Genomic DNA, 54589 nt, shown 5'->3' with positions numbered 1-54589 from the left:
CAACGTCCGCAACGCCAAAGGACGCGTGCGTGTCGATGTTTGCCCGCAACCGCAATTCCTGGAAGACAATTGCCCGTTCCATGCCGACGTGCCGGCGCGCGCCGGAACGACCACGGTCGTCATCAACGGCGTCCCGCCGGGGCAGTACGCGATCCAGGCGTTCCATGACGAGAACAGCAATGGCGAGGTCGATCGCGCGCTGTTCGGGATCCCCAAGGAAGGCGTCGGCTTCTCGCGCGACGCAAGGATCTCGTTCGGTCCGCCGAAGTGGGCCGACGCGGTGTTCAGCCACGATGCACGGCCGATGGCGGTGCGTTTCGGCCTGCGCTATTTCATGGGCGCCAAAGGGCCGCCGACCCGCGCCAAATGACGCGGGAGCCCGGGCCGGTCCGCTAAGGCCCGGCCCGAACGCGCTTTTCACAAGTCCATTTCAGTTCGGCCGGTTCGCCATCTGGTTGAGGTGGCCGATGAGCGCCGAGGCGCCGCCGGTGGCCAGCACCCGCGCGAAATCGGCGCGGCGCGTGGCCAACTGGCTGATCGCGTTCTTGTAGAACACGTCGATGACCTTCCACTGGCCGCCGCTCATGCGCAGGCGATAGCTGATCGCGACCGGAGCATCGCCGGGTGAGGCGAGCGAGGTACGCACCAGCTTGTCGCCGCCGCGCGTTTCGACCTGCGGCGACACGGCGAACCGTTCACCCGAATAGCCGTCGAAATTGCGGGCGTATTGCGACACGGTCATGGTGCGGAACGCCGCCACCAGCGCCGCCTGGTCGCGCGGGTTCATCGTGGTCCAGCTCGGACCGACCGACAGCCGGGTCATCGCCGCGATATCGAACGTGCGATCGATCACCGGACCGATGGCGCGGGCCCGCCCCGCCACGCCCGCGGCTTTGCCCGCGCGCATGATCGACAGCAGCCCGTCGTCGAGCGACTGCACGGTCGCGATCGCGGGATCGGTCGCCTGCGCCGCGATTGCCGTTCCGGCAATCGCAAAGGCGGCAGCGACAGGAAAAGCCTTGAACATCGTAATCCTTTCGAATGCGTTTGGCCGCCTGATAAGATGGCCAAAGTTTAACCTACCTGAACGCGCCTGCCGCGATATCGCTCTTTCGAGTGTGTCACTTGCAGTCTAAGTCGGCCTGTGAAATGGGGTCTTCCAGTCCGGTGCGATGTTCCGGCGACGCGGAGGGTGATTAGGGTTTGATCGAATTCAATGCTGAAAAGCCGCTCCTCAATGTCGTGCTGGCCTCGCCGCGCGGATTTTGCGCTGGCGTAATCCGTGCAATCGAAATCGTCGAGCGCGCAATCGAGCGTTACGGCGCCCCGGTCTATGTCCGCCACGAGATCGTCCACAATCCCCACGTCGTTGCGCGCCTGCGCCAGATGGGCGCGATCTTCGTCGACGAGCTGGATGAAATTCCGGCGGGCGCCATGACCGTGTTCAGCGCCCACGGGGTGCCGCGCACCGTTGAGGATGAGGCCGAAGCACGCGGTCTGCCGGTGATCGACGCGACCTGCCCGCTGGTGACCAAAGTGCACAATCACGGCCGCCGCTATGCCCGCGATGGCCGGATCATCGTGCTGATCGGGCATGAAGGCCATGCCGAAGTGGTCGGCACGATGGGCCAGATCGACGCGCCGGTACTCCTGGTGTCGACCGCCTCCGGGGTCGATTCGCTGCCGATCGATCGGGCGACGCCGATTGCCTATGTCACGCAGACCACACTCAGCGTCGATGACACGCGCGAGGTCATCGCCGCGCTGCACCGGCGGTTTGCCGACGTGGTCGGGCCCGATGTGTCCGACATCTGCTATGCCACGCAGAACCGCCAGGCTGCGGTGCGCGACCTCGCGCGGCAAAGCGACGTGCTGATCGTCGTGGGAGCCAGCAACAGCTCGAATTCCAGCCGACTGCGCGAGATCGGCGACGAATGCGGCGTGCCCAGCTATCTGGTCAACGACGGCAGCGAGATCGACCCCGCGTGGTTCGCCGGCGTACGCCGCGTCGGGATCACGGCCGGGGCCTCTGCGCCCGATGTCCTGGTCGATTCGGTTGTCACACGTCTGGCGCAAACGCACACGATCCGCGTTTCCCAACTTGACGGGATCGCCGAAAACGTCTCGTTCAGCCTGCCCGCGTCATTGCGGACCCGCCCCGCACCCCTTGCTGCGGCGCGATAGGAGAAGTTCATGTCGATTCCCCTCCAGCAGGTCGCCCGCATCGGCGCCTATGCAGTGAAACAGCAGATCAAGGGCGGCAAGTACCCGCTGGTACTGATGCTCGAGCCGCTGTTGCGCTGCAACCTGGCGTGCCCGGGCTGCGGCAAGATCGATTATCCCGACGCCATCCTCAACCGGCGGCTGTCGTATGACCAATGCATGGAAGCGATCGACGAATGCGGCGCGCCCGCCGTCTCGATCGCGGGCGGCGAACCCTTGCTGCACCGTGACATGCCGCAGATCGTGCAGGGCTATATCGATCGCAAGAAGTTCGTGATCCTGTGCACCAACGCGCTGCTGCTGAAGAAGAAGATCGACGACTACCAGCCGTCGTCGTTCTTCACCTGGTCGATCCACCTCGATGGCGACCGGCAGATGCACGACCATGCGGTCGATCAGGACGGCACCTACGACGTCGCGATCGAGGCGATCGAACTGGCCAAGGCCAAGGGTTTCCGCGTGCAGGTCAATTGCACCGTGTTCGACGGCGCCAATGCCGACCGGCTTGCCGGGTTCTTTGACGACATGGAAAAGCTGGGGGTCGAGATCACGATTTCGCCCGGCTACGCCTATGAACGCGCGGCCGACCAAACGCACTTCCTGCAGCGCGAACGCACCAAGACGTTCTTCCGCGACGTGTTCCGCAAGGGCAAGGGCGGCAAAGCGTGGACGTTCACCAATTCGCCGCTGTTCCTCGATTTCCTCGCCGGCAACCGCAGCTATGAATGCACGCCGTGGTCGATGCCACTGCGCACCGTGTTCGGCTGGCAAAAGCCCTGCTACCTGATCGGCGAAGGCTATGTCCCCACTTTCAGCGAGCTGATGGAGGGCACCGACTGGAACGACTATGGCGTCGGCAAGTACGAAAAGTGCGCCAACTGCATGGTCCACTGCGGCTTCGAAGGCACGGCGGCGGCGGATTCGATGAAGCGCCCGCTCGAATTCATGAAAGTCGCGATGAAGGGCGTGCGCACCGAAGGGCCGATGGCGCCCGACATCGACATTTCAAACCAGCGCATGGCTGAAGATGTGCACTCGCTGCACGTTGAGCGCGAGATGGAAAAGATCAAGATTGAGGATCCCGAAGGCTACCGCCGGGCAACGCGCGCGGCGTGATGGTTTTAGGGTAAGTTGCCGTCGTCCCGGGCTTGACCCGGGAAGACGCTAACGCGGTCCCGGATCAAGCCCGAGACGACGTGATCCATAGATCAGCGATTGTCGAAACCCAGGCGCGGCCCCGCTTCACGCGCGCCGTCGCCCAGTGCCCTGAACGCACGGTTGAAGCCCGCGACCGTATGCACCAGCGCGGGCAGCTGCCCGGGATGCGCCACAAGTGAGCCCAGCACCGCGCCCAGCGCCAGCCCGCCGCCGGGCTTCATGCTGGCAGCTATGGCCGGTGGCAGGGTCGCATCGGCGGTGTCCGACACGCAGCGCAGGATCGCGAACGGCAGCCCCGCGTCGGCAGCCACGCGCGCGGCGAGGTGGCTTTCCATGTCGGCCGCCAGCGCGCTGTGGCGATCGTGCAGCGCGCGCTTGCGCATCGGATCCGCGATCAGATGGCCATCGGCATAGCAGGCCCCGCGATGCGGCCGGGGCAAGGCGCGCATCAGCGCTGCGACCCAGCGCGGATCGCACGGTCCCTCGAACGCGCCGGTCACGCAATCGCCGACCACCCAGTCACCCAGCCGCAGCGCCGGGTCGAGCGCGCCGGCCATGCCGAAGCTGATGATCCCCGCCGCGCCCGGTGCCAGCGCGGCCAGTTCGCGCGCCAACCGGTCAGCAGATCCGCCGCCCGCAACGATCCGCACACCTTCGCCTGAAACAACCGAACCTTCGCGCTTCAGGCCGGTAACGACGAGTACCGGCGTCACATTCCCCACGCGACGCGATCGTCGTTCGACCGGCGCAAGTTGCGATAGCGCGCCAGCGCCCACACCGGGAAATAGCGCGGATAGCCATGATAGCGCAGGTAGAACACGCGCGGAAAGCCGCCGCCGGTGTACATTTCCTGGCCCCACAGCCCGTCTTCGGCCTGATGGTCCGTCAGCCAGCCGATGCCGCGCTCCACCGCCGGGCTTGCCACTTCGCCCACCGCCATCAGGCCAAGCACCGCCCATGCGGTCTGCGACGCGGTCGAGGGCGCGGGCGTGTGCTGCTTGCGGCTGAGCGCGTAGCTGTCGCAGCTTTCGCCCCAGCCGCCGTCCGCGTTCTGGATCGCGTTGAGCCATTCCACCGCGCGCGCCACCATCGGCGTGTCGCGATCGATCCCTGCCCGCCCCAGCGCGCACAGCACCGACCAGGTGCCATAGACGTGGTTCACCCCCCAGCGGCCGAACCAGCTGCCGTCGGCTTCCTGTTCGCGCTCAAGATAGACCAACGCCGCTTTCATCCGTCCGGAATCGTTCGATTCGCCCAGTTGCGCGAGCAGCGAGACCACGCGCGCGCTGACGTCGGCGGTCGGCGGATCGAGCAGCGCGCCATGATCGGCAAACGGCAGGTTGTTGAGGTAATCGTTGTCGTTATCGGCATCGAACGCGCCCCAGCCGCCGTTGGCGCTTTGCAGTCCGACCGTCCATTCCAGCGCGCGGGCCAGCGCATCGGCATCCTCGGTCCCGCGACGCACCGACGCGCGGTCCATCGCCATGGCGACAACGGCGGTGTCGTCGAGATCGGGATAGTGCGCGTTGTTGTACTGGAACGCCCAGCCACCCGGGCGCACGTCCGGACGCTGGTCCGCCCAGTCGCCCTTCACATCCAGCACCTGCAGCGGCGTCAGCCAGTCGAGCGCGCGCGCCGCAGCGGCGTTGGCTTCGTCGCTGCCCACTTCGAGCATCGCGTGCGCGGCCAGTGCGGTGTCCCACACCGGCGACACGCACGGCTGGCAGTACGCCTCGTCTTCATGGATCACGAGCAGGCGTTCCACCGATTCGCGGGCCACGGCGCGCGCCGGATGATCGGGCGCGTAACCCAGGCAATCGAACATCATCACGCTGTTGGCCATCGCCGGGTAGATCGCGCCCAGCCCGTCCACGCCGTTGAGCCGTTCGGTCACCCAGGCTTCGCACGCGGCGATCGCGCGCTTGCGCAGCGTCTTCGGCCACAGCCGGTCACCCGCCTTGAGCAGCACGTCGAGCACCGCGAACGTCCCCGCCCAGAACCGCTTCACGCTGGCCGCCTGCGAGGTCAGCTTGGCCTGCGCGCCGGTGTAGAGTTCATCGACCAGCACGCCGCGCGGGTTGCGCGCGCGGGGTCGCCTGGCCGCGAGCACCAGCAGCGGCACGATCACGGTGCGCGCCCAGTACGACATATGGCTCAGGTGCACCGGGAACCGGCGCGGCGCGAGGATCAGTTCGGGCGGCATCGTCGGCACCGCAGACCACGGCCCCGCGCCGAACAGCGCCAGCTGGATGCGCGTGAACACGTTGCCCGCCGCCGCGCCGCCCGCCCGGTGGATCGCCGCCCGCGCCCGCGCCATGTGCGGGGCTTGCGGCGAATCGCCGATCATCTTGAGCGCAAAGTAGGCCTTGATCGTGGCGCTGATGTCGAACGCGCCATCGTGGTACAGCGGCCAGCCATCATGATCTGCCGACTGGCGGCGGCGCAGATATGTGCCGATCTTCGCTTCGAGTTCCAGATCGTCCGGCTCACCCAGAAAATGCCGCAGCAGCACATATTCTGCCGGGATCGTGGCATCGGCTTCGAGTTCGTAAACCCAGTGGCCGTCGGCGCGCTGTTGCGACAGCAGGGCGGCGGCTCCGCGCGCAACGGCGGCTTCGACTTTGTCGAGCGAGCCGTCGGGCGCCAGCGTGGAGGTGGTTGGAGCGTGCATGGTCGGGCCTAATAGCGCGCAGGACGGCCCAAGGCCAAGGCCGCCGCGACATCGCCCGATCGCAGCGCGCCCTCGATCGTCGCGGGCAGTCCGCTGGCCACCCAGTCGCCTGCCAGAAACAGGTTGCGCCAGCGGGTGCCTGGCGGCGGGCGCAGCGCATCCTGTTCGGGCGTGGCGGCAAATGTCGCGCGCTTTTCCTTGACCACCTGCCAAGCCGGCATCGGCGCAGCGATCCCCAGCGCGGCGCAAATGTCTGCCCAGAACGCGCGCGCGAGATCCTCGCGATCGCGATCGACAAGGGGATCGGCAGCGCTGACCGTCACCGAAATGCGGTCGGGGTGCGTGAAAATCCATTCGGCGGTCCCGCCCAACAGGCCCAGCATCGCGGGCATCGTCCGCGCAACCGGGAACGCAAAGTGCCCGTTGACGATCGCGCGGTGCTCGGTGGGGGTAGACAGGTCAGGCACCAGCGACGCCGCGACCCATGGCGGCACGGCGAGAATGACCGCCTCATCGGACCCGATCGTTTGCGTCCCGTCGCTCCACCGCAGCGCCGATACGTGATCGCCGTCGAACGTGATCGACCGCAGGCGGCGGCCGGTTGAAAGCGGCGTTTCGTGCACCGTCAGCCACGCCAGCGCGGGATCGATGAACGCTGCGCCCAACGTCGGCACCGCCACCATCGGTCGCGTCGCCCTGCCCCCGCGCCCGATCGTTTCGCGCAGCACCTTGCCCGCCAGCGCCGCCGATGATTCGGCGGGCGCGGTGTTGAGCGCGGCCAGCAGCACCGGCTCGACCAGCCGATCCCAGACAGCCCCGCCGGGGTTTATGACCGCGTCGATCCGGCCCCGTCCGGCGCGGAGCAGGCGTGCCAGCGGAACGTAATCCACCAGCCGCGATCCCGGGACGCGGCGGCGGCGTGAGAACAACCACCACGGCACCGCCCCGTCGTTCATGCGCACCGTCCAGCGTGCGCCGTCGCGCAAGTCGGCGAACGCGAAATCGGCGTGGGCAGGACCGGACAGCGGCGTCGTCGCGCCAATGGCAGCGCGGAAATCCGCCACCGCGCGGTTGCCCGCCAGCACCAGATGGTTGCCGTTGTCGATGGTCAGGCCCAGCGCCGCATCGTGATATGACCGGCATCGCCCGCCAGCCTGCGCCGCGCTGTCGCTGATCGCCACAGGCACCCCGGCCCGGCGCAGCGCGACGGCGGCAGACAGTCCGGCCAGCCCCGCCCCGGCGATCGTGGCGCGCGCAAATCCGCTCATCGCTATGCGATTACCATGACATGCTGAAGCGCAGCACCGACCACAGCAAACGCGGTTTCGACACGCGCACGCGGGTGCGCGGCGGTGCCCAGCCTTGCGCTTCCATCCGCGACAGCAGCCGCGAATAGGCTGCTTCCATCAGGCGCGGCGCCACCAGCAGCCCGCGCGGGCGCGCGGCCAGGATCGCCCCGGCTTGGGCAAAGTGGCGCCGGGCCTCGATCGCCAGCGGTCGCGCGGCGGCATCGATGCGCGGGTCGGCGGCAACCTGTTCGGGCGTGACCGGTTCGATCCCCGCACCACGCAGCGCCTCGATCGGCAGGTAGACGCGACCGATCCCGGCATCCTCATCGATATCGCGCAGGATGTTGGTCAGTTGCAGCGCCCGCCCAAGATGGTGCGCCAGCGCCAGCCCGGGTTCGCGTTCCATCCCGAACACCCGCACCGACAGCCGTCCGACAGCCGACGCGACCCGGTCGCAGTAGAGATCGAGTTCATCTGCGGCAGGCCAGCGAATGTCGCGATCGGCATCCATCTGCATGCCATCGACCACCGCCAGCAGATCGGCCTTGTCGAGCCGGAAGCCACGCACCGCGTCGATCAGAAAACCGGCGCGGCCCGGCTCCCCGCCCGCATACAGCGCCTCGATATCCGCCCGCCAGCCCGCCAGTTGGGCACTGCGTTGCGCGCGATCACCCTGCTGGTCATCGGCGATATCATCGACAATGCGGCAGAAGCCGTAGATCGCGTACATCGCCTCACGCTCGGGCCGGGGCAGGATGCGCATGCCCGCATAGAACGAGCTGCCGCTGACTTTAGCGTGCAGTTCGCCCGGGGTGTTAGTGACGTTCACGCGTAAATCCCTGCCCGAATCCTGGAAAACCCAGCCCGAAGTTTGGTGAGTCCGAGGCGCACGATGGCCCCGGTGGCGAGCGCGGCGGCGCGCGGCTTCGAATGGTGGACGGTCTCGCTCAGCGGATCGCGGATCAACAGCATCGCGGTGAGATCTTCGGCCAGTCGCTGGATCACCGCGACTTCCGCAGCCAGGCGCGGATCGCGGATGGCGCTGGCGAACGGCGCGCTTTGCTTCAACAGTTCGCCGGTTCTTTGCGCGCACGCCACGATCACGCCGCGCAACGCGTCCGAAGCCCGGTCCGCGCCCAGCGCCGCCACCCCGGTTCCGGCGGCGGCGAGCATATCGTCGGGCAAATAGACGCGGTCGATCGTGCGGTAGTCCTTGCCGCAATCCTGCAGGTGGTTGATCACCTGCAACGCCGCGCACAGCGCGTCCGACATCGGCCAGATCGCGCGATCCTCGCCATGAACGTCGAGCACGAAGCGGCCCACCGGCATCGCGGACAGGCGGCAATAGGCGATCAGCGCGTCCCAGTCGGCCATGCGGTTGACCGTGCAGTCCTGCACGAACGCGCCCAAGAGGTCGTGCGCCTGGACGAGATCGAGACCGCGTTCCTGTGCCATCCGCGCCAGCGCCATCGCCTCGGGTGCGCCTTCGCCATCCAGCCCCGCGCGCATTGCGTCAAGGCGCGCCAACTTGTCGTGCGCGGCGGCGTCGGGGTGGTCGGCAATGTCATCGGCGGCGCGCGCGAACGTGTAGAACGCCATGATCGGCGCGCGGCAATCGGCGCGCACCAGCCACGAGGCGACGGGGAAATTCTCGTCGGTGTGGCCCTTTCCGGAAGACAGGTCGCTCATTGCCCGCCGCCTGCCAACTGCGCCTGCGCGCGGCCTTTCCACATGCCCCCGCGCCCGCGATGGTGCTGCACCGCAGACCACACCGTGCATCCGGCATAGAACCACCCGATCGCGGGCAGCGCCACGCCCCACAGCGGCGAACGGTGATAGAACCGCAGCATCGGTTGATAGGCCAGCGCCATCGCCAGCCACACCAGTGCTCCCGCAATCCGCGCCGGGCCTTCACCACCCAGCGCCAGCGCGACGGGGGAGATGTACAGCAGCGCCAACCCCGCCAGCGTTCCGGCCAGCAGAACCGGCGAATAGCGCAACTGCGCATACGCCGACCGCGCGATCATCGCGGCGATCTCACCCGCGCTGTGATAAGGCCGGATCGAGCGCGAGCGGTCGGTGAGGCCGAGCCAGACCGGTCCCTGCCGCTTGATCAGCGCGCCCAGCGTGCAATCGTCGATCAGCGCACCGCGCATCGCCGCGATGCCGCCTGCCGCTTCCAGCGCATCGCTGCGCACCAGCACGCAGCCGCCCGCGGCCCCTGCCGTGCGGCCCGGCCGGTTCACGCGGTTGAACGGATAAAGCATCATGAAAAAGAACACGAAGGCGGGCACCAGCGCGCGTTCGGCCATTGTCCGGCAGTGCAGTTTCGCCATGAACGAGACAAGGCTGCGCCCCCTGCCGTCCGGCCCGACGGCTTCGGCGATCCCCACCAGCCGGCGCAGCGTATCGGGCGCGTGTTCGATATCGGCGTCGGTCAGCCACACGTAGGTGGGCGTTCCGGCCGCCGCGATGCCCTGCGACAGCGCCCAGAGCTTGCCCGTCCAGCCATTGGCCAGCGGCGCGCCCTGCCGCACTTCGATGCGTCTGGAACCGATGCTGTCCGCCACCGCTGCCGTGCCGTCGCTGCTGTTGTCGTCGATCAGGATCACGCGGAAAGCGCCGGGATAGTCCTGCGCCGCCAGACTGCCGAGCGAACGCGCGATCACGTCGGCCTCGTCGCGCGCCGGGACCACCGCGACCACGTCCGGCCAGTGCAGCGGCGTGATGCAGCGCGCGGTGTCGTCACGCTCGCTGCAGCGCCAGAACCCTGTCGCCAGCAGCCCAGTCCACACGGCCAGCGCCGCCAGCCCGATGGCCAGCGCGATCATGCGATCATGCCCTGCGCGCGGAACCAGGCGATCGCATCGGCCAGCGCTTGTGCATGCGGTCTGGCGACATAGCCCAACTCGCGCTGCGCCTTGGCCGAGGAATAGAACATCGCGTGACGCGACATGCGCAGCGAATCGACCGTGAGGAACGGCTCGCGACCGGTCAGCCGCGCCCACTGCTCGTTGGCCCAGGCCAGCGGCATCAGCGGCGCCACGGGCAGGCGCACCGTGGGCGGCTTGCGCCCCATGATCCGCGCGATGTCGGCCAGCATCTCCGCCAGCGTCACGTCCTGCCCGCCAAGGATATAGCGCTCGCCGATGCGCCCGCGCTCCGCCGCCAGCAAATGCCCGGCCGCGACATCGTCGACATGCACGAGGTTCAGCCCGCTATCGACGAATGCGGGCACTTTGCCGTTGGCCGCCTCGACCACGATGCGTCCGGTCGGCGTGGGCTTCACGTCGCGCGGGCCGATCGGGGTGGACGGATTGACGATCACCGCCGGCAGCCCTTCGCGCACCATCTGCTCGACCAGCCGCTCGGCCACCACCTTGCTGCGCTTGTAGGCGCCGGTCGCCTGTTCGGGGGTGGCGGCGCGGGTTTCATCGGCGGGTGCGGCGGGATCGGGCAGCAGCGTGGCGACGCTGCTGGTATAGACGACCCGGCCGACCCCGGCATCGCGCGCGGCCTGCATCACCGTGCGGGTCATCGCCAGGTTGTTGCGCACGATGTCCTCGGGATCGGGCGCCCACAGGCGATAGTCTGCAGCGACATGGTAAAGCTCGCCCGCACCCTGCATCGCAGCGGCCACGGCCGCCGGATCGCGCAGATCGGCGGTGACCACTTCGCCGGGAAAGTCCGTGAGGTTGGTGGATGAACTCGACTGGCGGGCAATGCCCCGCACCTGCCGCCCCGACGCGGCGAGCGCGCGCGCCACAGCCGAGCCCAGAAAGCCCGCCACTCCCGTCACGACCGTCACGTTCCCGTCCACGCGGCGTTCCCTAATGCGCTTGAGGCGGGCCGTCACCCCAAACCGCCGCGAAAAACGGGGCATGACGTTTTGCGGAACGCGCGTTAGTGGATGTGAACGATTGGCCTCCTTTAACCCCGACCGTCCTGAGCCTGTCGAAGGACTGTCCTTTTCTCCTACCGTTGCTGAGGTGAAGTGCAGTCCTTCGACAGGCTCAGGACGGTCGGGTTTGGGGCAAATGGCGTGCGTCACGGGGCCATAGTCAATGCATGATGCTTCCTGGCCGGGCCTGATCCTGTGTGCCGCCAGCGTCGTCGGCTGCGCTTACCAAGTGTTCGCGATCGTCGCGTTGCGCCGCCATTTTCGCGAAGCACCCGTCCGGTCGGACAGCGCCCAAGCGGTCACGATCCTGAAGCCGCTCCATGGTGCGGAACCCCATCTGGCCGAAAACCTCGCGACGTTTCTGGCGCAGGATTATCGCGGCCCGGTGCAGATCGTCTGCGGTGTGGGCGATGCAAACGACCGTGCAGTGGGCGCGGTGGCGGCTTTACAGGCCGCACACCCCGGCGCGGATATCGTGCTGGTGTCCGATCCAACGCGCCATGGCTCCAACGGCAAGATCGGCAACCTCGTCAACATGCTGCCCGCCGCACGCCATGACGTCATCGTGCTGAGCGACAGCGACATGGTGGTTGGCCATCATTACCTCGCCACGATCATGGGCGCGCTGGACCGGCCCTGCGTCGGCGCGGTGACCTGCCTGTATCGCGGGCGCGGCGATGCCGGGCTGTGGTCGCACATGGCGGCCGGGGCGATCAGTTATGGCGGATTGCCCGACATGGTGGTCGGCCTCACGCTCGGCATGGCGCAGCCGTGCATGGGATCGACCATCGCGCTGCGACGCGAGACGCTCGATCGGATCGGCAGTTTTGCAGCCTTTGCCGATGTGCTGGCCGATGATCACGCGATCGGCGCGGCGGTGCGCGCCACCGGGCAGCGGGTCGGCATCCCCGCGATTCTGCTTACCCACGCCTGCACCGAGGCGAGCCTGCCCGAGCTATGGCGTCATCAGGTGCGCTGGGCGGCGACGATCCGCAGCCTCGCGCCCGCCGGGCATTTCGGCTCGATCGTCACGCATCCGCTGCCGCTGGCACTGCTGGGCTCGGCATTCGCGCCCTCGGCGGGTATGGGGCTGGCGGCACTGGCGATTGTCTTGCGCATCGGCGTGGCATGCCAGGTCAACCGGCTTGCAGGCGAGCGGTCTGCGCCGCTATGGGTGCTGCCGATTGTCGATTGCTTCGAATTCACGGTATTCCTCGCCAGCTTGCTGGTACGGAAGATCGATTGGCGCGGCAGTCGGCTCACGATGGTTGATGACGGCCGCATTTCTGCCTGAAAAAGCCCATATTTCTGTCTGAAAAAGAGAGACTTGATGAAGCGTACCCTTTTCCTGCAGGCCCCTTCGTTCGACGGTTACGATGGCGGCGCCGGCGCGCGTTACCAGATGAAGCGCGAGATCAAGAGCTTCTGGTATCCCACCTGGCTCGCCCAGCCGGCCGCCATGGTGGGAGGCTCGAAGCTGATCGACGCGCCCGCGCACGACCTGTCGTGGGACGACATCAAGCACGAAATGGATGAGCGCGACCTCGTCATCATCCACACCTCGACGCCATCGTTCAACCAGGACGTGAAGACCGCCGGGCTGATCAAGGCGCGCAACCCGGCATGCATGGTCGGCTTCGTCGGCGCGAAAGTCGCGGTCGAGGACGAGAAGAGCCTCACGGACGCAGGCCTCGCCATCGATTTCGTGTGTCGTGAGGAATACGACTTCACTTGCGTCGATCTGGCCGAGGGCAAGCCGCTGGCCGAAATCGACGGGATCACCTGGCGCGCCGCCGACGGTTCGATCGTGCGCAACAAGAACCGCGCGGTGATCGAGGACATGGATTCGCTGCCGATGGTCTCGCCCATCTACAAGCGCGATCTCAAGATCGAAAAGTACTTCGGCGGTTACCTCAAGCACCCCTACGTCAGCTTCTACACCGGGCGCGGGTGCAAGAGCCGGTGCACGTTCTGCCTGTGGCCGCAGACGATCTCGGGCCACAACTACCGCTTCCGCTCGGTCGCCAAAGTGATCGAGGAAGTGCAGTACGTCCTCAAGAATATCCCCCAGACCAAGGAAATCTTCTTCGACGACGACACGCTGACCGACAACCACGACCGCGTGATGGAACTGGCCGTGGCGCTTGGCGAACTGGGCTTCGGCAAGCCGGGCTTTCCCGTGGCCTGGTCGTGCAACGCCAAGGCCAACGTGCCGCGCAAGGTGCTCGAAGTGCTGAAGGCCAACGGCTTGCGGCTGCTGCTGGTCGGGTATGAAAGCGGCAACCAGCAGATCCTGCACAATATCAAGAAAGGCCTGCGCGTCGATGTCGCGCGGCAGTTCACCAAGGATTGCCACGCGCTGGGCATCGTCATCCACGGCACCTTCATCCTGGGCCTGCCGGGCGAGACGCTGGAAACGATCGAGGAAACGATCAACTACGCCAAGGAAATCGACCCGCACACCATCCAGGTCAGCCTGGCCGCACCCTATCCCGGCACCTTTCTGTACAAGCAGGCGACGGAGAACGGCTGGTTCGACGGCAGCGACCACTTGCTGACCGATGGCGGCAACCAGATCGCGCAGCTTTCGTACCCGCACCTCCACGCCACCGTGATCTTCGACAAGGTCGAGGAATTCTACAAGCGGTTCTATTTCCGCCCGCGCAAGATCGGGTCGATCGTGAACGAGATGATCCGCGATTTCGACATGATGAAGCGGCGCCTGCGCGAAGGCGTGGAATTCTTCGACTTCCTGCGCCGCCGGAAGGAAGCCGCCTGATCGCAGGTCCCGCCCCGGACCACGCGGCAAGCCAGCCCATCGGCCTGATCGTCACCGCCGATGATTTCGGCGCGGCGGTCGCGGTCAACGAAGCGGTCGAGCAGGGCCATCGTAACGGCATCCTGACCGCGGCGAGCCTGATGGTCGCCGGCGATGCCGCCGGCGACGCCATCGAGCGCGCGCGGCGGTTGCCGGGCCTTGGCGTGGGGCTGCACATCGTGCTGGCCGATGGCAGGCCGGTGCTGCCGCCCGAACGGATTCCGGCGCTGGTGGGCCCCGACGGGCGGTTCCGCCAGTCGATGCTCGCCACTGCGCTGGCGATTGCCGCATCACCCGCCGCCCGCGCGCAGCTACGCGCAGAGATCGACGCGCAATTCGCGGCATTTGCCGCCACCGGGCTGCCGCTCGACCACGTCAACGCGCACAAGCATTTCCACCTGCATCCGATGATCGCCAGCGCCATTCTGGCAATCGGCCCGGCATACGGGATGCAGGCGATGCGCGTGCCGGTCGAAACCGGCGCGCCGCTGGCGCTGCGCTGGTGGGCGGGCCGGTTGGGCAAGCGGTTGCGCAAGGCGGGTGTGCTGGTCAACGACCGGGTGATCGGGTTGGCCGACAGCGGCCGGTTCGATGCGGCGCGGATGGAACGCGCAGTCGCCCGGCCTGAGCGCGGACTCACCGAAATCTATTGCCATCCGGCGACCGCCGACATGTATCCGGGGCATGCGCCGGGATACCGCTATCGCGATGAACTGGCCGCGTTGGTCGATCCCGCCGTGCGCGCGGCGCTGGTGAACAGCGGCGCGCGGACCGGCAACTTCCGGACGTTCCTGGACCACGCCGAGCCTGTGACCCCGGCCCCCGCCGGTTAGGCCCCGGCCCGGCGCCGGTGGCGAAATTCGTACAGCGGCCACGCCAGCAGCGGCAGCCCGAACAGCAGGTCGCGCAAGCGCAGGACCAGCCCCAGCGCGAGCGACTGCGCGGGCGTCAGGCCATACGCCAGCCCCGCCACGATCAGCCCGGCCTCCTGCACGGCGAGTCCTGCCGGGATGAAGAACAGCACCGCGCGCCCGGCGTAAGCCGCACTTTCCATCACCAGCGCAGCGAACAGCGTCAGCGGCAGGCCCATCGCCGATCCCGCCATCCACAACTGCACGCCGCCCATCGCCCACGCCACGAAGTGCAAGGCCACGGCGGCGGGCAATCCGGTGCGCTGGCGGCCGATTTCCGCGCGCAGCAGCGCCAGTTCGGCCTCGATCCGCTGGCGCAGCCGACCCGCCGCGCTTTGCGTATTTCGCGACAGCAGGACGGCCAGCAGCGCCATGGCCGCCAGCCCGATCAGCACGCTGGCGATGCCGAACAATGGCAGGTCCGCCGCGGTCGCGCGGCGCCACAGGCGCGGCAGGACCAGCACCGCCAGCACGCCATAGGGCACCTGCGCCAGCGTTTCGGCCAGCGTATCGAGCACGCTGGCGGTCACCGCGGCCCGCGTGCGACCGCCGCCCAGCACCAGCGCACGTGCGCCGATGATCTCGCCGAGCCCAGGCATGAACACCAGCAGGTTGCCGCCCGCATCGCGCAACAGCCGCGACCCCAGGCTCGCCGCGAACGACACGCCGGGGCGCAGCGCCCACAACGCTGCGGCACACAACAGCGTCGCGGCCAACTGGCCCGGCAGGGTCGCCATCACGGCGGACAGGCGGATGTTGTCGGCCGCTTCGCCCAGCAATCGCCGGGTGTCCGATGAGGCGATGGCCACGACCAACAGGACCAGCATCGTCATGATCCACAACGCGGCCCACCGCGTGCCTCGGCGTCCGACAGGGTCAGTCATGCGAGGTCCGCCCAGCGACACAGCCCGATCCCGCGCGCTGCGATGGCCTTTGCAAGTCGCGGGTCGGTCAGTGCGGAAAGCTCGCGCTCGGGTCGCCAGTGCGGTGGCGGAGCATGCGGCCCCGACCAGTTGCGCGTCGACGGGTGCAGGCCGACCTCGGTGACGCCCGATGGCAGAGTTTCAACCAGCGCCAGCAACTGCTCGATCGTCACGAACCCCGCGTCGTTCTTGCCAAAGAACGAGTCGTTCGCCGCCAGCCCAGCCCGCCGCGCCTGCCGCCGCATGGTGGCCGCCAGCGGCCAGTGCGTGGCGACATGGGCGAGCCGGGTCAGCGCGCCGCTGCCCCCTGCCCGCGCCAAAGCCAGCGGCTCATACGGGATGCGCACGGCGCGCAGCCCCAGCGGCACGCCCAGCTCGATGGCCATCGCCAGCACTGCGGGATGCTGGTGGCAATGCCAGTGACCGTCGAGATGGCCGAGCGCCAGCCCGGTCCGGCGATAGGCCTCGAACTGCGCGGCGATTTCCGCGCGTGCGGCGGCGCGTACCGTGGGCCGCAGCATGATCGCGGCGCCCGTCGCCACCGGGCTTTCGCCAAGGTTCACGCCATCTGGCGCGATCGGTGACGCGGTTCCGCGATGCATGGCGGGCGCGCCGTACAGTGTCAGGTGCAGCCCCACGCCAAGGCCCGGCAGGCGTTTCGCGCGGGCGACGGCATCGTCCACCGCCGCGCCCGCGACCACCAGGCTGGCGCAGGTCAGCACACCATTGCGATGCGCTTCCTCGACCGCCTCGTTGACCTCCAACGACATGCCGAAATCGTCGGCGGTAAAGATCAGGCGGCGCGTCATGCGGCTGGCTCGGCCGGTTGCAGAATATCGCCGTCACGCACCGCCAGGCGCTGCCCGCGCCAGCCGACTCGCTGCACGACGAGGCCTTTGGCCCAGACCGCGAAGCACAGCATATCGCGCAACCACAGCGCGATCGGGCCGGGCCGGATCAGCGCGGCGGACCGTCCGAGGCGGCGCTCGACCACCCGCGCCAGACACCAGCGCAGGGCGACCGGCACCAGCACGGCGCAGAGCGAAAATGCCGAGGGCCGCAGCAGCAGCAGCAGCAGGGGAAGCGGCCCCGGATGGCTCACCACCGACGCGACGTAGCCCACCGGATCAAGGCCGCGCACCGTGCGCGCCCAGCGCAGTTCGTGGTCGAACAGATCGGCCAGCGAGGCATCGTTGACCAGCGTTTCGACCACGTCCGGGCTGAACCCGATGGCAAAGCCTGCCTGCCGGACCAGCCGCCCCAGTTCCGCATCGTCCGAAAGGTGATCGGCCAGCGCGGCGAGCCCGCCCACCTGCTGCAGCACCTCGCCCCGGATCGCGGTCAGCGGGCCATACGTCACCGACAGCGGCGTGAGGCGCGCATGGAGCAGCGCCATCGGCAGGAACCAGTAATCGATGAACCAGCCACCGTACTGCCGCGTGCGGTCCCCGCGCTGGCCCGGATGGGAGCGGTACAGCGCGGTCACCGCGCCCACGCCCGGCGCGGACAGCGCGTCGATCGCGCGTTGCAGCACACCGGCGCCGATCACGATGTCGCTGTCCGAGATCACCACGACCTCCCCCAGCCCGGCTTTGGCCATGTTGACCAGATTGCTGACTTTGGGGTTGGGCCCGTGCACCGCCGCATCGACCACGAACGCGCAGTCGGCCCGGGCAAAGCGCGCCGCGACCTGCCGCGCCAGCGCCAGCGCCGGGTCGGCGCCATCGGCCACGCCGAACACGAAGCGCACCGCACCCGTCGTCTCCTGCGACAGGAAGCTGGCGAGCGCTTCCTCCAGCCCGTCCTCCAGCCCGCACAACGGCTTGAGCAGCGTCACCACCGGCGGCTTCGGCCAGCCCGGCCCGACCACCGGCCGGTGGGCCGCGACGCTGGCGATCACGAGCAACAGGTAGGCGGTGGCGGCCGCGGTGATCGCAAGTCCAGTCCACCAGAGTACGGCCATCAGCATGGCGCCGGTCTCTAAGCCCAAGCGGCGCGCATGGATATGGCTTTTGCAGGCAGCGGCACAGAGGCCAACCGGAGGCTTGCCCCGGCCAGCGGAAACCCGCAGACCTGCAACGGTGGAACGGACCGATATCGCAGTGATCGGCGCAGGGGTGATCGGGCTGGCCGTGGCGCGCGCCTGCGCGATGGCCGGGCGTTCGGTGGTGATCCTTGAGCGCGAGGCGCAAGTCGGCACGGGCGTTTCGGCGCGCAACAGCGAAGTGATTCACGCCGGGCTGTATTACCCCGAAGGCTCGCTCAAGCAGCGGCTGTGCGGGGAAGGGCGCGAACGGCTGTATCGGTTTTGCCAGGAACGCCACGTGCCGTACCGCCGCTGCGGCAAGCTGGTGGTCGCAACGCAAGCCGACGAAGTGCCGACGCTGGAAGCCATCGCGGCGCGGGCCGCGCAGGCGGGTGTGCCGCTCGATTGGCTCGATCCGCAACAGGCGCGCGCGCTCGAACCCGCGCTGCGCTGTGTCGCCGCGCTGCATTCGCCCACAACCGGGATCGTGGACAGCCACGCGCTGATGCAGGCGCTGCTGGCAGAGGCGCAGGATCACGGCGCCTTGCTCGCCTTGCGCAGTCCAGCCGACAGCCTGAACCGGAGCGCCGATGGCTGGGTGCTGCACAGCGGCGACACCGCGCTGGGCACGACCGCGATCGTCAATGCCGCCGGGCTCGATGCCTGGGCAGTGGCACAAAGCATGTTGCCGCTCGATCCCCGCACCGTCCCGCCCCGGTTTCTGGCCAAGGGAAGCTACTACGCCTGTGCGGGCAAGGCGCCGTTCTCGCGGCTGATCTACCCGGTGCCGGTGCCCGGTGGGCTGGGCACGCACCTGACGCTCGATATGACGGGAAGCGCGCGGTTGGGGCCGGATGTCGAATGGATCGATGCCATCGACTTTTCGGTCGACCCGGCGCGCCTCGCATCCTTCGCCGATTCAGCCCGCCGGTTCTGGCCGGCGCTCGATCCGGCGACGCTGTCTCCCGCTTATGCCGGGGTACGGCCGAAGCTTTCCGGGCCGGGCGGTCCTCCCGCCGATTTCGCAATCCATGGCGAAGCGATCCATGGATTGCCGGGCCTGATCAACCTGTTCGGGATCGAATCGCCCGGCCTCACCGCCGCGCTGGCCATCGCCGATCGCGTGTCGCGGATGCTGCTTTAGTCCCACTTTGCCGGCGGGCGCCAAAGTGGCATGCCATCGCGTTCCAAGGAGAGTGTCATGGCCAATATCGTCGTCAGTTATCCCACCCACGCAGGCGCGCAGTTCGATGCGGCGTACTACACCGCAAGCCATATCCCGCTTGTCGAACGCCACTGGGGTCCGCTCGGCATGACCGGCGCGGACGTGATGCTTCCGGCCGACGGCAACCAGCCGTTCGCGGCGATGGTGGTGCTGAAGTTCCGCGACTCCGCGTCCATCGACGCCGCGATGGTCTGCGCCGGGACGCCCGACGTCATGGCGGACGTCGCCAAGTTCACCAACATCGTGCCGCAGCTTTACCGCACGGCGGACTAGCCGTTCAGGCCAGCGGGGGCGCCGGGCGGCGGGCATAGATCCCGAAGCCCGCGATGATCGCATAGCAGATCGCCGGCAACAGCAGCGCGAACGCGAGGCTGCCGCTGGCGTCTGCCAGCCTGCCGGTGAGCGGGGGAACGATCGCGCCGCCGACGATGGCCATGCAGATCACGCCCGAACCATCGGCCGCGCGCTTGCCCAGCCCTTCGGACGCCAGGCTGAAGATCGTCGGGAACATGATCGAGTTCATCAGCCCGATCGCCAGCAGGCTGTAGCCCGCCAGATGGCCCGACGTGTTGGCGGACAGCAGGATCAGCGCAATCGCGCCGGCCGCATTGAACGCCAGCACTTTGCCCGGGCTGATCGTGCGCAGCACCGCCGAACCTATGAACCGCCCGATCAGCGCTCCGCCCCAGTACAGCGAGATCAGCTTGCCCGCCGATTGATCGTCCAGCCCCAGCACGGTCGATTGCTTGAGATAGTTGACGATGAGCGAGCCGATCGAGACTTCCGCCCCGACGTAAAGAAAAATGCAGGCGGTGCCGAAGCCGAAGCGCGTGCGGCGCAGCAGATCGAAACTGTGCAGGATTGATCCGCCATCGTGCCGCTCGCCCTTCAGCCGATGGCGGTTCATCCACACCACCCCGGCGATCACCAGCAACGCCACGGCCAGCCCGATGTACGCGTGGACCACCGCCTGCGTTTCCGCCACGCGATAGGCATCGAACGCCGCTCCGGTCAGGTCCTTGGCGGAGACCTTGGCCAGACTGCCCAGGATCAGGATCGATCCGGCGATCGGGAAAATCGTGGTGCCGAGCGAGTTGAATGCTTGCGCGAACGTCAACCGGCTATGCGCGGTGCTGGGCACGCCGAGCAATGAAATCAGCGGGTTAGACACAACCTGCACGATCGTCACCCCGCTTGCCAGCACAAACAGCGCCATCAGGAACACGCCGAACGTGGCGCTGGCGGATGCGGGGATGAACAGCAGGCAACCCGCCATCATCGTCAGCAATCCGATCGCCGCGCCGCGCATGTAGCCCACGCGCTTGACGATGGCGGCGCCGGGGATCGAAACGATAAAATAGGCGGCGAAGAACGCCGACTGCACCAGCATCGCCTGCGCATAGTTGAGCGTGAACAGTTCCTTGAGCTTGGGAATGATCACATCGTTGAGGCTGGTGATGCCGCCGAAGATGAAGAACAGCGCCATCACGAACATGCGCAGTTCGGGCGCATCGACGTGCGCGCCTTCGCCTGACAGCGTTGTCGAATTGTCGGCCGACGTGGCGGCAGGGGCTAGTGCCATTGCAAATTCTCCCAAGGACTGAATGGCAACCGGCGACCCGGCGACCTGCGTCTTCTCCCGCAAGTGCCTAGCCGCAGCGCGCCCGCAAGGAAAGGCCGGGCGCATCGGCGTGCATTCGAATGCACCGCGCTGCACAGGAAGGCGCCGTTGCCGCCATACTCTGTGCCCCATTCGACCGGTGCCCCTATGGACGCCCATGGTCTGCTGGGGCACACCGCGTGGCACGGTTTGCGGCCAGACAGGAGCGAAGCTTGGGTTCCCCCACCGATCCGTTCGATCCTGGCACGTTCGATCGTGGCGCTGCGTTCGACATCGCCGTGGTCGGCGGCGGGATCAACGGCTGCGGCATTGCGCGCGATGCTGCAGGGCGCGGCGCGCGCGTGCTGCTGCTGGAACGCGGCGATCTGGCGCAAGGCACGTCATCGGCCTCGACCAAGCTGATCCACGGGGGCTTGCGCTATCTGGAGCACTACGAGTTTTCGCTCGTGCGCGAATCGCTGGTCGAGCGCGAGCGGCTGTGGGCCATTGCGCCGCACATCATCCGGCCGATGCGGTTCGTGCTGCCCTATATCCAGGGCCTGCGACCCGCCTGGTTGCTGCGGACGGGACTGTTCCTTTACGATCATATCGGCGGGCGCAAGGCGTTGCCCGCCGCCGATGGGATCGACCTTCGTCGCCATCCCGCCGGTGCACCGCTCAAGCCGGGGATCACGCGCGGCTTTGCCTATTCGGACTGCTGGGTGGACGATGCGCGGCTGGTGGTGCTGAACGCGCGCGACGCGGCGGATCGCGGGGCGACCGTACTTACCCGCACCGAAGTGCTGGCGATGGAGTGCCGCGACGGACTGTGGTCGATCGACACCAGCGCGGGCGCGTTCCGGGCGCGAGCTGTAGTCAATGCCGCCGGGCCCTCCGTGCTCGGCCTGCTCAAACGCGCGCACCAGCCCGCCGGCCACGCGATGCGGCTGGTGCGCGGATCGCACATCGTCGTGCGGCGCCTGTTCGACCACGCATTCGCCTATTTCTTCCAGTTGCCCGATGGCCGGATATTCTTTGCCATACCCTACGAATCCGACTTCACGCTGATCGGCACCACCGACCGCGATCACCACGGCGCGCTGGAACACGTGACCGCCAGCGCCGAGGAAATCGCCTATCTGTGCGAAGGCGCGAACCGCTATTTCCGCCAGCAGATCGCCCCCGCCGACGTGGTGTGGAGCTATGCCGGGGTCCGGCCGCTGCTTGACGACGGTTCCGGCAAGCCCGAGGCGGCAACGCGCGGCTACAGCTTCGAACTCGATGGCGGCGAACCGGGCAGCGCCCCGCTGCTGTCGGTGTTCGGCGGCAAGATCACCACGTACCGCCATCTTGCATCATCGGCGGTGGAACGGCTCAAACCGCTCGTGCCGGCGCTTTCTGGTGGCGACTGGACCGCGCAAGCGCCATTGCCCGGCGGGGATTTCGCACGCGACGGGATCGCGGCCTTAAAGCAAGGCTATGCCGCAGCCTACCCGTTCCTGACCCCCGACACGATCGACCGGATCTCGCGCGCCTACGGGACGCGGGCCAGCGCATGGCTGGGTCAGGCCCAGACGCTCGATGGCTTGGGTGAGGACTTCGGCCACGGACTGACCGGCGCGGAGGTCGATTATCTGGTTGCACAGGAATGGGCGCGTACGGCCGACGACATCCTGTGGCGCAGGACGAAGTTGGGCCTGCGGCTCGATACCGATCAGGTGGGCCGTTTGGCGCAATATCTGCTGGCACGCGGCTAGATTGCGCGCGGCGAGATCGCGCGCCGCTAGAGGGTGTTCTGGCTGGCCGCAAAACTGCGCAGGAACATCGCGGTAACCTGATCGGCATCGACCGCGAGGCGTGTTGGGTCCGACTGCTCCACCCCCCAGATGACGCGGTTCTGCCGCCCGGTGCACAGCGCCAGGACGAAGTTTGCCATGTGCTGCGGATCCTCGTCGAGCAGTTCGCCGCTGGCGATGTGGCGCACCAGAAAGCCGATGAGATTGCCCTCGGTCAGGCTGACTGCCCGCTCGTAGAAAATGCGGCCGACCACGGGAAAACGCCCGCTTTCGGCCACGACCATGCGCCAGGTGGCAAGGCCGTCGGGCGATTGGATCTTGCGCAGGAACGCCCGGCAGAACGCGACCAGCCCAAGCGTGAGGCCTTCGCTGGAACGCAGCAGGCCGGTCAGTTCGGTCTGGAACTCCCCCGTCGTGTCTTCCACGACGGCTGCGAACAGTTCTTCCTTGGAGCGAAAATAGCTCCACAGGGTCGCCTTGGAGCCGCCCAGCGTCGTTAGCAGCCCGGACATCGACGTGCCGGCGTAACCGTTCTTGAGGAATGATTCCCGCGCCGCGCGCAAGATCGCGTCGCGGCGGTCCTGCTTGCGCAGTTCGCGTCGCCCCGGCGCTGCCGCGACTGAAATGTCCTCTTCCATAAGTGTACTATAGAGTACGCATATCGCTTGACAAGACGCTGATGAGTCGCCACCTAAACAACTGTACCACTCAGTACGGTTTTGTAAAATGCGCGCGAGCTTCCTGCGAACAGTTTCCGCCCTGCTGCCACCGGCCCTCGCGTTGGCGGGATGTGCGGCCGTCCCCAATCTGGGTCCTGCTCCGCAAGGCGCGTCGCCGACTGCCTATGCCGCTGATCGGGCATTGGCGGGGGCAGAATCCGGCGCCTGGCCAGCCGCCAAATGGTGGACCGGCTATGACGATCCCCAGCTTTCCGCGCTCATCGAGGAAGCGCTTGCCCAATCGCCCGATGTTGCCGCCGCAGCAGCGCGCGTGCGCCGGGCCCAGGCCATCGCCCAGCAGGCGGGCGCGGCACGGCTGCCGTCGGTGGGTGCCAGCGCCAGCGTCTCCGGCATCAAGCAAAGCTATAACAACGGCATCCCCGCCACGTTCATCCCCAAGGGCGTGAACGACAGCGAACAGGTCGCCGCCAATTTCAGCTTCGACCTGGACCTGTGGGGCAAGAACCGCGCGGCCTTTGCCGCCGCACGCTCTGACGCGGAGGCAGCCCGCCTCGATTATGCGCAGGCCGCACTCATGCTGTCGACGACCGTGGCCGATGCTTATGCCGATCTCGCTCGCCTGTTCGCTGAACGCTCCGTCACCGCAGGCGTGATCGGGGTGCGGGAAAGCACCCGCAAGCTGGTGGCCGATCGCGTCGCCGCCGGCATCGACACCCAGGCCGAACTCAAGCAGGCAAGCTCCGCCGTGCCCGCCGGACGCGCCGAACTGGGCGCGCTCGACGAACAGATCGCGTTGACCCGCAATCGCATCGCCGCGCTGCTCGGCAAGGGCCCCGATCGCGGGCTGGCGATAACGCCGCCTGCGGTCAGCCTGTCCGTTCGCGGGCTGCCCGAGGACGTGACGACGGACCTGATCGGGCGGCGGCCTGACATTGCAGCGGCACGCTCCCGGGTGGAGGGCGAGGCCAGCCGCATCAAGCAAGCGCGAGCCGCGTTCTATCCCGCGATCAACCTGACCGCGATGATCGGTTTCCAGTCGCTGGGGATCGGCCAGCTGTTCGACAGCGGCTCCACGTTCGGCAGCGCCGGCCCCGCGATCAGCCTGCCGATCTTTCGCGGCGGCGCGCTGCAGGGCCAGTATCGCGGCGCGCGCGCCGGGTATGACGAGGCAGTGGCGAACTACGACCGCACCGTGGCCGATGCCTATCGCCGCGTTGCCGATGCCGTGGCCAGCCGCCGCTCGCTCGACGAGCAGCTGACGCAGGCGACGCTGGCGCTCAACGATGCGCAGGCGGCGCACGATGTGGCCCGGCTGCGGTTCCAGGGCGGGCTGTCGACCTTCCTCGACGTGCTGACGGCGCAGGAGCGCGCGTTGCAGGCGCAGCGCATCGTCGCCGATCTGAAATCCCGTGCGTTCACCATCGACGTGGCGCTGGTGCGTGCGCTGGGCGGCGGGTTCGCCGCTGCGGACGCGCAGGCGCTGCAAACAGGCCCGACAACAGGCCCCTCAACAGACCGGGGCGCAGCCAGCGCCAGCAAGGACATCCCCCATGGCTGACGCCGATCCCAACGAACGCCTCCGCGCCGAAGCCGACGCGCTCACGCCGTCCGTGCAGGCTCAGGGCGAACCATCGGCCTCACCGATGCGTGATCGGCGCCGCAAGCTGCTAACAGTGATCGGCCTGGTCGTGCTGGTTGCAGGGGTGATCTATGCCGGTTGGTATTTCCTGGTCGGCAGCCAGTCGGTTTCCACCGACAACGCCTATGTCGGCGCCGATATCGCGCAGATCACGCCGATGGTGCCGGGACAGGTCACCGCCCTGCCCGCACACGACACCCAGACGGTGAAGACCGGCGACGTGCTGGTGCGGCTGGACGACAGCGACGCGCGGATCGCGCTCGCCCAAGCCGAAGCCGACGTGGCCAAGGCGCGGCGCCAGTTCGGCCAGACCGCTGCCACCAGCGCCGCGCTGTCCGCGCAAGTGCAGGCGCGCGGCGCCGACATCGCCAGCGCGCAGGCGCAGCTTGGTGCGGCGCAGGCTGCCTACGACAAGGCGCGCGTCGACCTGGCGCGCCGCCAGAAGCTTGCGCCCGCCGGTGCGGTTTCGGGCGACGAACTGACCTCGGCCACCGCCGCCTATGCCGCCGCGCAGGCCAACCTGGTTCAGGCGCGCGCGATGATCTCGCAAGCCAGCGCCACGCGCGGCGCGGCAGCCGGCACGCTGGCCGCCAACAATGCGCTGATTTCCGGCACCACCGTGGCATCCAGCCCCGACGTTCTGGCCGCCGAAGCACGCCTGCAACAGGCGCGGCTCGACCTTGATCGCACGGTGATCCGCGCACCGATCGACGGGGTCATCGCCGGCCGCTCGGTCGCGCTCGGACAGCGGCTGGCGCCGGGCACGGTCATCATGCGCGTGGTGCCGGTGGCGCAGGCGTACGTCGATGCCAACTTCAAGGAAGCGCAGTTGCGCAAGGTCCAGATCGGCCAGCCAGTGACGCTGACCTCGGATCTTTACGGCAGCAGCGTGGTGTTCCACGGCCGCGTCACCGGCTTTTCGGGCGGGACCGGCGCCGCGTTCGCGCTGATCCCGGCGCAGAACGCGACCGGCAACTGGATCAAGGTGGTCCAGCGTCTGCCGGTGCGCGTGGCGCTCGATCCGCAGGAAGTCGCTCGGCATCCGCTGCGGGTGGGGCTGTCGATGGACGCCGAAATCGACATCTCTGGCAAGTAGGCGCGCTGCCATGTCTGCCACTGCGCCTGCTGCCAAGTCCTCTGCCAAGTCCACTGTCGAGTCCGCGGCCAAGTCCGCCGGGACACACCACGACGCACCGCTGCGCGGCACCGCGCTGTTGATCGCCGGGTTCACGCTCGCGCTCGCCAATTTCATGGTCGTGCTCGACACCACGATCGCCAACGTATCGGTGGCGCACATCGCCGGTTCGCTGGCGATTTCGGCGTCGCAGGGCACGTGGGTGATCACGTCCTACGCCGTGGCCGAGGCGATCTGCGTGCCGCTGACGGGGTGGCTGGCCGGACGGTTCGGATCGGTCAAGACCTTTGCCGTGGGCATGGCCGGCTTCGGGATATTCTCGCTGCTGTGCGGTGCATCGACCACGCTGACCATGCTGGTGGTGTGCCGGATCGGCCAGGGCCTGTGTGGCGGGCCGCTGATGCCGCTGAGCCAGACGCTGATGCTGCGCATCTTCCCGCCCGAACGGCGCGGGCAGGCGATGGGCATCTGGGCGATGACCACTGTGGTTGCGCCGATTCTCGGCCCGATCCTGGGCGGCACGCTGAGCGACAACTGGTCGTGGCACTGGGTGTTCTTCATCAACGTGCCGGTCGCGGCGCTGTGTGCGTTCGGTGCGTGGCGCGCACTGGGCTCGCGCGAGACACCGACCGAGCGCGTGCGCATCGACCGCGTCGGACTGGCGCTGATGGTGGTGTGGATCGGCGCGCTGCAGATATTGCTGGATCTGGGGCGCGAGCGCGACTGGTTTTCCGACGGCCTGATCGTCTCGCTCGGCCTGATCGCGCTGGTCGGGTTCGTGGTGTTCCTGGTGTGGGAACTGACCGAGGACCAGCCGATCGTCGATCTGCGCGTGTTTCGCCACCGCGGCTTTGCCGCCAGCGTGGCCAGCATGGCGTTCGCGTTCGGCACGTTCTTCGCCACCATCGTGATCGTGCCGCAGTGGCTGCAGCTGGCCCTGGGCTACACCGCCACGGATGCCGGATATGTTACCGCTTTCACCGGGGTGGCCGCACTGGCATTGTCGCCGATCGTCGGCAAGCTGTCCAACACGGCCGATGCGAGATTGCTGACATTCTTCGGCATCGTCTGGTTCGGCGCAACGTCGTTGCTGCGGGTTCAGTGGACCAGCGGCGCGGATTTCTGGACGCTGGCGATGCCGCAGATCGTGCAGGGCATCGGCATGCCGTTCTTCTTCATCCCGATTTCGATCATCGCGCTGGGCGCGGTCGATCCCAGGGAAACCGCCTCTGCCGCAGGCGTCATGGGTTTCTTGCGGACCATGTCGGCCGCCATCGGCACCTCGCTGTCGATATCGCTGTGGGACGACGGCACCGTGGCCGCGCGCAGCGAGATCGTGTCACGGCTCAACGCCGGACCGACCAGCGATTCGCTGCAGCAATCGGGATTCTCGCTGGACCAGGCACGCGCGGCGATCGAGCGGATCGTGCAGCAGGAAAGCATGACGCTGGCCAGCGATCATCTGTTCCTGGCGTCCTCGCTCATATTCCTGGTGGCGGCGGGATTGATCTGGATTGCGCCGCGTCCGAAGCAGATGGCAGGCAGCGTCCCGGCGCACTGATACGTATCATTGGCGCTCACGAACTGGCGCTGAAGTGGGGCCGCCCGCCGAAGCGAACGACCCCACCCCTTGTGCGACCCAAGGGCTGCGCCTCGTTGGGCGGAAAGAGATTTGACTTTCTGCCCCCCGGCTCCAGGCTGCGCTGCGCACGCTACCTGGCCAAGTCAGCATTTCGATCCGCCCGTGATCCTATAAGGGAAAATAGGTCGCGATACTTGTAAACGATTGTAAAAAGGCGTCACGCGCGGATAGCGCTTCGGCGATCCTTGCCTAGAGCAGACGAAGGCTGTGAAAGGGTACTTCATGCGCATCGCGATCGCCGACGATGACGATACGATGATCGAGTTCGTGTCGCAGGTGTTGACCAGCGGCGGCCACACATGCGTGCCGTTCCGCCGTAGCCGCGACGTGCCGGTCGCACTTGCCCGCGACACGTTCGACTTGCTGATCCTGGACTGGAACATGCCGGGAATGACCGGCATGGAAATTGTCGAATGGGCGCATGCCAATGTTTCGCCCTGCCCCCCGGTGATCATGCTGACCAGCCGATCGGACAAGGACGACATCGCCGCCGCGCTCAACGCCGGGGCCGACGATTTCATCGTCAAGCCCGAGTCCGCCGTGGTGATCGTCGCGCGGGTCGAGGCGGTGCTGCGCCGCGCCGGCGCGCAGGCGACCGAACATCGCGTCGAGCAGTTCGGCCCTTATGCGTTCGACCGGTTGGCGGAAACGGTGACGGTCAACGGCGATCCGGTGCTGCTGACCTCGAAGGAATTCGCGCTGGCGCGGGTGTTCTTCACCAACCAGCATCGCCCGCTGTCGCGCCCCTACCTGATGGAAGCAGTGTGGAAATCGGTGGCGGAACTGTCCACCCGCACGCTCGACATGCATGTGTCGCGCATTCGCGCCAAGCTCCAGCTTTGCGCCGACAATGGCTATAGCCTGCAGACCGTGTTCGGCTATGGTTACCGCCTGGAGGCATTCTGATGCGATTGCGCCTATCGCTCCCGATCGGAACGGTTCTGGCCGGCCTGGCCCTGCTGTACCCGGCTTCCGCCCAGGCAGGCGTCGCGCCCCTGCGTACCGCCGCCGTGCAGCGGAGCGGCGACGAGACCTTGCGCTATGTCATGGCACGCGGTGACAACCTTTACACGCTGGCCCAGCGGTATTTCCTGAAACCCGGCGATTTCGCGGTGGTGCAGCGCATCAACCACGTCCGCAACGTCCATGCGGTTCCGGTCGGCACCTCGCTGGTGATTCCGCTGGCGATCCTGCGCGGCGAGCCGCTGACGGCGACGATCGTCGCGTTGCGCGGCGATGTGCTGGTGATGCAGGATGGCGCGCGGCGCGAGGTGCGCCAGGGAACGACCATCGGCACCGGTGGCACGATCGAAACGGGCACGACCGGCTTCGTCACCGTGGAACTGCCCAACGGTTCGCGTACGTCGCTGCCCACGCGCAGCCGCCTCGCCATCCGCGCCTTGCGCCGGATCCTGCTGACCGACGGGATCGACTACGATTTCGAGGTGTCCGCCGGCAAGGCAGAGACCGAAGCCACGCACATCGCGCCGGGCAAGGGCCTGTTTCGCATCCGCACGCCGCGTGCGGTTTCGGCAGTGCGCGGCACCCGCTTTCGCGTCGGTTACGACGACGATCAATCGGCGACGGAGGTGCTCGACGGCACCGTGGCAGCCGGCGCGGGCAACGATCTGACCGCCAGCATTCCCAAGGGCTTCGGCGCCACGATCAGCCGCACCGGAACGCTCGCCAAGGAACAGCTCCTCCCCGCGCCCGACCTCATCGCGCCGGGCAAAGTCCAGGTCGATCCGCTGGTCACGCTGGCGTTCGCGCCGGTTGGGCAAGCCAAAGCCTATCACGTCCAGATCGCCGCCGACGCCGGTTTTGTCGAAGTGCTGGCGGAAACCACCGCCAACGGGCCGCTCGCCAGCTTTGCCGATATCGCCAACGGCAACTGGTATGTCCGCGCTTCGGCGATCGCGCAGTCGGGCCTTGAGGGTCTGCCGCAGACGTATGCCCTGCGCCGCGCGCTGACCGGGCTGAGCGCATCGGCCGAGGGCGATCCTTCGGCGATGCGGTTCAAGTGGTCGGGCGCCGGAGACGGGCGCCGGATCTATCGCTTTCAGCTGGCGCGCGGCAGCGAAACCGCGCTGCCGACGTTCGACGAACCCGGCCTGGGCCCCGAGGGCCTGGTGCTGCACGACCTTGCGCCGGGTACGTATTTCTGGCGGGTCGGCGTGCGGCGGTTCGCGGGCGACGGCATGACCGAAAACTGGCTGCCGTTCGAAAAGCTGATCGTCGCAGCGCCGGAGAAGTAGAGCCTGATGCTCTATCGCCGGCTGGTTTTCGAATGGGTGGTGGTGACGATCGCGGCCAGCGCGGCGGTTGCGATGTGCGCCAGCGGCGGCTGGACCCGCGCGCTCGACAACCGGCTGGTCGATGGCGTGATGCACCGGATGGCCGCGCCACCGGACGAGCGCATCCTGATCGCCGAAATCGACAACGACAGCTTGCGCCGGATCGGTCGCTGGCCGTGGCCGCGCAGCGAACACGCGCGCATGCTGGCGGCAATCGCGCCGGCGGTGCCCAAGGCGATCGGCTACGACGTGCTGTTCTTCGAGCCCGGGCCCGATGACGCGGCATTGGCGGCCGAGATCGCACGGCTGGGCACCGTGGTCGTGCCGGGACTGGTGGAAGACGGCGGCGGCAGTGTGCCGAATGCCGTGATGTCCGCGCCCAGCGCCGTGGTGGCTGGCGCCGCGGCGGCGATCGGGGTGGCGGAAGTGGTGAAAGATCCCGACGGTTCGGTGCGTCGCGCCGAAACCGGGGTGCAACTGGGCGGGAAGCGCTTTCCCCAGCTGGTCAGCCTGATCGCGCAGCGCGTAAGCGCCCGGCCGCTACCCGACCCCGCAAAAGGCCCGTTCCTGTATCCTTACGCCGGGCACAATGCGTTCCGGCATGTGCCGTTCGCCAGCCTGGCGTCGGGCGAGGTGCCGACGGCGCTGCTGCGCGACCGGATAGTTCTGGTCGGCGCCACGGCCGAAGGGCTGGGCGATATCTACGCCGTGCCGGCCGCAGCGGGCAGCCTGATGCCGGGGATCGAGATCCAGGCCAACGTGCTCAACGCCTTGCTGTCGGGGCAACTGGTCTATCCGGTGTCGCCCCGGATTGCCCTGTTGCTGCAGCTGGTGCCGGTCTGGCTGGTGATGCTGGCGTTCCTGCGCCTGCGGCCCGATGCCAACCTGAAGCTGGCGCTGGGGACCATGGCCGGCTGGCTGGCGTTATCCGTGGCGCTGGTGCCGCTGGGCCATGTGTGGATGGCGCCGGGTGCGGCATTGCTCGGGCTGGCGCTGGCCTATTCGCTATGGGCGTGGCGCCGGCTGGCGGCGATCAGCGGCTTCGTCTCGCGTGAGGCGGCGGCGCTGCAGGCCGATCCTGCCCTCGCCTCGCCGTTCCCGCTGCGCGCACCGCGCGGCGATCCGCTGACGGTGGAAGCCAACCAGTTGCATGACATCATCGACCAGCTCGGCACGATGCGCCGGTTCGTCGCCGAAGTGGTCGAGCGCCTGCCCGACGCGACGTGCGTTGCCGATGCTGGCGATGTCGTGATCATGGCCAACCACGCTGCGGAAGTGCTGTTCGGCGGACCGGTGACCGGGCAAACAATCGCCGCGTTTCTCGATTCCGTCGCCGCCGGGGCTCCGATCGAAGACGGCCAGATGCGGCGGGCGGACGGCCAGGTGCTGGTGATGAGTTTCGCGCCGCTGGCTCAGGGCGGGCGCATCCTGCGGCTGGCGGACGTGACCGACCTGCAGCGCGCCGCAGAGGAGCGCGAGGAAATGCTGCAGTTCCTCAGTCACGATCTGCGCGCGCCCAATGCCGCGATCCTCACCCTGCTGGAAAGCCAGGCCTTTGCCGATGGCGGCAACGGACCGCCCGAACCGGTGGCTGGCTCCCTGCCCCAACGGATTCGCACGCATGCGCGGCACGCGCTGGGTCTGGCCGACGATTTCGTGCAGCTGGCCCGGGCCCGCCGACGCCAGATCGACAGCGAACCGGTGGAACTGTGCGACGTCGCCCGCGAAGCCGCCGACATGGTCTGGCCCAAGGCGGTCGCGCACGGCGTGACGGTGCGCGAAAAGGCGCCAAGCGAGGACGTCCGGGTCACCGGCGAAGTCTGGGTCATGGGTGAAGTCTGGGTCATGGGCGACCGGGCAATGCTGCTGCGCGCAACGATCAACCTGATGGACAACGCGGTCAAGTTTGCACCCGCCGGCGCCGCGATCGACTTTATGGTCACCGTCCATGACGATGTCGGCGCGCTCGAGGTTTCAGGGCCCGGCCCGGCCATGCCCGATGGGCGCGCCAAGGATCCGTTTTCCCCGTTCGGCGAAGGCCGCAACGTGCAAGGCAGCGACAGCATCGGCCTGGGCCTGGCGTTCGTGCAGGCCACGGCCGCGCGCCACGGCGGCACGGCCACTTATCGCTACGACACAGGGTACGGCGCCACGTTCGGCTTCAACGTGCCGCTGGCGCTGGCGGAGGAATGAATTCTCTGTCGAGGGCTGCTCAATCCACGCCCGAACGCTGGCTGGTCCCGGTGCGGCCTTGCACCAGCGCCGCGACCGCCTGGTTCGCCAGTGCCGGCAGGCTTTGCGACAGCTGGCCATGGCAGTGTGATTCCTCCGCCCAGCTGCGGCTCGTGGCAGCGGCATCGGCGCCGGAATAATAAACCAGCGCCAGCCGGTAGGTCGTGTCGTGGCAAGACTGCAGCAGCTTCTGCTTCTTGGCTGTCGAAAGATCCGCGCCGCCGATGACAGAAATGCCACTGGACGCAGGACGCGCAGTGATCGCGATCTCGATGTAGTCGGCGGCCTCGGCCACGGTCGTGATGCCGTTGCGCCCCAATGCCGCGACGACGGCGGCCTGCGCCTCGGCCTGTGACGCCCCGGCGGTTCCACCGTCACCGTCATGCGGCACTTGCAGGATTGCGACGCTGCCGGCCCCGCCCGGTGCGGATCCGACCGCGCCGAAACGGGTCTCGATCGGCCCGGAACAGGCCGCCAGCGACCCGATCGCCGCAACCAGAAAAGTGCGTTCCAAAACCTTCGCGATCATGTCGCTGCCTCATGCGCCGGGATGTATGGCTTGCGCTGCACCCGCAAGCCGGACGGGTCAACGATAGACCATGTGGATATGTAAAAGCATGTAAATCATCGCCCCGCACGCCCCCCATGCAATGGACACGATGTACCTGCGGCCCTAGCGACCCTGCAAGGATTTCGGGGGGCACCATGGCGCAAGAACTAGCTGGATTGGTGCGAGATTCCGGTCAGTCCTCATTGATCGACGCCGATGGTGCGGCCGGCGCGTTGCGGATCGGCAACCGGCGTGCTGCCATCGCCTCGGGCTTTGCTGTCAGCTTGCCCTATATGCTGGCCATCGCCATTGCCTGGACCGCGGTCGCGGCAGGTTGGCTCGGACCGTTTACCGCGATCGGCCTGGGCATGGTCCTGCTGGTGGGCGCGGTGGAGTGTCATTCCGGCGTCGATCGCTACGTCCTCCCTTGGATCAGGGCCACGCTGCTCGGACCCTCCCGCACGCAATTGCAGCAATGGCTCGAACAGGTGATGGAGCCCGGTGCGCTCATCCATGCGTGGATTGATGCCAATCTCGGCGGCGCCGGGCTGGACAGTCACGGATTGCTGGTCGTGAGCAACAACGGCCGGTTCAGGCCCGAGCCGATCCCGTTCGCTTCGATCACCCAGATCCAGCATCTGACGTGGACCTCGCCGGTGATGCTGGCACTGGACTACCGGGGGCTGGAAGGCCGTGACCGCCGCCTTTACGTGCCGTTCGCCAGTGCAGAAGCGTCGCAACAATGGAATGACGAACTGCGCCGGCACTTGCGCCTCGACTGACTATCGCGGGGTCGCATCGGGCATCGCCGGCTCTGAAATTGCCACCCGCCGCGCCGTGACGATGTGGACCGGCCGTTCGATCATCTGGCCTTTCATCACGCCCGCCCCTTGGGTGGCCGACAGCGGCACGTCGTAGATCTTGCGCACCACGTCCATGCCGCCGACCACATGGCCGAACGCGGCATACCCGGCCACCGCCTCGGCATCGGTGGCCTTGGGATCGGCATCGAGGCTGGCAAGATCGGACAGCAGGATCGAAAAATCACCGGTGGCGGTGCCCGGCGCATTGCGCGCCATCGACAGCGCGCCGGCGGTGTGGAGAATGCCGGTGGCGCTGGTCGGCTCGTGCGCGATCGGCTTGAGCACGCGCTTGGGATCGCCGCGCACCCCGGCCTGGATGAGGCCGTTGGGCGGCGTCCCCCACGGCAACCGCATGACGCGGTAGAACACGATGCCGTCGAACCGCCTTTGATCGACATAGCGCACGAAATTCGTGGCGGTGACGGGCGCATGCTTGACGTCGAGATCGACGGTGATCGTGCCCAGTTCGGTGGCGAGCGCCACGCGCACCACATCCGGCAAAGAAGCAGGTGCCGCTACCCGCGCATGTTTGACCGGCGCAGCGGCGACAAGCGCGAGCAGGAACGGCGCGGCGGCCAGGGCGAATCGGGATGACATCGCGGCATGATGCAGCAGCAGCACCGGCTTGCGCCAGTGGTGTTGGCCGAAAGCCAAGTCTTAAGTCGGCGCGACCGGTCCCTTGACCCGCCGCACCGCGCGATAGGCCAGCGATTTGGCGAGGTTGCGCGCGGGATAGGCAGCGGGCCGGCGCGGCGCGATTCCGATCTGGCGCAACACATGGTTGAACGCGCGCGCATCGGCTTCCGCCACGCTCCACTCCGATCGCCACGTCACCGACAGCGAGATCGACACCTCGGGCCCGTTCTGCACCCAGTGCGGCGCCTTGACCGGAACGTAGATCGCCTCGCCGGGGTGGATTTCTACCGGCTGGCCGCGTGCGCCGAATTCATCCTGCCACGGCAGGTTGCGATGGTGCCCGCCGAGGTGGAACGCCTCGTGCACCGTCGGGTCGATCAGTTCCTCGTCGTCGGCGGGAAAGACCGTCATCGTCTTGCTGCCACGGATCTGCAGCAGGATGTTGTGCTCTGGATCGAAATGGAACGGCGTCACCGACCCCGGCGACGTCACGAACACGAACCCTTCGCACCGCTCCATCGCACCGGTGCGGGGTTGAACGATGTCTTTCAGTTCATCGAGCAGCGCATGGAGCAGCCGGCCATAGGCCGGGTGCTGTTCGATCCGCTTGATCACCATCCACGATCCGTTGCGGTCGATCGTGCGGACCGTTTCGGCGATGCCCAGCGGCGAAACCGGTATGTCCTCGGGCGCGATGCCGATGGGCAACGCGCCGGGATTGTATTCGACGCACGCGGCGGGAAGGCTTGAGGCCAGCGCCTCCAGCGCATCGAGCCCCAGCAAAGGGTGATCGAGCATCGTGTGGGTCAGCCGCACGGCTTCGTTCGGATAGGCCTGGCCCATGGCGACAAGTGCCTGCGGCGTGAACATGTTTGCAGTCATCGACTCATCCATTTTCCGGAATCCCGGAGCGAAAACAGAGTATTGCCAGCCCTGCGCCCGTGATGGGTCCGTCAATTCGCGATCGATAGCCGATTCAGGTTAATGTCGGGTTTGCCCGTCCCGATCAGTTGGCGCCCATCTGGCTGAAATCGGTCAATGCCGCATCGCGCAGGCCGCGCCAGACATGCAGCGCCTGCACCGTTTCGGCAACGTCGTGGACCCGGACCAGTTGCACCCCGGCGTCGAACGCCTTGGCCGCGAGCAGCAGCGAACCGCCGAGCCGCTGCTGCGCGGGCGCTTCGTTGGACAGCGCGCCGATCATCCGCTTGCGGCTGGCGCCCACCAGCAAGGGCTGGCCCAGCGCGTGGAACAGCGCCAGCGCGTTGATGAGCGCGAGGTTCTCCGCGAGCGACTTGCCGAAACCGATGCCGGGATCGAGCACGATCCGGTCTTGCGCAACGCCTGCTGCTAAAGCGGCATCGCGCCGTTCGCGCAAACCGTCGAACACGTCGAGCACCACATCCTGATAGCGTCCATCGCCGTGGAGGTCGTCGCCATTGCCCGGCGCGTGCATCAGCACCACCGGCAAGCCGCTGCGTGCGACGATTTCGATGCTGCGCGGATCGTGGCGCAACGCCGAGACATCGTTGACGATGTGCGCGCCAGCCGCGATCGCCGCCTCGATCACGCTCGACCGGCGGCTGTCGATCGACACCGCCGCCCCGCCCGCCGCCAGCTTTTCGATCACCGGGGCAACGCGTTTCAGCTCATCGCCTTCCCACACCGCAGGCGCTCCGGGACGCGTGGATTCGCCGCCCACGTCGATGATCGCGGCGCCGGCTTCGAGCATCGCCGCAGCGTGGTTCAACGCCTCGGCCGGATCGTCGAGAAACTTGCCGCCGTCGGAAAAACTGTCGGGCGTCATGTTGAGGATGCCCATGACCTGCGGCTGGTCGAGCCGGACCGTGCGCGGGCCGCACTGCAGGGGCGGATGGCTGCGCCTGAGCGCGGCCCACTGTGCTTGCCCCTCGCCCGCAAGGTCGGTCGGCAGCCGGTCGAGCGCGCCGGGCATGTCCGGCGCCGAAACGCGGGCGCGCGAGACGATGCTGCCGTTCTCGCGCACGATCAAAGCAAAGCGGAACGCATAGACGAGCCCGCCCGCCAGGCGGATGGCCTCGCCGTCCTCACCCTGCGGGCTTTCGGCCAGCCCGATCGGGCGGATGTAAAGTGTCTGCGTCATGGTCACTTGCTTCCCCGCAAAGGCGGGGACCTCAGGCCACTGCAGAGGAACCGCCCAGCCGAATGAGGTCCCCGCCTACGCGGGCACTCAGTGCTAAATCAATCCTCGGTAGCCAGCAGGTACAGCTGGCGCAGCGCGTCAATCGGCTTCACCTCGCCCTCGTGCTCGACGTGCCAGAACGTCCAGCCGTTGCACGACGGTGCCCCCTGCAGCTTCGCGCCCAGCGAGTGGATCGAGCCGGTGTCCGCGCCCGACAGCAGCGAGCCGTCGGCGCGCACATGGGCGATGTGCTTGCGCTTGCGGTCGAACAGCGTGGCACCCGGGGTGAGCCAGCCGGTCTCGACCAGCTGGCCGAACGCCACCTTGGGCGCCGAACGCGCGCTCTGCATCGTGGTCAGCGCGCTTTCGTCGAGCGGCAGGGCGTGGGCGATGCGTTCCTCGGCCACTTCGATATAGGCCGCCTCGCGCTCGCAGCCGATCCAGTGGCGCCCCAGCCGCCGCGCGACCGCGCCGGTCGTGCCGGTGCCGAAAAACGGGTCGAGCACCACATCGCCCTTGTGCGTGGTCGCCAGCATCACGCGATAGAGCAGCGCCTCGGGCTTTTGCGTGGGGTGCGCCTTGGTGCCGTTGCGCTTGATCCGTTCGGGACCGCCACACACCGGGATCACCCAGTCAGACCGCATCTGCAATTCGTCGTTGAGCGTCTTCATCGTGCGGTAGTTGAAGGTGTACTTCGCCTTTTCGCCCATCGAGGCCCAGATCATCGTCTCGTGCGCGTTGGTGAAGCGCGTGCCCTTGAAATTGGGCATCGGGTTGGCCTTGCGCCAGACGATGTCGTTGAGGATCCAGAAGCCCATGTCCTGCATCATCGCGCCGACGCGGAAGATGTTGTGATAGCTGCCGATCACCCACAGCGAGCCCTGCGGTTTCAGCACCCGGCGGGCTTCGGTCAGCCATTCGCGGGTGAACTTGTCGTACGCGGCAAAGCTGTCGAACTGGTCCCAGGCATCTGTCACCGCATCGACATGGCTGCCGTCGGGCCGCCTGAGATCGCCGCCGAGCTGCAGGTTGTAAGGCGGATCGGCAAAGATCATGTCGATCGACGCTGCGGGAAGCCCGCGCATCGCCTCAATGCAATCGCCGCGCAGGATGCGGTCGAGCGGCAGCGCCGCGATGCTGACCGATGCCGTGGCCGACGCGCCCCGCGCGCGCGCCTTCACCTTGTCCAACGTAGCCGCCATCCCGAATAAGCCCCCTTCTCGAAGCCTAAGGGTGAGTCCATGAGCGCGCCACGTCAAGCGGCGACTCGCCGGAATCCTTGGGCTACAGTGGTTAAGAAAAGGTAAACTTGGTTGGAACGGAGCGTGACCGACACACCATGTTGAGTCCCCACCGGCCAGGTTGACTCATCATCTGGTGGTGTGTCCGATCGGACTCGCTAACCATATTTATTTTCCGGCGATCACCCGGACAGGCCCGGATCGATGCCGGTGAGGTCGATCGACAAGTCCCACAGTCGCCGCGCCGCGATCGGGTCGGTCGCGCGGGGTTTGCGTTTGGCCGGACCCGATGGCCCGCGAAAGTCGGCGAGGCCTTGCGGGCCGTGATACCCGCCCGCGACCGCCTGCGGATCGGTCGCGGCCTGCAAAGTGGGCCATGCCGCGTGCGCCGGCGGATTGAGCAACGGCGTGGCGAGCGACGACAGCGTGCGCAGGATCGGCGGATAGTGGCGCGCCAGTTCGGTGAGCGAGACGCCGGGATGGCAGCCGATCGCCGACACCGGCGAGCCGCTGGTCTTCAGCCGCCGGTCGAGTTCGAACAGGAACAGCAGGTTTGCCAGCTTGCTGGCGGAATAGCGCTCGAACTTGCTGTAGCTGTTCAACGCATCGATATCGTTCCAGTCGATCGCGCCGCGCTTGTGCGCCACGCTGCCGGTCACGACGATCCGCGGACGGTCGCGCTTCGCCAGTTGCGGCAGCAGCAGCGCGGTGAGCGCGAACGTGCCGAGATGATTGACCCCGAACTGCAGCTCGCGCCCTTGCGCGGTGCGGGTCAGCGGCGGGACCATGACCCCGGCGTTGTTGACCAGCACGTCGATCGGCTCGTCCGCCAGCAACGCCGCCGCCGCGCGGACGCTGGCGATGTCGGCCTGGTCCAGCGGCACGAAGCGCAAGGCAGCGCCCGGCACTTCGGCCGCGATCCGCGCCATGGCCGCTTCGGCGCGATCCTTGTCACGGCAGGCCATGATCACGCGCGCGCCCCGCGCCGCCAGCACGCGGCTGGCTTCGAACCCGATCCCGGCATTGGCCCCGGTCACCAGGAAGGTTCGGCCTTGCTGGCCCGGCACGTCGGCAGCGGTGAACGGCATGGCGTTGTCTTCCCCAAAATTCAGAAATTCGCGTCAGAACATTTCAAGCTGCGCGACCGGAGCAAAGCTGCGGCGATGCAACGGACTCGGCCCGTGAAGACGCAAAGCAGCCAAGTGTTCGGGTGTACCGTAGCCCGCGTTGCGTTCCCAGCCATAGTGCGGATGCGCCAGCGCATGCGCGCGCATCAGCCGGTCGCGGTGTTCCTTGGCGATGATCGAGGCGGCCGAGATGCACGGCTCGATCGCATCGCCGCCGACGATCGGCCGGGCCGGCCAGCGCCATTCCGGGCGGCGGCCGTGCGGCGTCAGGTTGCCGTCGATCAGGACGATGTGCGGTTCCTCGTCGAGGTTTTCGCACAGCGCCGCCACGGCCAGCGTCATCGCCAGCATGGTCGCGCCGAAGATGTTGAGCCGGTCGACCTCGTCCGCCTCGACCACACCCACCGCCCAGCGGCAGCGACGCTTGATGCGATCCTCCAGCAGCGCGCGCCGATCGCGCGACAGCTTCTTGGAATCGTCGAGCCCCGCAGGCCGTGGTTTGCAAAGAATCACTGCGGCCGCCACCACCGGCCCGGCAAGCGGCCCGCGTCCGGCTTCGTCGACGCCGATGACCAGCCCGGTTACGGCGGACCCGGCGTCAGGGATGGGTGATGGACCGATGGCGGGCATGAAAAGACCGTTGCTGCTTGCCGCGCTATTGCCGGTTGCGGGGCTGCCCGCAAGGTGCAGTGGGTCAGCGTTTGCGCGCGACGCCCTAAAACGCCCGCTCCCAGCGCAGCGCCACGCCCTTGTCATCGGGCAGAGCGGCAAAATGGCCGGGCTGGCGGCGGTAGAACAGGCTGGTGCCGAGCGCGCCGCGCCACAACGCCGTGCGCCACGCCAGTTCGCCCACCATCTCGCGCCCGTGCGGCGCCAATGAAAGTGGGCGCAGGCCGTAGGTCGTGGCCAGCGTCGCGTAGTCGTACCCGGTCGGCAACTGCAGGTTGAGCCCGCCGCTTTCCACCCGCAGCGGTTGCGACAGGCGGAAGGCGAGGCGGTCGGCGGTGCCCAGCACGCCGACCTTCTCGACGTCGAGCGCCCACGACGAACTCAGCAGTTGCGATCCGCCCGCGACCGTGCCGGTGCGATCGGCGCGCGTCCAGCCGAACCGCGCGGCAGCGCCCAGCCGCCAGTCTGGTGCCAAATCCCAGCCCACGTTGGCATCGGCAAACAGCGTGCTGGCGCCGCCGCCGCCGAACGCATCGTGGAACCGCGCGCCCAGCACGGTGCGATCCTCGCGCAGCCAGCTCAGGCCCAGCACGGTATCGACCGCACCGAACCGGCGATCTGCGGCCAGACCCATCCGCGCGATCCGTTCGCGTTCGCGCGGGCGGGCAAGGCTGTCGGCAAAGGCGACCGGGCCGGTCAGCGCCGCGCCGTCTTCCGCGCTCACGGTCAGGCCCCAACGGCCCAACTGGTGGCGATAGGCGAACGCCGAACCGCTCGACCGCACGAACCCGAGATCGGAGGTCGGACCACTGGCGATCAGGAACGCCGGCTCGTGGTGCCCCTCCATCTGCGCGACCAGCCCATCGGCGCCCTGATGATAGGCAAAGCCGATGCGGCGTCCGGGGGCGAGGTCGCTGGTGATGCTGGCGGCCAGCACGCGCGCGCGGTCGGCATCGTCCTGCCCCAGCCGCAGTGGCGCGATCCAGGTGTGTCGCCCGCGCCCGTCGACGCTGAACGCCAGCGACATCGTGCGGTTGCCGACGGCCATCGTCCGCGTGCCGGTCGCCAGCGCGTTGGTCAGGCGCGGCTCGACTTGCGCGGCGCGCAGCGACCGCGCCAGATCGACGGCGTAAGCACGAGAGTATCCGTCGATGATCACCGCACCAAGGCTGGCGCCGGTCACCGCATCGCCCATCGCCGAACTGGTCACGCCGGTGGTGTCGCCCAGCGGCAGCGGCACCAGCGTGCCCGCCAGCGACGTGGTGCCCTGGGGCGCAAACGCACGCTGGATGTCGAGGATGCCCCTGCCATAGATCGGATCGGTGCCCACCGCGCCGGCATCGCGCGCCGTCCGCAACAGCAAGTCGACGATCTGCGCGCCGGTGAGATTGGGAAACGCCTGCGCCAGCAGCGCCACCGCGCCGGAAATCTGCGGCGCGGCAAAGCTGGTGCCGCTGACCACGGTGACGAACCGCTGCCCGCTGGCGTTGGTGGTGACCTTGAGCACGCCGTTCTCGTAAACGCAGCACAACTGCTGGCCCAACGCCGACAAGTACCACGTCGCCTCGGTGCCGGCGCGGTTGCTGAAGTCCGAAATCGTGCCGGTGTTGTCCACCGATCCGGCGATGATCACGTTGGTGCCACCCGCCATCTGGATCGAGGTGGGAAACGGATCGGGGTTGTTGGGGTCCTTGGCCGGATCGGTGGACTTGCCGTCGTTGCCGGCGGCCACCACCACCACCACCCCGGCAGCCGATGCGCGCGCGATCGCCGCAGCAAGGGTGCCATTGGCGTTCGATCCGCCAAGCGACAGGTTGATGACCCGGGCGCCCGCCGCAACCGCCTTGTCGACCCCCGCCGCGATCGCCGTGTCGCCGAACGTGCACCCGCTCTCGCCATTGGCGCCCGGGGTCGTGCACGTTCCCGGCGTATCGGCACGCAGGACCTGGATGGTGGCGTCGAACGCAATGCCCAGGATGCCGGTATTGTCGCGCGCAGCAGCCGCGGTCAGCGCCACTTGCGTGCCGTGGTCGTCCTGTTGCTGGATGCCGCGATTGGCCGCGACATCGGCCGATGCGGACGAGATGCGTCCGGCAAATTCCGGGTTGGTCATGTCGATCCCGCCGTCCACGATCGCGATCGTGACGCCTTTGCCGGTATAGCCTTGCGACCATCCGGCGATGGCGTTGTGATACACCGGACCGTCGGAGCGGTTGTATTCGCTGGTCTGGAAACTGCTGGTCGGCGTGGGGGTTGGCGTTGGAGCGGGCGTCGGTGTGGGTGTTGGCGTCGGTGCTGGTGTTGGCGTCGGTGCTGGTGTTGGCGTTGGTGTTGGGGTCGGAGTGGGGGCCGGCAGCGGCGCGGGGCTGGAAACGCCACCCCCGCTCCCACCGCACCCGGCCAAGAACGCGATCGACACGCATACCCCGGCAAAGCTCGTGGACCGGTAAAGCATCGGCTTGCGGCGAATGACCTTCCACATGCGATCGATCCCTTACCTGACCCGCGACTCGCCGGCATCCGACACCGTTGGGGTGATAGCCGTGTTGCCGCCAGCCCGACGCCATTATCCTGATTATCGTGACATAGGGTTCCTGATAATCGGTAAGCGGGCAATGACGAATAACACTTCTTGCATGATCGGATGAAATCGGATGGGATTCGACGCGGCGCGGGTGGATTGCTGGATCTTCGATCTCGACAACACGCTGTATCCCCCCTCCACGCGCCTGTTCGACCAGATCGACGTCAAGATGGGCGCCTACATCGCCGATCTGCTGGGCTGTGATCCGATCGAGGCGCGGCGCGTGCAGAAGCTCTACTTCCACGATCACGGCACGACGCTGTCGGGCCTGATGCACAACCACGATGTCGCGCCGCACGAATTCCTGTCGTTCGTCCACGATATCGATCTGGCACCGCTCGCAGCGGCACCGCGCCTCGCGCCGCTGCTCGACAAGCTGCCGGGCCGCCGAATCGTGTTCACCAATGGCGACGATGCTTATGCCGACCGGGTGCTCGCCGCGCTCGGGATTGCGCAGTGCTTCGACGCGATGTGGGACATCCACGCGATGCACTACCGCCCCAAGCCTGAGCCAAGTGCCTACACCGCCATGATCGCGGCGCTGGCGCTCGATCCGGCGCGCTGCGTGTTCGTGGAGGACATGGCGCGCAACCTCGCCCCCGCCAAAGCGCTGGGCATGCAGACGGTGTGGCTCGACCTCGCCACCGAATGGGGCGACCGGGCGATGGATGCCGATGCCATCGATCTGGTGATCGGCGATCTCAACCAATGGCTCGCATCGCTTGTCGAAAGCGACGCGCTCGGCTAGTCGCGGCCCGCCGCACGCCATCGGCCGAATTGGGGAGACTGCACGATGACCACCGAACTCGAAGCCGCGATTGAACGCGCGTGGGATGCCCGCGACAGCGTGACCCCGGGCAGCACCGATGTGCGCGAAGTGGTCGAACAAGTGCTGTACCTGCTCGACGGCGGCAAGTTGCGCGTGGCCGAGAAAGTCGACGGCGCGTGGACCGTCAACCAGTGGCTCAAGAAGGCCGTGCTGCTGTCGTTCCGCCTCAACGACAACGCCGTGGTCGAGCATGGCGCGGGCGGCGCGCCCGCGTTCGACAAGGTGCCGTCCAAGTTTGCCGGATGGGGCGAAAACCGCTTCCGTGATGCCGGTTTTCGCGTGGTGCCCGGCGCGGTGGCGCGGCGCGGCGCGCACATCGGCAAGGGCGTGGTCCTGATGCCCAGCTTCGTCAACATCGGCGCGTTCGTCGACGAAGGCACGATGGTCGATACCTGGGCCACCGTGGGCAGCTGCGCGCAGATCGGCAAGAACGTCCACATCTCGGGCGGTGCCGGGATCGGCGGCGTGCTTGAGCCGCTGCAGGCCGGCCCGGTGATCATCGAGGATGGCGCATTCATCGGCGCCCGGTCCGAAGTGGCCGAGGGCGTGATCGTGGGTCAGGGCGCGGTGCTGTCGATGGGCGTGTACCTTGGCGCCTCGACCAAGATCGTCGATCGCGCGACCGGTGAAGTCCACATGGGCCGCGTTCCGCCGTATGCCGTGGTCGTCCCCGGCGCGATGCCGGGCAAGCCGCTGCCTGACGGCACGCCGGGCCCGTCGCTGTATTGCGCCGTGATCGTCAAGACGGTCGACGCGCAGACCCGCAGCAAGACCGGCATCAACGAACTCCTGCGCGATTGATCGGCGCGGCGGCCGGCAAGGCTAAAACTTGCGCGCCGCCACGATCGCGCCACCGGTGCCGCGCTGGAGCAGCACGGCGGTGCGCAAGGCCGGATCGCGCGGATTGGTGAAGGCCAGCTGCAGCGGCTTGCCCGTCCAGCGGCCCGCTTCGTGCAGATCGGTGACGATGTTGCGATGGGGCAAGGTGCGGCCCGAATTCTCACCCGCGCGGATCGGCACGTCGCGGACGCGCGGATCGTAGGTCACCACCAGCACCTTGAGCGGTTGCGCGGTCTGACCCGCCCCGATCACCAGCGCACCGCCCTGCCGTTCGATCGAGGGTCCGGCGGCGACCGGCCCGGTCTCGCGGATGGCGGCGGCCAGCTGGGCGGCGTTGCTGCCGACGAGCGCGCGCTGGCCGTCGATCACCACTTGCGGTGTATAGACGCCGTTGCTGGCATGGCTGGCGGCATAATCGCGCTGGCGCTGGGTGAAATCGGGCTGGGCAAAACTGTCCTTCCAGCCGAGATAATCCCAGTACGTCACCGAAAAGCTAAGCGCGAGGATATCGGCCCGGCCGGCGATCGCGTTGACATTGGCATTCGCGGGCGGACACGACGAACAGCCCTGGCTCTGGAACAGTTCCACCACCACCGGCCGGTGTGCGCCATCGGCGGACACCACGCCCGGGCCAGCGCCCGGCGGCGCCGGATCGGCGCGGCTTGGCGAGCAGGCCTGCAGCAATACTGCCGGAAGAATGATGGCGGCGGTCAACTGCGGACGTGGCATGGCAGGTCTCCTGTCGCCCCCGATCGCGACGGACCTTAACACCGAAATCCTGATTCGACGCGCCTTCGTTGCAGGCGTAAACTGTGCGCCACGGAACGAACCTGAGGCCACTGCGTAGTTGATGGACCATCCCGGCCTCTGCCGGGTTCGCTGCAAGGAGCAACGCGACATGGAACGCCACGGCGATGAAGCCCACATCACCACGACCGAAGCACGCGGCGGATCGACGCCCCACATCGTGCGTTACGTGCTGGTGATCAGCCTTCTCCTGGCGATCGCGGCGATGACCATCGTGTGGGTCACCGGCGCGCTCACATCACCGCAGGCCGAGCACAACAGTGCCATTTCCGGGCAGGCGACGACCAGCGGCTAGCCGGGTGATGCAGGCGGTTCCTCAGTCCATCCCGCAGCTGCGCTCGGCTTACGACCTCGACCGGTTCGTTGCCGCGCAAGCCGAAACGTTCGACCACGCGCTGGCAGAGCTGCGACAGGGTGCCAAGCGCAGCCACTGGATGTGGTTCGCGTTCCCGCAGATCGCCGGACTGGGCAGCAGCGCCATGGCGCAGCGGTTTGCCATCGCCGATCTGGGCGAAGCGCAAGCGTATCTAGCCCATCCGGTGCTGGGCGCACGGTACGACGAGGCCTGCGCCGCGCTGGCCAAATGGGTCGGGCTGCTCACGGCCGCGGAAATCCTCGGCCCGGTCGATGCGATGAAGCTGTCGAGTTCGCTCACCCTGTTCGAACATGCGGCGAGCGAAAGCAGAAGCGTGCGCTACGCCGAACTGCTCGCCGGGTTTTTCGGCGGTCTGCGCGATGAGCGCACGCGCGACATTCTGCGAGCGGATCAGTCGATCTGATCGGGTCACGGTTCTGTACGTGCTGGCGGAACGTTCCGCCGACCAGTGCGCTGTCGATTCATCAACACTGCAAGGAGAGGCTGCGACATGACCAAGACCTTGAGCGACGTGGCGGAAGCGATGCGCGACATCGATTTCTGCACGCTGGTGAGCCACACGGCCGATGGATCGATCGGCGGGCGCCCCATGAGCAACAACCGCAATGTCGATTTCGACGGGGAAAGCCGGTTCTTCACGTATGAAGACCGGCAGATGATCCGCGATATCGAAACCGATCCCAACGTCGGCGTGTCCTATGTCGGCAAGGCCGGCTTGCTGGGCATCGTCGGCAAGCCGGGCATGTTCATCCATGTCGAGGGCGTGGCATCGCTGGTGCGCGACGCATCGCGCTTTGCCGAGTTCTGGGACAAGACCCTCGACCGCTGGTTCCCGCAAGGGCCCGGAACGCCGGGCACGATCATGATCGAAGTCAACGCGCGCCGCGTGCATTACTGGGATGGTGAGGAAGAAGGCGAAGTCTCGCTCGATCCCGCCGCCAATCCGGCCTGAACCAGCGCATCGCCCCCGTAAGCCTTGGGCGGGCGCCGCACCGTGCGAAGCGCCCGCCCTGTTCAGTGCGCGCCGTCTAGCGGTTCAACCCTCGGCCTCGCGAACGAACGAGGCTTCTCCGCCGAGCCGCGCTGCGAGCCGCCCCAGAATGCTCAGCACCACCACAGCCAGAACCGTGGCGATGATCGCGTAGCTGTATAGCCCCGCCAGATCATCGCCCAGCCCCAACCTGGCGAGCGTGGCCTTGATCGCCTCGTTCCACGCCAGCGCCGCGACCAGCCCGAGCGAGGCTGACGCCAGCGCGATCATCGTCTGCACCATTGCCTTGGGATTGCTCATTTCTAACTGACCCTCCACGTCATTGTTGACCGGGTGTTTGTTGACACAACCGGCGCGCGTCTGGAAGGACACCTGTCGGATTCGGTCGAAAATTGGCCTGGATCGATACGGCCGGCGCGTTTGCCCGGCCTGCCTGGAGCCGGATCATGAATCCCAAGCATTGGCGCACGATCCTTCGCTGGGTTCTGGCGGTGTTCTATTTCGCCGCCGGGTATTTTCACCTGACCGCGCCGCACATCTTCCTCAAGATCATGCCGGGATGGGTGCCGTTCCCCGACGCGGTCGTGATGTGGACGGGCATTGCCGAACTGCTCGGCGCGGTGGGGCTGGCGCAGGGGTTTTCGCAGCGTCTGCGCGCCGCCGCCGCCGTGGGGCTGGCGCTGTACGCCGTCTGCGTGTTCCCCGCCAATATCAACCACTTCATCATGGACATGGCGCGCCCCGACCACGGCATGGGCCTGGGCTATCACGTGCCGCGGATGTTTGCCCAACCGCTGATCGTCTGGCTGGCACTGTGGACCGGCCAGGTGATCGACTGGCCGATGCGCCGCGCCGTTCGCTTGCGCTGACCACACCCGTCGATGCTGCTGTCCGATCCGTTCACGCTGGCTGTTTGCGTGCTGGCGGTCATCGTCGTGGGAATGGCCAAAGGCGGATTCTCCGGCCTTGGCGCGCTGGCGACGCCTCTGGTCGCGCTCGCCCTGCCGCCGACCACGGCGGCCGCGGTGCTGCTGCCGATCCTGATCGTGCAGGACGTGGTCAGCGTCTGGTCGTTCCGCCATTCGTGGGACCGCTGGATCGTCGCGTGGATGCTGCCCGGCGCGGCGGTCGGCGTGTTCATCGGCTGGAGCTTTGCCGCCAGCGTCGACGAGAAATCGCTGATGGCCGCGCTCGGCGCGATCACGCTCGGCTTCGGCCTTTATCGCCTGTGGGTCGAACGCGGCGGCCGGATCGTGGCCGCGTCGAACTCGCCCGGATGGGTCGGCGCGCTGTTCGGCATGGCGACCGGATTCACCAGCCAGCTGGCCCACGCCGGTGGACCGCCGTTCCAGATGTGGGTCACCCCGCGACGGTTGCCGCACCTGACGTATGCAGGGACCAACGCCATCCTGTTCGCCGCGATCAATTGGCTGAAGCTGCCGAGCTATCTTGCGCTGGGCGTGATGACCCGCGAGGTTCTGGTCGCGGCGGCCATGCTGCTGCCGCTGGCGATTGCCAGCACGCTGCTGTCGGTACGCATCATCCGTCGGCTCGATCCCGCGCGGTTCTACGTGATCATCTATGGCTTGATGGTGCTGCTGGGGGGCAAGCTGGTATGGGACGCTGTCGCCTGAAGTGGCTGCAGCGTTACGCGGCCGTCAGACTTCGCCGGATATGCGCTGGCGGCGGATTTCTGCATCGCGCAGTTCGGTCTCGCGGCGCGCTTCGCGCACTTCGTCGGCGATGATGCGGTGGGCTTCGACCCTGCGGACCCGGTCTGCCATCTGGCGCCAGGCCGCTTCGGAGCGAAGCGCCCGGTCACGCACGTTGTCGAGCTTGGCTGCGGTCGCTTCTGCGGCGGCTTCGTCGGCGCGTGCGGTATAGAATTCAAAGGTCTGGCTCACTGCGATCGTGCCCTTTCTCTGGTTGAAGTCGCCCCGCGCGAGGGCATTGCCCCCGCGCGGTGCGGCCAGAAGGGATCACGCCGAAGCGAGGTTTACCGCCGAACGCTTGCCGTTGCGGCCGGTTTCGACTTCGTAGGAAACGCGCTGTTCCTTGTTGAGCGTCTCCATGCCGGCAGCCTGGACAGCCGTGATGTGAACGAAGCTGTCTTCGCCGCCGCCATCAGGCGCGATGAAGCCGTAGCCCTTGTCGATGTTGAAAAACTTTACGGTGCCGATGGTCATCGGAGTGTTCCTTTCAAGAACGTTTTGGCCCGCCCGCAAAGTGCGAACGGAAGGCGCCTAGAGTCGTGTCGAGTAAAAGGAAGTCGTCCGAATTGACACGAGCCCAGTGGCCGAGCACGGCCGCCAATCTCGCGCCCATGCGCCGAAGTCCGTCGTTCGTGCCGACGTCAGCAACTTGCCAGTAGCACACCGGTCCCCAATCACCAAATCACCGATTGCCCGACAATTGGCGCTGGTCGTTCGCCCGCGCTGCTGGCAAGCGGGCGCAAACGCGCGAGGGGCAAAACGATGAGCGACGACGACTACGTCTATGACGAGGACAGCGGCGAATGGATGAGCGCTGCCGAACTCGCTGAAAAACAGGCGAATACCGGCGCGGTCGAAGTGCGCGATTCGGTCGGCAACCTGCTGGTCGACGGCGATCAGGTCACGCTGATCAAGGATCTGATGGTCAAGGGCGCGGGCCAGACGCTGAAGCGCGGCACGCTGATCAAGGCGATCCGGCTGACCGGCGATGCGCAAGAGATCGACTGCCGGTTCGACGGGATCAAGGGGCTGGTGCTGCGCGCGGAATTCGTACGCAAGCGCTGAATCGCCGATAAAAAGAGGCGGCCCCCCATGGAGGCCGCCTCGATTGGGTAGTGGCAATTATGTCGTAGTACTGCCGGATCAGGCATCCACGAGTTCGCGGGGAACCTCGCCGGTGGCCGCCGGGCGCAGCTTCGACAGGTCGTAGCGCGGCATTGCGGGTGCCTGTTGCGCGCCCGTGGCCATCTCCTGCTGGCGATGTTCGCGCGACTGCAGGATCAGTCGGGCACGATGCATGCGCGCTTTGTGCGAGCGGAACGGGTTGGCTTCGTCGGGATCGCGCGCCGCCATCTGCTTGAGCAGAGCGGACCGCGCTTCCATCGTCGTCGGCACTGGCACCGCATCGTCATCCATGATCGCGTCAGCCTGCGGGGCGCTCGTGCTGGCTATCGGCGCGCGGACGTCATCGACGTTCTGTGTCAATTCCAGCGGAGCCGTGGTCGAAGCAGGAGCGGTCATCCACACAGGTGTGGCCGAGTCCGCACGGCCTGGCTCGATAGCCGGTTCCAGCGCATCCTCGGCATAGACCGGCCGGCGACGGCGGCTGGCGACCAGGAAGCCAACCGCACCCAGCCCCACCAGCCCGGCGATGCCGGCAAACAGCGCGGTGTTCTCGCCATTGTCACCGGTCGTCGGGATTCGCTGCGCGGACTGGACGGGGCGTGCAGGTTCGCCGAGCGCCGGTTCGGGCGGCTGCGTTGCCGACGGAGTCAAGGCGCGGGCCAGCGCCGGCTGGGCGGGAGCGACGGTTGCCACCGTGTTCGTGGTGGTCCGCTGTACGGTCTGCGATGCGGGCGCACGGGTTCGTGCAGCAGGCACACTGGTAGCGGTGCGGGTCGCCGCATGCTTGACGACGGTCGCGGCGGCTGACGGTTCAGGTTGTGCAACCGCAGCCACTGTTGCCGGGACGGCTTCGACGACTGGTGCGGACGAAACCGGAACCGCAGGGGGCGCTTCGGCGAGCGGCGGAAGCACGATCGTTGGCGTGGCCGGGGCGGGAGCGGGCGGCGCTGCCGCCACCGCTGCGTCCTGTGCCCATGACGGGGTTGAAGACAGCGCCAGAACAGCGGCAATCGCGGCTCCGGCAAGACGATAATTCTGCTTGTTCGCGTTCATGCAGTCAAAACGCGGTGCACGTCCGTTCAGTTGCGCAAATTTCGCGCCAAACGGACAAGCTGGTTTGTCAGGACGATGAAACGAACATCGCACAGTGTTTCTGAACAACCGTTCATCGTCGCTTATTTTATGTGTATTTTTCGGGAACTGTCCTGCGATGGCGGCATGCGACGGGCCATGCCGTTCACCATTTCACGTCATCTTGTATAAGGCGTCACTGTTCTTCGCGCCGATACGTCGCGGTCAGCACGGCGACGGCGATGACGTGATCCTCCATTTCCTCGATCACCGCCTCGCGATCGCTGCCTGGCGCCAGTTCGAACGGCACGTCGAGCGCGAACAGCTGGAACACATAGTCATGCGCGGGGTCACCGACGGAGGGATCGGGCGCAAGCCAGCCCTCGATGCCCGAGGAATTGTGACCCCCTTCGGGCGGATCTTCGCCCTCGAGCAGCACACCCGCCCGCGGCGCCATGCCCCAACCGAGCAGGTGCACGAGCGGATCGGCAGCCAGCGCATCCGGATCCTCGACCACCAGCACCAGCGCCCTGGTTCCGGCGGGCGGCGCGGTCCACGCCAGCGGGGGCGCGCAGGCGTCTTCCTCGTCGGCCGTGAACATCGGGTCGAGCGGCTCGCGGTCCGCGAACGCCGGACTGGTCAGCGCAAAGCCGCCCGCGCCCAACGTTTCCGCACTGCCCACCACACAGACGGCCAGCCGGGCGTGACCCGCACCGGCGTTGGGCAGTGCCCGTCCGAGCCAGGCGGGAATGGAATCGGCCATCGATCGGAACTCCAATATATCAGGCGACGAGCGACGATCCGCCCGGTGAAATGACAAATGCGCGGCTAGACGCGCCGGTTCCGGCGGGCAAGGGGCTGCGTTCGGCAAATGCGACGGCACGGAAAACTGTCAACAGTGACGGATGGCCGATCGGTAATCCGCAGGAAACGCGCAGGACATTCCGGGCATGGCAGGACAGGCTGTCTGATTTGGACCGGAGGATACCCACGTGAAACGCATCCTGATCCTTGCCACTGCCGCGAGCCTGTCGCTCGGCCTGGCGCTTCCCGCCGGCGCGGCAACGACCGCAGCTGCCACCACTGCGGCAAAGCCTGCACCCAAGCCGGCCGTGAAGCCAATGGCGAAGCCCGCGGCGCCCAAGCCGATGGCGGCTGCCAAGCCAGCTCCGAGGCCGGCCATGGCTGCGCCCAAGCCGGTGCCCAAGCCAGCGATGGCTGCGGCCAAGCCCGCCGCTGCTCCGGCCGCCGCACCGCGCCCGCGCCGTGCCGCCGCCGCGCCCAAGGCTCCGGCTGCTGCCCCGCAGGCTCGCGGCCCGAACGGTGCCACCGCCAAGTGCGGCGACGGCACCTATTCGGCGTCCAAGACCCGCACCGGCACTTGCGCCGGGCACAAGGGCGTGGCCCAGTGGTACTGAGCTGACATGACCTGATACCGGCGCGGCGTTGATCGCCGCCTGGTTTCTACACGAAAAAGGGCGGGAGCAGCAACAGCTGGTCCCGCCCTTTTCGTATCGACAGTGCAGATCAGCGGCAGCTGGTGCGCGAATTGCTCGAATCGATGGCCGCACCTGCTGCTCCGCCCGCAATCGCGCCGAGCACCGTGCCGAAGGTTTTCGAATCACCTTCCGCGATGATGTTGCCCAGCACGCCACCGGCGATCCCGCCAACGATCAGGCCGGTCGTGCCGTCAGAACGGCGGCAATAATACCGCCCGTCACGCCCGCGATAAACGCGATCGTCATTCGACATCGTGTGTTCGTGGTAGCGGCTGTCGTTGCGGTAATAGCGATCGGCATAATAGCCGCCGTAGCGCGGGTCCGGGTTGTTGTAGTCGTACCGGCCGTTCTGGCTGTAATATCCGCGATCGTAATAGCCATAATCGCCAGCTTCGGCATAGCCATCGCCATAGCCGGTGGTGGCACAACCGCCCAGCAGGGTGGTCGCGGCCAGTGACATCAAAAGCATCTTTTTCATGACAGGTCTCCCCCGGGCTTGGCCGGGACCGCCGGGGGCGGATTGTTGGTATGGTATTCCTGCCAAATGTTCGACGCGGCGAGTTGTTCCACTCCCCGCCCGGTCAGCGCTTGCTGATCACCTCGTCAAGCGTGGCCACGACCATTCCGAACTTGCGGATTTTCATCAGGTTGCGCGCCGACTGGCCGCCCGGCGCCAGCGTCAGCGACTGGCGCACTTTCAAACCGCCGGACATGGTGTAGCGGATCAGCAACCGATCCCCCGCCACATCGGCGGTGACCGGGCCGGTCGCATCGGTCAGCGTGCCGCGAAAGTGTCCGGGCGAGGACGCGTGCAACTCCCACTGGCGCATGCGTTCCTTACCGCCCGCGATCATCACCCGTTGATCGAGCACCAGCACGCCGTCGGCCCGAAGCACACCGTGCCCTTCGACGTGCGTGGTCCGCGCTTTGGAGAACATTTTCCTGAGGCGCCCTTCCCCCACGGTCGGCCCGGTGAAGAAGGCGATGGGATCGAATGTCGCGGTCACCCCGCCCGTCGTGCCGGCTCGCGCGGGCGTGGCTGGCAAGGTTGCGAACGCCATCGCCGTGACGGCCAAGCCTAGGCCCGCCAGTCCATAGCGGGCGCATCTGCGCGTGGAAAATATGCCTGCCATCGTGAATACCCTTGCGATCCGTGTGGTTCGGCCCGGTTGGCCAAGCCCGCCGACCGATCACCCTTAGTTCGACGCACAAGGTGGTGCCAGCGCCGACCCGGCGCATACGGCGGGGTCGCCTCGCATTGCCTCGCGCCCATGCGAACCCGAAGCCGATTAGGGTTTCCGGCACCGCAGGCGTAAGGTCGCCCCAGCAGGCATTCGCGCCCGCCCGGAGAAGCATCATGGCCAAGAGCCAGAAGAAGTCGAGCAAGGAACTGCGCAAGCCCAAGGCCGAACAGCCCAAGAAGCAGAATGCGTCCAACCCGACGCAGAAGACCGGCGTCGTCGCCGGGCTGGAGAACTTCAAGAAGAATTGAGGAATTCGAGCGCGAGCGCGCCACCTGCGTCATGCCGGGGCGGCGAAGCACCCCACTGTTGCGACGGCGGGCATAGCTGCTTTCCCGATCGAACCGGGCGACGGAAATTGATAGGGGCAGCGCCGGTCGATGCCGCGCTGCCCCTGCCAAAACTTCGCCGCGCGCTGATTCAGGCGGCCTTGAGCAATCCTGGGATGCGATCGACCGCCGCAGCCACGGCCTTTTCGGTCGCTTCGGGGCCAAACGCGATGCCCTCGACGTTGACGATGCGCACGTCGGTGATGCCCATGAAGCCGAGCGTCGCGCGCAGATAGGGCTCCTGGAAATCGAGAGCCTTCATCGGCCCTTCCGTATAGACGCCGCCGCGCGCCTGGACCACATAGGCGACCCTGCCGGTGACTAACCCCTTCGGCGCACCATCGACGTAGGCAAACGTCTTGCCCGCCATCAGCACGTGATCGAGCCAGCTTTTCAGGCCCGACGGGATGCCGAAATTGACCATCGCCGACGCGATCACCAACGTGTCGCACGCCATCAGCTCGGCGATCAGGTCTTCCGCCAGACCGACAACCTGCTGCTGCCCGGGGGTCCGCTCGGTGGCAGCGAGCATGCGCCCTTCGACATAGTCCGCGCCGATATGCGGCGGCGGGTTGGCGCCCAGATCGCGGACCACGGTGGTCGTGCCGGGCTCGGCGGCCTCGATCGCATGAACGATCGACTTCGCCACTTTGGTCGACAGCGACTGGTCATTGCGCGGGCTTGAGGTCAGCAACAGGATATTGGCCATCTGATTCTCCATGGTATATAAGCGTAACTTGGAATAGAGTCGTAACTAGGGGGCTCACCCCCTGCCACGCAAGAAGGCACATCGATGATACCGACGATCACCCCTGATACTGCGTCGCTACCTGCGCACGGTTCGGAAGATTGCCGGGCGCTGAGCGAAATCCTGGTGCGTATCGGCGACAAGTGGACGATCCTGGTCGTGGGCGCGCTGGGCGCGGAGCAGCAGCGCTTCAACGACCTGAAGCGGCTGGTCGGCGGAATTTCGCAACGCATGCTGTCGCTGACACTGCGCGGCCTGGTGCGCGATGGCCTGGCCACCAGAACGCAGTTCCCGACCATCCCGCCCAAGGTCGAATATGCGCTGACTCCGCGTGGCCGATCGCTATTGCAGCCGATCGATGCGCTGGCAGACTGGGCCCGACAGCACCGCGCCGAGATCGAGAAATCGCGCGAGATGTTCGATGACGAGGCGGATCAGGCCGTCGCCTAGCCCGGTTGCACGTATCGGACGGCAAGCGGAACCGCTTCAGATCACCCCGCCGCTGATCAGCGGCTCCAGCCCATCGAGCACGCCCAACCCACCCGCCTGCAGCTGCGCCAGCTGCAGTTTCCAGCTGTAAACCGGTGGCGGCAGTTTGCCGCGCGTCTTGATCAGGCGGAAGCTCCAGCCGCCGTGGGTGTGGCCGTAGGGGTCGATCCATGTGCCGCCGTCGAGGCCGGGATCGGTGTGCGCGATGACCATCGTCACCGTGCCATCGGCCTCGATCCGGGCGCCGTCCTTGAAGACGTAACCCTGCCCTTCCTCGTAATTGTCGAAGTTCTCTTGCCAGATGTTGCACAGCTGGAAGGTCCAGAAATCGCAGTCGATCGGGGTGAACCGCACCACCAGCGCCTCGTCGGCGCCGCACTCCCACGCGCCGAAGCCGTGGAAGCGATCATCCTGCACGCCGCCGTTGGACATATACAGCGCCTCGTCGAACCGCACGGTGTTCGGCCGGCCCGACAAGTTGTCCTGCCACCAGCTGCGCGCCAGTTCGGCATAGGCGCGCGTCATCTGCCCCGCCTTG

At 67.2% G+C, this 54589-nt stretch carries 58 protein-coding genes (2 of these 58 only partly in view); 27 read left to right on the top strand and 31 right to left on the bottom strand.

Annotated elements, in window-relative coordinates; genetic code table 11:
- A protein-coding gene (locus NL2_RS03900) for a DUF2141 domain-containing protein (protein WP_068071864.1) crosses the window boundary here: on the top strand, window positions 1-370 show its 3' portion. It extends 68 nt beyond the left edge of the window; 370 of the gene's 438 nt are visible here — the last part of the coding sequence; its start codon lies beyond the left edge, outside the window; the stop codon is at window positions 368-370.
- 60 nt (window positions 371-430) lie between these two features.
- Here NL2_RS03900 and NL2_RS03895 read toward each other — a convergent pair whose 3' ends face one another.
- Window positions 431-1027, bottom strand: a complete 597-nt coding sequence (locus tag NL2_RS03895) for an ABC transporter substrate-binding protein (protein WP_068071862.1) — start codon at window positions 1025-1027, stop codon at window positions 431-433.
- Window positions 1028-1206: 179 nt separating this feature from the next.
- On the opposite strand from NL2_RS03895, the gene ispH reads away from it, so the two are divergent.
- Entirely contained in the window at window positions 1207-2184 is a 978-nt protein-coding gene (gene ispH, locus NL2_RS03890; RefSeq protein ID WP_068071982.1) for a 4-hydroxy-3-methylbut-2-enyl diphosphate reductase, read from the top strand.
- A gap of 9 nt (window positions 2185-2193) precedes the next feature.
- Window positions 2194-3339, top strand: coding sequence for an adenosyl-hopene transferase HpnH (gene hpnH / locus NL2_RS03885; RefSeq protein ID WP_068071860.1), 1146 nt, complete (start codon window positions 2194-2196; stop codon window positions 3337-3339).
- Window positions 3340-3431: 92 nt separating this feature from the next.
- Here hpnH and NL2_RS03880 read toward each other — a convergent pair whose 3' ends face one another.
- The 7 genes from NL2_RS03880 to hpnA are packed head-to-tail and all read right to left on the bottom strand — an operon-like array spanning window position 3432 to window position 11161.
- Window positions 3432-4094 (bottom strand): phosphorylase family protein, encoded by a 663-nt coding sequence (locus NL2_RS03880; protein ID WP_084355843.1) that lies wholly within the window; start codon window positions 4092-4094, stop codon window positions 3432-3434.
- Window positions 4091-6052, bottom strand: coding sequence for a squalene--hopene cyclase (shc, locus tag NL2_RS03875; RefSeq protein WP_068071858.1), 1962 nt, complete (start codon window positions 6050-6052; stop codon window positions 4091-4093). Before shc ends, NL2_RS03880 begins: the two co-directional genes overlap by 4 nt.
- 8 nt (window positions 6053-6060) lie before the next feature.
- Complete coding sequence (gene hpnE / locus NL2_RS03870) at window positions 6061-7320, bottom strand: hydroxysqualene dehydroxylase HpnE (RefSeq protein WP_068071857.1); 1260 nt, start codon at window positions 7318-7320, stop codon at window positions 6061-6063.
- Between the two features lie 10 nt (window positions 7321-7330).
- Window positions 7331-8170, bottom strand: a complete 840-nt coding sequence (hpnD, locus tag NL2_RS03865) for a presqualene diphosphate synthase HpnD (protein WP_068071855.1) — start codon at window positions 8168-8170, stop codon at window positions 7331-7333.
- Entirely contained in the window at window positions 8167-9030 is an 864-nt protein-coding gene (gene hpnC, locus NL2_RS03860; protein ID WP_068071852.1) for a squalene synthase HpnC, read from the bottom strand. Before hpnC ends, hpnD begins: the two co-directional genes overlap by 4 nt.
- Window positions 9027-10172: a glycosyltransferase gene (locus NL2_RS03855; protein WP_068071851.1), complete on the bottom strand. Its 1146-nt coding sequence runs from the start codon at window positions 10170-10172 to the stop codon at window positions 9027-9029. The genes hpnC and NL2_RS03855 overlap by 4 nt, the downstream gene beginning before the upstream one ends.
- Window positions 10169-11161, bottom strand: coding sequence for a hopanoid-associated sugar epimerase (gene hpnA, locus NL2_RS03850; protein WP_439646880.1), 993 nt, complete (start codon window positions 11159-11161; stop codon window positions 10169-10171). Before hpnA ends, NL2_RS03855 begins: the two co-directional genes overlap by 4 nt.
- Window positions 11162-11405: 244 nt before the next feature.
- Here hpnA and hpnI (NL2_RS03845) point away from each other — a divergent pair, with 244 nt between their 5' ends.
- The 3 genes from hpnI (NL2_RS03845) to hpnK (NL2_RS03835) are packed head-to-tail and all read left to right on the top strand — an operon-like array spanning window position 11406 to window position 14893.
- Complete coding sequence (gene hpnI, locus NL2_RS03845; RefSeq protein ID WP_068071849.1) at window positions 11406-12536, top strand: bacteriohopanetetrol glucosamine biosynthesis glycosyltransferase HpnI; 1131 nt, start codon at window positions 11406-11408, stop codon at window positions 12534-12536.
- Between the two features lie 36 nt (window positions 12537-12572).
- Window positions 12573-14021: a hopanoid biosynthesis associated radical SAM protein HpnJ gene (gene hpnJ / locus NL2_RS03840; protein WP_068071847.1), complete on the top strand. Its 1449-nt coding sequence runs from the start codon at window positions 12573-12575 to the stop codon at window positions 14019-14021.
- Window positions 13982-14893, top strand: a complete 912-nt coding sequence (gene hpnK, locus NL2_RS03835) for a hopanoid biosynthesis-associated protein HpnK (protein WP_439646881.1) — start codon at window positions 13982-13984, stop codon at window positions 14891-14893. The genes hpnJ and hpnK (NL2_RS03835) overlap by 40 nt, the downstream gene beginning before the upstream one ends.
- Here the strand turns inward: hpnK (NL2_RS03835) and NL2_RS03830 are convergent.
- The 3 genes from NL2_RS03830 to hpnI (NL2_RS03820) are packed head-to-tail and all read right to left on the bottom strand — an operon-like array spanning window position 14890 to window position 17863.
- On the bottom strand, window positions 14890-15855 hold the full coding sequence (locus tag NL2_RS03830; protein WP_084355842.1) for a lysylphosphatidylglycerol synthase domain-containing protein: 966 nt from the start codon (window positions 15853-15855) through the stop codon (window positions 14890-14892). The genes hpnK (NL2_RS03835) and NL2_RS03830 overlap by 4 nt on opposite strands.
- Window positions 15852-16703, bottom strand: a complete 852-nt coding sequence (hpnK, locus tag NL2_RS03825) for a hopanoid biosynthesis-associated protein HpnK (protein WP_068071844.1) — start codon at window positions 16701-16703, stop codon at window positions 15852-15854. The genes NL2_RS03830 and hpnK (NL2_RS03825) overlap by 4 nt, the downstream gene beginning before the upstream one ends.
- Window positions 16700-17863 carry a bacteriohopanetetrol glucosamine biosynthesis glycosyltransferase HpnI gene (gene hpnI / locus NL2_RS03820; protein ID WP_068071842.1) on the bottom strand — a complete coding sequence of 388 codons (1164 nt, stop codon included), beginning with the start codon at window positions 17861-17863 and terminating at the stop codon, window positions 16700-16702. The genes hpnK (NL2_RS03825) and hpnI (NL2_RS03820) overlap by 4 nt, the downstream gene beginning before the upstream one ends.
- A gap of 112 nt (window positions 17864-17975) precedes the next feature.
- Between hpnI (NL2_RS03820) and NL2_RS03815 the strand changes: the two genes are divergently transcribed.
- Both NL2_RS03815 and NL2_RS03810 read left to right on the top strand, forming a co-directional pair.
- On the top strand, window positions 17976-19064 hold the full coding sequence (locus NL2_RS03815) for an NAD(P)/FAD-dependent oxidoreductase (protein ID WP_068071840.1): 1089 nt from the start codon (window positions 17976-17978) through the stop codon (window positions 19062-19064).
- Window positions 19065-19121: 57 nt separating this feature from the next.
- A complete protein-coding gene (locus tag NL2_RS03810) occupies window positions 19122-19418 on the top strand; it encodes an EthD family reductase (RefSeq protein ID WP_068071838.1) in 297 nt (98 codons plus the stop codon).
- 4 nt (window positions 19419-19422) lie between these two features.
- On the opposite strand, the gene NL2_RS03805 is transcribed toward NL2_RS03810, so the two are convergent.
- The gene (locus NL2_RS03805; protein WP_068071836.1) at window positions 19423-20727 is read right to left on the bottom strand and encodes a sugar MFS transporter; all 1305 of its coding nucleotides are present in this window, start codon (window positions 20725-20727) and stop codon (window positions 19423-19425) included.
- Window positions 20728-20978: 251 nt separating this feature from the next.
- Here NL2_RS03805 and NL2_RS03800 point away from each other — a divergent pair, with 251 nt between their 5' ends.
- Window positions 20979-22502, top strand: coding sequence for a glycerol-3-phosphate dehydrogenase (locus NL2_RS03800; RefSeq protein WP_068071834.1), 1524 nt, complete (start codon window positions 20979-20981; stop codon window positions 22500-22502).
- A gap of 26 nt (window positions 22503-22528) precedes the next feature.
- Here the strand turns inward: NL2_RS03800 and NL2_RS03795 are convergent, their stop codons facing one another.
- A complete protein-coding gene (locus tag NL2_RS03795) occupies window positions 22529-23179 on the bottom strand; it encodes a TetR/AcrR family transcriptional regulator (protein WP_068071832.1) in 651 nt (216 codons plus the stop codon).
- Window positions 23180-23267: 88 nt separating this feature from the next.
- On the opposite strand from NL2_RS03795, the gene NL2_RS03790 reads away from it, so the two are divergent.
- From NL2_RS03790 to NL2_RS03765, 6 genes are all read left to right on the top strand, one after another.
- The gene (locus NL2_RS03790) at window positions 23268-24779 is read left to right on the top strand and encodes an efflux transporter outer membrane subunit (protein WP_084355838.1); all 1512 of its coding nucleotides are present in this window, start codon (window positions 23268-23270) and stop codon (window positions 24777-24779) included.
- Window positions 24772-25956 (top strand): HlyD family secretion protein, encoded by a 1185-nt coding sequence (locus tag NL2_RS03785; RefSeq protein ID WP_068071830.1) that lies wholly within the window; start codon window positions 24772-24774, stop codon window positions 25954-25956. The genes NL2_RS03790 and NL2_RS03785 overlap by 8 nt, the downstream gene beginning before the upstream one ends.
- A gap of 10 nt (window positions 25957-25966) precedes the next feature.
- Window positions 25967-27556: a DHA2 family efflux MFS transporter permease subunit gene (locus NL2_RS03780; protein ID WP_084355837.1), complete on the top strand. Its 1590-nt coding sequence runs from the start codon at window positions 25967-25969 to the stop codon at window positions 27554-27556.
- 303 nt (window positions 27557-27859) lie between these two features.
- On the top strand, window positions 27860-28543 hold the full coding sequence (locus NL2_RS03775) for a response regulator transcription factor (RefSeq protein ID WP_068071828.1): 684 nt from the start codon (window positions 27860-27862) through the stop codon (window positions 28541-28543).
- Window positions 28543-29892: a FecR family protein gene (locus NL2_RS03770; protein WP_068071826.1), complete on the top strand. Its 1350-nt coding sequence runs from the start codon at window positions 28543-28545 to the stop codon at window positions 29890-29892. The genes NL2_RS03775 and NL2_RS03770 overlap by 1 nt, the downstream gene beginning before the upstream one ends.
- A 6-nt stretch (window positions 29893-29898) precedes the next feature.
- Window positions 29899-32124 carry a CHASE2 domain-containing protein gene (locus NL2_RS03765; protein WP_068071824.1) on the top strand — a complete coding sequence of 742 codons (2226 nt, stop codon included), beginning with the start codon at window positions 29899-29901 and terminating at the stop codon, window positions 32122-32124.
- A 19-nt stretch (window positions 32125-32143) separates the two neighbouring features.
- On the opposite strand, the gene NL2_RS03760 is transcribed toward NL2_RS03765, so the two are convergent.
- Window positions 32144-32692: a hypothetical protein gene (locus tag NL2_RS03760; RefSeq protein ID WP_068071823.1), complete on the bottom strand. Its 549-nt coding sequence runs from the start codon at window positions 32690-32692 to the stop codon at window positions 32144-32146.
- A gap of 176 nt (window positions 32693-32868) precedes the next feature.
- Here NL2_RS03760 and NL2_RS03755 point away from each other — a divergent pair, with 176 nt between their 5' ends.
- Window positions 32869-33495, top strand: coding sequence for a hypothetical protein (locus tag NL2_RS03755; protein ID WP_157083015.1), 627 nt, complete (start codon window positions 32869-32871; stop codon window positions 33493-33495).
- Here the strand turns inward: NL2_RS03755 and NL2_RS03750 are convergent, their stop codons facing one another.
- The 7 genes from NL2_RS03750 to NL2_RS03720 all read right to left on the bottom strand — a co-directional run bounded on the left by NL2_RS03750 (window position 33496) and on the right by NL2_RS03720 (window position 41607).
- The gene (locus NL2_RS03750; protein WP_245647556.1) at window positions 33496-34230 is read right to left on the bottom strand and encodes a peptidylprolyl isomerase; all 735 of its coding nucleotides are present in this window, start codon (window positions 34228-34230) and stop codon (window positions 33496-33498) included.
- A gap of 3 nt (window positions 34231-34233) precedes the next feature.
- Window positions 34234-35094, bottom strand: coding sequence for a cupin-like domain-containing protein (locus tag NL2_RS03745; protein ID WP_084355852.1), 861 nt, complete (start codon window positions 35092-35094; stop codon window positions 34234-34236).
- A gap of 124 nt (window positions 35095-35218) precedes the next feature.
- Window positions 35219-36334, bottom strand: a complete 1116-nt coding sequence (gene folP, locus NL2_RS03740; protein WP_068071818.1) for a dihydropteroate synthase — start codon at window positions 36332-36334, stop codon at window positions 35219-35221.
- Window positions 36335-36432: 98 nt separating this feature from the next.
- Entirely contained in the window at window positions 36433-37575 is a 1143-nt protein-coding gene (locus NL2_RS03735) for a site-specific DNA-methyltransferase (protein ID WP_068071816.1), read from the bottom strand.
- 221 nt (window positions 37576-37796) lie between these two features.
- Window positions 37797-38702 (bottom strand): oxidoreductase, encoded by a 906-nt coding sequence (locus tag NL2_RS03730; protein WP_068071815.1) that lies wholly within the window; start codon window positions 38700-38702, stop codon window positions 37797-37799.
- Between the two features lie 33 nt (window positions 38703-38735).
- On the bottom strand, window positions 38736-39371 hold the full coding sequence (gene rnhB / locus NL2_RS03725) for a ribonuclease HII (RefSeq protein WP_068071813.1): 636 nt from the start codon (window positions 39369-39371) through the stop codon (window positions 38736-38738).
- Window positions 39372-39456: 85 nt separating this feature from the next.
- The gene (locus NL2_RS03720) at window positions 39457-41607 is read right to left on the bottom strand and encodes a S8 family peptidase (RefSeq protein ID WP_068071811.1); all 2151 of its coding nucleotides are present in this window, start codon (window positions 41605-41607) and stop codon (window positions 39457-39459) included.
- Window positions 41608-42064: 457 nt separating this feature from the next.
- Between NL2_RS03720 and NL2_RS03715 the strand changes: the two genes are divergently transcribed.
- Both NL2_RS03715 and dapD read left to right on the top strand, forming a co-directional pair.
- Entirely contained in the window at window positions 42065-42742 is a 678-nt protein-coding gene (locus NL2_RS03715) for a pyrimidine 5'-nucleotidase (protein ID WP_068071809.1), read from the top strand.
- Between the two features lie 45 nt (window positions 42743-42787).
- Window positions 42788-43624, top strand: a complete 837-nt coding sequence (dapD, locus tag NL2_RS03710; protein WP_068071807.1) for a 2,3,4,5-tetrahydropyridine-2,6-dicarboxylate N-succinyltransferase — start codon at window positions 42788-42790, stop codon at window positions 43622-43624.
- Between the two features lie 21 nt (window positions 43625-43645).
- Here dapD and NL2_RS03705 read toward each other — a convergent pair whose 3' ends face one another.
- Complete coding sequence (locus NL2_RS03705; protein WP_068071806.1) at window positions 43646-44392, bottom strand: DUF1223 domain-containing protein; 747 nt, start codon at window positions 44390-44392, stop codon at window positions 43646-43648.
- Window positions 44393-44561: 169 nt separating this feature from the next.
- Between NL2_RS03705 and NL2_RS03700 the strand changes: the two genes are divergently transcribed.
- The 3 genes from NL2_RS03700 (at window position 44562) to NL2_RS03690 (ending at window position 45798) form a co-directional block, all read left to right on the top strand.
- Window positions 44562-44765, top strand: a complete 204-nt coding sequence (locus NL2_RS03700) for a hypothetical protein (RefSeq protein ID WP_068071804.1) — start codon at window positions 44562-44564, stop codon at window positions 44763-44765.
- A gap of 7 nt (window positions 44766-44772) precedes the next feature.
- Complete coding sequence (locus tag NL2_RS03695; protein ID WP_068071802.1) at window positions 44773-45249, top strand: DUF1810 domain-containing protein; 477 nt, start codon at window positions 44773-44775, stop codon at window positions 45247-45249.
- A gap of 87 nt (window positions 45250-45336) precedes the next feature.
- The gene (locus tag NL2_RS03690; RefSeq protein WP_068071800.1) at window positions 45337-45798 is read left to right on the top strand and encodes a pyridoxamine 5'-phosphate oxidase family protein; all 462 of its coding nucleotides are present in this window, start codon (window positions 45337-45339) and stop codon (window positions 45796-45798) included.
- Window positions 45799-45882: 84 nt separating this feature from the next.
- Here NL2_RS03690 and NL2_RS03685 read toward each other — a convergent pair whose 3' ends face one another.
- Window positions 45883-46137, bottom strand: coding sequence for a DUF5654 family protein (locus NL2_RS03685; RefSeq protein ID WP_068071798.1), 255 nt, complete (start codon window positions 46135-46137; stop codon window positions 45883-45885).
- A 146-nt stretch (window positions 46138-46283) separates the two neighbouring features.
- On the opposite strand from NL2_RS03685, the gene NL2_RS03680 reads away from it, so the two are divergent.
- Window positions 46284-46706 carry a DoxX family protein gene (locus tag NL2_RS03680; protein WP_068071971.1) on the top strand — a complete coding sequence of 141 codons (423 nt, stop codon included), beginning with the start codon at window positions 46284-46286 and terminating at the stop codon, window positions 46704-46706.
- Window positions 46707-46718: 12 nt separating this feature from the next.
- Window positions 46719-47471 (top strand): sulfite exporter TauE/SafE family protein, encoded by a 753-nt coding sequence (locus NL2_RS03675; RefSeq protein WP_068071796.1) that lies wholly within the window; start codon window positions 46719-46721, stop codon window positions 47469-47471.
- A gap of 24 nt (window positions 47472-47495) precedes the next feature.
- On the opposite strand, the gene NL2_RS03670 is transcribed toward NL2_RS03675, so the two are convergent.
- Both NL2_RS03670 and NL2_RS03665 read right to left on the bottom strand, forming a co-directional pair.
- Window positions 47496-47741, bottom strand: a complete 246-nt coding sequence (locus NL2_RS03670) for a hypothetical protein (RefSeq protein WP_068071794.1) — start codon at window positions 47739-47741, stop codon at window positions 47496-47498.
- Window positions 47742-47816: 75 nt separating this feature from the next.
- On the bottom strand, window positions 47817-48023 hold the full coding sequence (locus NL2_RS03665; RefSeq protein ID WP_068071792.1) for a cold-shock protein: 207 nt from the start codon (window positions 48021-48023) through the stop codon (window positions 47817-47819).
- 288 nt (window positions 48024-48311) lie between these two features.
- Between NL2_RS03665 and NL2_RS03660 the strand changes: the two genes are divergently transcribed.
- Window positions 48312-48614 (top strand): alkylphosphonate utilization protein, encoded by a 303-nt coding sequence (locus NL2_RS03660; protein WP_068071790.1) that lies wholly within the window; start codon window positions 48312-48314, stop codon window positions 48612-48614.
- 78 nt (window positions 48615-48692) lie between these two features.
- Here the strand turns inward: NL2_RS03660 and NL2_RS03655 are convergent, their stop codons facing one another.
- Window positions 48693-49727 (bottom strand): LPXTG cell wall anchor domain-containing protein, encoded by a 1035-nt coding sequence (locus tag NL2_RS03655; protein WP_084355836.1) that lies wholly within the window; start codon window positions 49725-49727, stop codon window positions 48693-48695.
- A gap of 214 nt (window positions 49728-49941) precedes the next feature.
- On the bottom strand, window positions 49942-50508 hold the full coding sequence (locus NL2_RS03650; protein ID WP_068071969.1) for a YbhB/YbcL family Raf kinase inhibitor-like protein: 567 nt from the start codon (window positions 50506-50508) through the stop codon (window positions 49942-49944).
- 229 nt (window positions 50509-50737) lie between these two features.
- Between NL2_RS03650 and NL2_RS03645 the strand changes: the two genes are divergently transcribed.
- Complete coding sequence (locus tag NL2_RS03645; protein ID WP_068071786.1) at window positions 50738-51163, top strand: DUF3761 domain-containing protein; 426 nt, start codon at window positions 50738-50740, stop codon at window positions 51161-51163.
- Between the two features lie 109 nt (window positions 51164-51272).
- Here the strand turns inward: NL2_RS03645 and NL2_RS03640 are convergent, their stop codons facing one another.
- Both NL2_RS03640 and NL2_RS03635 read right to left on the bottom strand, forming a co-directional pair.
- Complete coding sequence (locus tag NL2_RS03640; protein WP_068071785.1) at window positions 51273-51722, bottom strand: glycine zipper 2TM domain-containing protein; 450 nt, start codon at window positions 51720-51722, stop codon at window positions 51273-51275.
- 103 nt (window positions 51723-51825) lie between these two features.
- Window positions 51826-52377 carry a DUF3833 family protein gene (locus NL2_RS03635; protein WP_157083014.1) on the bottom strand — a complete coding sequence of 184 codons (552 nt, stop codon included), beginning with the start codon at window positions 52375-52377 and terminating at the stop codon, window positions 51826-51828.
- A 224-nt stretch (window positions 52378-52601) separates the two neighbouring features.
- Here NL2_RS03635 and NL2_RS21720 point away from each other — a divergent pair, with 224 nt between their 5' ends.
- Window positions 52602-52736, top strand: coding sequence for a hypothetical protein (locus NL2_RS21720; RefSeq protein ID WP_281190660.1), 135 nt, complete (start codon window positions 52602-52604; stop codon window positions 52734-52736).
- A gap of 169 nt (window positions 52737-52905) precedes the next feature.
- Here the strand turns inward: NL2_RS21720 and NL2_RS03630 are convergent, their stop codons facing one another.
- The gene (locus NL2_RS03630; protein ID WP_068071968.1) at window positions 52906-53523 is read right to left on the bottom strand and encodes an FMN-dependent NADH-azoreductase; all 618 of its coding nucleotides are present in this window, start codon (window positions 53521-53523) and stop codon (window positions 52906-52908) included.
- An 84-nt stretch (window positions 53524-53607) separates the two neighbouring features.
- Here NL2_RS03630 and NL2_RS03625 point away from each other — a divergent pair, with 84 nt between their 5' ends.
- Window positions 53608-54012 carry a winged helix-turn-helix transcriptional regulator gene (locus NL2_RS03625; protein WP_068071781.1) on the top strand — a complete coding sequence of 135 codons (405 nt, stop codon included), beginning with the start codon at window positions 53608-53610 and terminating at the stop codon, window positions 54010-54012.
- 36 nt (window positions 54013-54048) lie between these two features.
- Here the strand turns inward: NL2_RS03625 and NL2_RS03620 are convergent, their stop codons facing one another.
- Window positions 54049-54589: the final stretch of a hypothetical protein gene (locus tag NL2_RS03620; protein ID WP_068071780.1), read on the bottom strand. The gene runs 689 nt beyond the window's last position; 541 of the gene's 1230 nt are visible here — the last part of the coding sequence; the start codon falls outside the window, past its right edge — the gene reads right to left on this strand; its stop codon occupies window positions 54049-54051.

Origin of the sequence: Novosphingobium lentum NBRC 107847, assembly GCF_001590965.1 — a bacterium.
In the GTDB taxonomy this organism is placed as follows: Bacteria; Pseudomonadota; Alphaproteobacteria; order Sphingomonadales; family Sphingomonadaceae; genus Novosphingobium; species Novosphingobium lentum.
The sequence above is the reverse complement of the archived record's forward strand: the minus strand, read 5'-3'. Positions and strand labels throughout refer to the sequence as shown.

What these genes read in the sequence shown, in the direction of transcription:
- NL2_RS03895 (WP_068071862.1), bottom strand. Translation starts at nt 1,027, where the DNA reads ATGTTCAAGGCTTTTCCTGTCGCTGCCGCCTTTGCGATTGCCGGAACG.
- hpnH (WP_068071860.1), top strand. Translation starts at nt 2,194, where the DNA reads ATGTCGATTCCCCTCCAGCAGGTCGCCCGCATCGGCGCCTATGCAGTG.
- shc (WP_068071858.1), bottom strand. Translation starts at nt 6,052, where the DNA reads ATGCACGCTCCAACCACCTCCACGCTGGCGCCCGACGGCTCGCTCGAC.
- hpnE (WP_068071857.1), bottom strand. Translation starts at nt 7,320, where the DNA reads ATGAGCGGATTTGCGCGCGCCACGATCGCCGGGGCGGGGCTGGCCGGA.
- hpnC (WP_068071852.1), bottom strand. Translation starts at nt 9,030, where the DNA reads ATGAGCGACCTGTCTTCCGGAAAGGGCCACACCGACGAGAATTTCCCC.
- NL2_RS03855 (WP_068071851.1), bottom strand. Translation starts at nt 10,172, where the DNA reads ATGATCGCGCTGGCCATCGGGCTGGCGGCGCTGGCCGTGTGGACTGGG.
- hpnI (WP_068071849.1), top strand. Translation starts at nt 11,406, where the DNA reads ATGCATGATGCTTCCTGGCCGGGCCTGATCCTGTGTGCCGCCAGCGTC.
- hpnJ (WP_068071847.1), top strand. Translation starts at nt 12,573, where the DNA reads ATGAAGCGTACCCTTTTCCTGCAGGCCCCTTCGTTCGACGGTTACGAT.
- NL2_RS03830 (WP_084355842.1), bottom strand. Translation starts at nt 15,855, where the DNA reads ATGACTGACCCTGTCGGACGCCGAGGCACGCGGTGGGCCGCGTTGTGG.
- hpnK (WP_068071844.1), bottom strand. Translation starts at nt 16,703, where the DNA reads ATGACGCGCCGCCTGATCTTTACCGCCGACGATTTCGGCATGTCGTTG.
- hpnI (WP_068071842.1), bottom strand. Translation starts at nt 17,863, where the DNA reads ATGCTGATGGCCGTACTCTGGTGGACTGGACTTGCGATCACCGCGGCC.
- NL2_RS03810 (WP_068071838.1), top strand. Translation starts at nt 19,122, where the DNA reads ATGGCCAATATCGTCGTCAGTTATCCCACCCACGCAGGCGCGCAGTTC.
- NL2_RS03805 (WP_068071836.1), bottom strand. Translation starts at nt 20,727, where the DNA reads ATGGCACTAGCCCCTGCCGCCACGTCGGCCGACAATTCGACAACGCTG.
- NL2_RS03795 (WP_068071832.1), bottom strand. Translation starts at nt 23,179, where the DNA reads ATGGAAGAGGACATTTCAGTCGCGGCAGCGCCGGGGCGACGCGAACTG.
- NL2_RS03790 (WP_084355838.1), top strand. Translation starts at nt 23,268, where the DNA reads ATGCGCGCGAGCTTCCTGCGAACAGTTTCCGCCCTGCTGCCACCGGCC.
- NL2_RS03785 (WP_068071830.1), top strand. Translation starts at nt 24,772, where the DNA reads ATGGCTGACGCCGATCCCAACGAACGCCTCCGCGCCGAAGCCGACGCG.
- NL2_RS03780 (WP_084355837.1), top strand. Translation starts at nt 25,967, where the DNA reads ATGTCTGCCACTGCGCCTGCTGCCAAGTCCTCTGCCAAGTCCACTGTC.
- NL2_RS03775 (WP_068071828.1), top strand. Translation starts at nt 27,860, where the DNA reads ATGCGCATCGCGATCGCCGACGATGACGATACGATGATCGAGTTCGTG.
- NL2_RS03770 (WP_068071826.1), top strand. Translation starts at nt 28,543, where the DNA reads ATGCGATTGCGCCTATCGCTCCCGATCGGAACGGTTCTGGCCGGCCTG.
- NL2_RS03765 (WP_068071824.1), top strand. Translation starts at nt 29,899, where the DNA reads ATGCTCTATCGCCGGCTGGTTTTCGAATGGGTGGTGGTGACGATCGCG.
- NL2_RS03760 (WP_068071823.1), bottom strand. Translation starts at nt 32,692, where the DNA reads ATGATCGCGAAGGTTTTGGAACGCACTTTTCTGGTTGCGGCGATCGGG.
- NL2_RS03755 (WP_157083015.1), top strand. Translation starts at nt 32,869, where the DNA reads ATGGCGCAAGAACTAGCTGGATTGGTGCGAGATTCCGGTCAGTCCTCA.
- NL2_RS03745 (WP_084355852.1), bottom strand. Translation starts at nt 35,094, where the DNA reads ATGACTGCAAACATGTTCACGCCGCAGGCACTTGTCGCCATGGGCCAG.
- folP (WP_068071818.1), bottom strand. Translation starts at nt 36,334, where the DNA reads ATGACGCAGACACTTTACATCCGCCCGATCGGGCTGGCCGAAAGCCCG.
- NL2_RS03735 (WP_068071816.1), bottom strand. Translation starts at nt 37,575, where the DNA reads ATGGCGGCTACGTTGGACAAGGTGAAGGCGCGCGCGCGGGGCGCGTCG.
- NL2_RS03730 (WP_068071815.1), bottom strand. Translation starts at nt 38,702, where the DNA reads ATGCCGTTCACCGCTGCCGACGTGCCGGGCCAGCAAGGCCGAACCTTC.
- rnhB (WP_068071813.1), bottom strand. Translation starts at nt 39,371, where the DNA reads ATGCCCGCCATCGGTCCATCACCCATCCCTGACGCCGGGTCCGCCGTA.
- NL2_RS03715 (WP_068071809.1), top strand. Translation starts at nt 42,065, where the DNA reads ATGGGATTCGACGCGGCGCGGGTGGATTGCTGGATCTTCGATCTCGAC.
- dapD (WP_068071807.1), top strand. Translation starts at nt 42,788, where the DNA reads ATGACCACCGAACTCGAAGCCGCGATTGAACGCGCGTGGGATGCCCGC.
- NL2_RS03705 (WP_068071806.1), bottom strand. Translation starts at nt 44,392, where the DNA reads ATGCCACGTCCGCAGTTGACCGCCGCCATCATTCTTCCGGCAGTATTG.
- NL2_RS03700 (WP_068071804.1), top strand. Translation starts at nt 44,562, where the DNA reads ATGGAACGCCACGGCGATGAAGCCCACATCACCACGACCGAAGCACGC.
- NL2_RS03695 (WP_068071802.1), top strand. Translation starts at nt 44,773, where the DNA reads ATGCAGGCGGTTCCTCAGTCCATCCCGCAGCTGCGCTCGGCTTACGAC.
- NL2_RS03690 (WP_068071800.1), top strand. Translation starts at nt 45,337, where the DNA reads ATGACCAAGACCTTGAGCGACGTGGCGGAAGCGATGCGCGACATCGAT.
- NL2_RS03685 (WP_068071798.1), bottom strand. Translation starts at nt 46,137, where the DNA reads ATGAGCAATCCCAAGGCAATGGTGCAGACGATGATCGCGCTGGCGTCA.
- NL2_RS03680 (WP_068071971.1), top strand. Translation starts at nt 46,284, where the DNA reads ATGAATCCCAAGCATTGGCGCACGATCCTTCGCTGGGTTCTGGCGGTG.
- NL2_RS03675 (WP_068071796.1), top strand. Translation starts at nt 46,719, where the DNA reads ATGCTGCTGTCCGATCCGTTCACGCTGGCTGTTTGCGTGCTGGCGGTC.
- NL2_RS03665 (WP_068071792.1), bottom strand. Translation starts at nt 48,023, where the DNA reads ATGACCATCGGCACCGTAAAGTTTTTCAACATCGACAAGGGCTACGGC.
- NL2_RS03660 (WP_068071790.1), top strand. Translation starts at nt 48,312, where the DNA reads ATGAGCGACGACGACTACGTCTATGACGAGGACAGCGGCGAATGGATG.
- NL2_RS03655 (WP_084355836.1), bottom strand. Translation starts at nt 49,727, where the DNA reads ATGAACGCGAACAAGCAGAATTATCGTCTTGCCGGAGCCGCGATTGCC.
- NL2_RS03650 (WP_068071969.1), bottom strand. Translation starts at nt 50,508, where the DNA reads ATGGCCGATTCCATTCCCGCCTGGCTCGGACGGGCACTGCCCAACGCC.
- NL2_RS03640 (WP_068071785.1), bottom strand. Translation starts at nt 51,722, where the DNA reads ATGAAAAAGATGCTTTTGATGTCACTGGCCGCGACCACCCTGCTGGGC.
- NL2_RS03635 (WP_157083014.1), bottom strand. Translation starts at nt 52,377, where the DNA reads ATGGCAGGCATATTTTCCACGCGCAGATGCGCCCGCTATGGACTGGCG.
- NL2_RS21720 (WP_281190660.1), top strand. Translation starts at nt 52,602, where the DNA reads ATGGCCAAGAGCCAGAAGAAGTCGAGCAAGGAACTGCGCAAGCCCAAG.
- NL2_RS03630 (WP_068071968.1), bottom strand. Translation starts at nt 53,523, where the DNA reads ATGGCCAATATCCTGTTGCTGACCTCAAGCCCGCGCAATGACCAGTCG.
- NL2_RS03625 (WP_068071781.1), top strand. Translation starts at nt 53,608, where the DNA reads ATGATACCGACGATCACCCCTGATACTGCGTCGCTACCTGCGCACGGT.